The following is a 57,671-nucleotide window of genomic DNA, read 5'->3' as shown; positions in this document are numbered from 1 at the left end:
CCTGGCCCAGCGGACTGTTGATCCAACCGTCGCCTGCGGACCGGATCGGTCCGTAGACCATGGTCTGAAATCCGTTGGCGAGGGACGCATTAAAATCCGCGAGCCCCTGAGCCGCCCCAACCTCGGTACCTCCGTAGGACGCCAATGCGGAGTTCAAGGACAGCACAAACTGCGAGTGGTACGCCGCCGCCTGGGCGGCGGCTGCTTGATACTCCTTGCCGTGCGAGCCGAACACCGCCGCAATTGCCGCCGACACTTCGTCAGCGGCCGCTGCCGACAGTCCCGTCGTCGGGACGGCGGCGGCCGAATTGCCAACCCGCAGTGCCGAACCGATCTGCGCTACATCCGCTGCCGCCGCCTCTAACGCGTCCTGCGCCATAAGCACGAATGACATTGTCATACCCCTTGCGTGACCCGAGTACAGAACATCATTGCGCTCGGAGCGCGAAAAGAAGTGCGTATCGGCGGAATTGCGGGAAGTAATTAGCAAGGCCGCCCGCTGAGCAATCGCCAGCGGTTCGCTGCTATCTTGGCGCGCTTTTTCGATCAAGGAATGCCTGCATGTGCTGTTGGGGCTCACCGGTCAAGAACGACAGGCCGAACTGCTCGACGCTGTCCTCGATCGCACCGTGCACTGTCATGTCGAACCATTTGTTGAGTAGGCGTTTTTGTTGCCGGACCGCGTGCGGGCCGAATCCGGCGAGTCTGGCGCTGAGCGCGCCGATACGGGCATCAAGCGCAGCGGCGGGAACCACCTCGTGCACCAGGCCCCATTGCGCGGCCGTGCCGGCATCGATGGTTTCGCCGGTCAGCAACAACCATGCCGAGTGCGAAGCCCCGATCAACGCCGGCAGCAACGCAGCGTGAATGACAGACGGGATTCCGACCGCCACCTCCGGCATCCCGAATTTGGCACCCGACTCAGCGATCCGCAAATCGCAGCACGATGCGACTTCCAAACCTCCGCCGAGGCAATAGCCCGCAAGCCGGGCGATGACCGGAACCGGACATTCGCGAATCGACTCGCACAAGGCCGCGAGTCGGCGAATGAACACCTCGGCGCTGGCCTGGTCGAGGTGGACCATCTCGTTGATGTCGGCGCCACCGATGAAGGCCCGCTCCCCCTCTCCGCGGAAGACGACGACCCGAACATCGTCGGCTTCGCCGATGGCGCGAAAAGCGGCCGTCAATTCTGTAATCGCCGGACTACCAACAATATTCAAAGTTTTGGAGTTGATCACCTCGATCGTGGCGACGCCGCCCTCGTGGCGCAGTCGGACGAACCGGCTGTCGGAAATATTCATCAACTCGCCCTAGGAGGCGCTCTCTAGCTCGTCGAGCGCTTCCCCGGTATAGACCGCCAGGCGTTGCAGGTGCGGAAGTGTGTCCCGACAGCCGATGAAGCCGAAGTTCAACGTGTTGGCGTAACTCTGCAATGTGACGTTCAGCGCCTGGCTGTGCGCTACCAATGAGACCGGATAGGACGCCTCCATCCGACTGCCCCGCAGGTAGAGCACATCCTGCGGTCCCGGCACGTTGCTGACGCACAAGTTGAAGGTGTACGGCCAAGGCGTCTTCACCCCGGTGAGGGTGCTGGCCAGCTGCCAGCCGAAGGGAGCCATCAGAGCTCCCGTGTAGGCCAGGATGGTGTCCCTGTCCATCGTCTTCAACTGCGCCTTCGCCATCCGGGTCGTCGCCGTGACGGCATGCAGGCGTTCGACAGGATCGGCGATGTCGGTCCCCAGTGATCCCAGGATGGTGGCTACCGCGTTGCCACCCCCCTCGTCGTCCTTCGGGCGCACGTTCACCGGCAACATCGCGATCAGCGGCTTGTCGGGGAGTTCACCCAACTCGTCGAGGAAGCGACGCAAACTGCCGCCGACGATCGCCAGCGCGACGTCGTTCACAGTCGAATTCTGCTTCGCACCAATCTTTTTCAGGCGGTCCAGATCGTATTGCTGAGTAGCGAACCGACGGTTGCGACTGATCCGGGTGTTCAGGATCGAACGCGGCGCCTGCAGCGAGCCGATGAGGTCGCCGTACTCCTCGCCGCCGCGCAACTGAGTGTTCACGATCGCCTTGGTGAGGTCGAGAGACGACCGACCTGCCCCCGCGACGGAGCCGATAACACTGCCGACGCCGCTGACGACACCACCGAGGCTGTTCACCACACCGCCGAGGCTGCTCAGCACGCTGCCCGCGACACCGCCGGCGTCATCTTTGGGAGTGGTGACCCGGCCGGGAGTCGGGATGTTGAAGAACAGTGGGTGCGTCGTGTCATGCGGATCCGTAGACATGCTGCGGGCCAACATCTTCTGACCCGAGTAGCCATCGATCAACGCGTGGTGCATCTTGACGTAGATGGCGAACCGTCCGCCTTCGAGGCCTTCGATGAAGTGCATTTCCCACGGCGGGCGCCGCAGGTCCAACTTGTTACTGTGCAAGCGGGACACCAGGATTCCGAGTTCACGCTCATCGCCCGGGCTGGCGAGCGCCGAACGCCGCACGTGATAATCCAGGTCGAAGTTCTCGTCGTACACCCACGACTGGATGGGGCTGTAAAGCAGGTCCGGGAGACTGAGTTTCAGATTCCACGGCTCCACCACCTCGTTGACTTTGCTCTCGTCGACGAGCTTGCGCAGGAAGTCCTTCGGCGCATCCGGCGGCGGCGTGAATGGCATCAGCCCGCCGACGTGCATCATCGTGCTGGACGACTCGGCGTAGAGGAAGAACATGTCCTGCGGGCCCAGCCGCCGTGCGGTCTTGCTCATGGGATATTCCCTTCACACTCGCGTTTGCCCTCACGCGCGGCAAAGTCCGCCGGCGACGGACAGCCGTTCTAGGTGGTGACGGTAGCCGAAAGCGAGTGCCGATGACCTTCGGGTTCGCTGTCGGCGAGACGAAGGGCTGCTCGGGGTTGCCAGCAGCCATACGCTGCTAGCAGGAGGCAGCCATGCGATCGAGGGTCCAACTGTTGCCGGTAACCGACAACGTTTGGTGTTTTCGGCAGCGCAGCTACGTCTGTTGCTCCTACGCGGTAGTGGACGACAACGGCATCGTTCTAGTCGATTGCGGCATGACTTCCGATGCGGCGCCGGTGCTCAACGGCCTGGCGATGCTGGGCCGCGCGCCGTCCGCCGTGCACACGATCATGCTGACGCACTGGCACAACGACCACGCGGCGGGTGCGGCGGTGATCAAGGCCATGTCGGGTGCCAACGTCTACTACCACGGAGACGAACGGCCGTACTTCATGCGGGAAACCGCGCGCGGCGGCTTTCCCGGCTGGTTATCCGGGCATGTCCCCGAGCGCGGGCCGCTCGTGTTGGCTCGCGGATTGCTCAGCGCCGCTACCGCCACAGCCATCGCTGCCGACGTCCTGGTGCGCGAGGGTGATCGGGTGTTGGACCAATTCCGGGTTGTGGAGACGCCAGGCCACACACCGGGTCACGTCGCCTACTTCCACGAGCCCAGCGGCGTGCTGTTCGCCGGCGACGCACTCGCGGTCGTCGGCCACAAGCTGCGCTTCATGGCCCGCCCGGTCACCCTCGACGTGGCGGACGCCCGCGCCTCGATGGCGGCCCTGCTTGCCCTGCCGGTGCGGTACGTCGCACCGGGCCACCGCAGACCACTCACCGAAGACGTTGCGGCGCAACTGCAATCGCTGCGCGAGCGAGTCCTCGGAAGGGAGTGGCCGCTGCTGGGCTGAGCCTCAGTACAGGGGCACCCAGACGCCGAAGAACCAGTAGCCCCAACCGCCGTACTGCCAGTTGAAGACCGGGATGGCAGTGAAGTTGTTGTAGTTGAACTGGCCGAAGTCGTTTCGCCCGTAACCCACGTCACGCGAGGGTCCGTTCCACTGCCGGTTCCAACCACCGGGAGGCGGCGGACCGTTCCAGCCGCCGGCGGGAGGCGGGCCTTGCCAGTTGGGCGGCGCGTAACCGGGAGCGTTGCCGTTGTTCCAGCCGTAGCCACGCTGCGCCGGAGGGGGTGGCGCCCCGCGCCCGGGGAAGAGGATCCCGGCGAGGGTGTCGATGGGGCCACCGTATTGAGCGGTGGGCCGCTCCAGCGGTCCACGCGGGATGTAGGGCGGGTGCGGTGGCTGGGTGGGCGCCGCGTTGATGATCACAGTGATCTGCGGGGCGGCCGCAGTGGTCGAGGTGGTCTGCCCGGCGGGTGTGGTGGTCTGACCACTTGAGGTGGTGCTCTGTCCGGCGGGCGTCGTGGTCTGACCGCTCGAGGTAGTGGTCTGGCCGGCGGACGTCGTGGTCGCCGCCGTAGTTGTCTGCACAGTGGTCGTGGTCGTCGCTGGCGGCGTCGTGGTAGGCGCCACCGTTGTGGTCTGCGGCGGTGCTGTGGTGGTGGCCGGCACCGTCGTGGTCACCGAGGCAGGCGGCTTGGTGGTGGCCGGCGGCGCGGTAGTGGCCGGCGGCGCGGTGGTGGCCGGCGGTGCTGTGGTGGCGGGCGGCGCGGTAGTGGCCGGCGCCGGGGTGTTCTTCGGGGCCGGCGCCGCGGTGGTGGCCGGTGCCGGTGTCGGAGTTTCCGGCGCTAGAGGAATCGGCACAGCGGGCGTTGCACTCGCCATCCCCGGTTGCAGCGCTGTAGCGGCGATGACAGCCGCCGCGACTGCCGCCCGCACCACACGTTTCGTTGGCATAGCTGCGTCCCTTCTGGACTTGGCGTGATTGCTGGCGGCCTGCACTACGGGCAGGTCACGCTCATCTCGAATGACTTGGTGACCGGCTTCGGATCATCCGGATTGGTCATGTCGACACCTGATGCGGTGCCCTTGATTCCGTAGGCCTTGCCGTCGACTGCGGCTCCCGCGTTGGTGGCCTGATTCGCTGCAGCGTCGGAGAAGCCGAGCGTGATGCCGTTGACGCTGCCGAGTCCCACCGCATGCACGATGGGCGGGTTGGCGTTGCTGATCACCGCACCGATTCCGGCCGACGCGTCGCCGATACCGATGTTGATGTTGTCCCCCGCGGGCGTGCACGTCACCGCACCGGTCACGTTGAGGTTCTGGCCGTCGACGACAACCTTCGGCGCGGCGGGCGGTTGCGAGCTGGGCTGGCCCGAACTGGACTTCTTGTCGGAACAACCGGCACAACTCGCAAGCACGATCGCTACGCCGGCTGTACCAATCAGGATCCCACGCTTCACTTACGGCTCCTTGGCTCTCCTGGTGCGGCAGGTGTCTACCCTGTCTCGTCGCACCCATATCGAAGTCGCACTCGTCAAACACACATCCAACACACATTCAATACGACGGCTGCGGCGGGATACCCCGTACCCTGGCACCACAAACCCGACGGGTCAATAAGTCCTGGGGGCCCGGCGGCACGAGTCATTAGCCGTCGCCGACGTGCCGCGCCAGGAAATCGAGCACAGCCTGGGCGAATATGTCGTTACGATCGCCCGCGACCATGTGCCCGGCACCGCGCACATCGGCGAATTCGACTTGCGGGAAACGGGCCAGAAACTGCTCCGCGCTGTCCTGACTGACCAGATCGCTCATCTGTCCCCGGATCAGCAGCATCGGCACGCCGCCGTCCAGGATCGCCTCAACGGCCATGTGCATCCGATCCGGATCGGTGACCTCGATCGGCGGGTAGGCGGCGGTGCCGCTGATGAACTGCGGATCCCAATGCCAGTACCAGCGGTCGCCGCGGCGGCGCAGATTGGTGGTCAGACCCTCGAGATCGGTGGGCCGGGGCCGGTGCGGGTTGTACTCGGCGATCGCGTCGGCGACCTCTTCAAGCGAACCGAATCCCGACTCCACGCGGTCAGCCATGAAGTTGTGGATCCGGGCCGCACCCGACTGCTCCATGTTCGGCACGATGTCGACCAGGACGACAGCGCCGGCGATGCCCGGCGAAAGCTCTCCCGCGAGAAGCATCGAGGTGAACCCGCCGAGAGAAGCGCCGACCAGTACCGGGTCCGGCGGGAGGCCGCCGAGTACTTCGGCGACGTCGCTGGCAAAGCTGACGACGCGGTAATCGCCGTCGTTGGACCAGTCCGATTCGCCGTGGCCGCGCAAGTCGACGGTGACGGCTTGCCAGCCGCGTTTGGCGACGGCGGCAGCCGCCCGGCCCCAGGAGCGACGGGTTTGCCCGCCGCCGTGCAGAAAAACCACCGCACGGGAATCAGGGTCACCCTGGCGGTCCGAGACGATGCGCACGCCGTCCGGTCGGTGCGTTACAAATTGTTGCGCTGCCGTCACCATCTGCAAATACTAAGTCTCCCTAATTTGCGGGTTCACCGACGCTCCGTCGATTGATCAGTCGACGCACCACCCGCAGTTGCTCCCCATCACGTCCCGGCGCCAGCAACGGGATGATCAGCGCCGCGACGGCGACGACGACGGCCATCACCAAATAGGACGAATTCGTCGCAGCCACGAACGCCTCCTTACTGCGGTCGGCGAGTTGAAGGCCTTGCGGCCCAAGCTGATTGGCGACAGCCAGTGCCTTGGTCAGAGAATCCGATGCGGGACCCCGGGCGGGTTCGGGGAAACTGCCGAGCGCACTGGCGATGTGGTGGCTGTAGTTGCCGGCCAGGATTGAGCCGGCGAGCGCGATGCCCAAGGCACCGCCCACCTCGCGGGTCGCGTCGTTGACCGCGGAGGCTACGCCCTGCTTCTGATCGGGCGCCGCGGTCATGATGGCCGATGTCGTTGGCGCCGTACATAATCCAAAGCCAGCACTGATCACCATCAGCGGCCAGCACACCTCGAGATAGGACGAGTCGACATCCAGAGTGCACATGCACAGGAACCCGACCGAAACCAGCGCCATACTCGCGAAGACGACCGCCCGCAGGCCCAGCTTCGGTAGATACCACGACGACAGTGTCGAGAGCGCCAGCAGCGGAATCGCCATGGGGCTCAACGCAAGTGCCGCTACCAGAGCGGAATAACCCCTGACTTGTTGCAGGTACTGAACAACCAGGAAGAAGAGCGCAAACGTGGCCAGGAAGACGACGGTGATGGCGGACCCGCCGGTGCCGAAGTTCGGGTCGCGAAACAGGCGGATGTCCAGCAGCGGTTGTCGCCGTCGCAGCTCGATCAGTCCGAACAGGACCGCTAGCACCACTCCACCGGCCAGGCAGCCGATCACGTGCGGATCGCTCCAACCGTGGGCGGGCGCCTGCAAGATGCCGAACACGAACACCGCGACGGCCGCCCCCACCGTGACAGCACCGGGGACGTCGAGACACGGAGCCTGCTCGTCACGAGATTCAGCGATTGTGGCGGTCAGCACGAGGACCACCAGGCCGCCGACGGACAGCGTCCAGAAGATCGACCGCCAGTCGAAGAATTCGATCAGCAGGCCGGCACCGACCAGCCCGAACAGCCCGCCGGAACCCGCGACACCGGCCCAGGTGCCGACCGCCTTGGTCCGTGCTTCCGGCGGATAGGCGGCGGTCAGCAGTGACAACGTCGCGGGCATGACGAATGCGGCTCCCGCGCCGGCCAACCCGCGCGCCGCGATGATCTGCACGGGCGTGTCGAAAAGCAGTGGTGAGGCCGACGCGATCGAGAAGATTGCCACGCCGACCAGCAACGCGCTCCGTCGTCCGTACCGGTCGCCGATGGCGCCGGCCGGCAGCAAGAGGCACGCCAACAGCAATGTGTAGCTGTCCACGATCCAGGTCAGCTGCGTCTGCGTCGCCGAGGTGGCCCTGGCAATGTCGCCCAAGGCGGTGTTCAGGGCCACCATCGACGCGATGACGAGGGACACCCCCGCGCACGCCACGAACAGGGTCCACCCGCGACGCGCCCGGGAACCTCGCGCGAACGAATCGGCAGGCGCCTGGTCGAACCGCTTGAGGGTCTTCGCCGCAAAACCGGTCATGGGCCTGCTTCCTGGTGCGTGCGAGGGCATGCGAACAAGACTGTTAGTCTCTGAACGAGACTAGTAGTCTCAGTACCCTCCCGCGAGCACGAAAAAACGCCCATCCTGCTAGGAGAACGCGACGCGGCCTCAGGGCCCGGCGTGGTTCAGCCCCGCGACGAATGACCTGGCACGAGGCGTAACAGCCGCCGCGCCGCGCGGGTGACGGGATTCCCCGATGACCGCTGCGAATCCTTGATCCTGCTCAGCGTCTGCTCACCCTTGACGGCGTAGTCCTTGACCGATTCTTCGCCTTCTTCGGCACGCATCATCTGCCTCCTGATCTCAGTGGTTGGTGGCTTACGCCGGCGCCAGTCGATCGGGCGGCTCCTGCGGATTCAGCCGCTCGGGTGGCTCGCTCGGCGTCAACCGTTCCGGCGTTTCCGCAGGCGTAAGCCGTTCCGGCGGCTCTGGCGGCGTCCCCCGCTCGGGCGTTTGGGGATTGGCCAATCGATCGGACATCGAATAAATCACTCCTCCGCTCGGCTCCGCACTGCCTACCCGCGGAGTCGGTGTCTTCAAACAGACCTGCGGCGAAACGGCGAAGCGACAGCCGGAGCTACGCGCCTTCGGCTTCGCCGCGCACCGTGTCCGACATCTGCCGGATCGCGTCAGCCAGAGCGTTGTCAGTCTGCCCGCGACCCTCGATGAACTGGCGGACGCGTTCGTTGGAGAACAGCGCGGCACCGGCCTGCTCCATGTATTGGCACATCTCATCGACGTTGAGCAGGATCAGCTCGTCCTCACCACGCCAGCCGAAAGCGATCTGCAGAACTCGGGCTGACACGTCGAAGTAATCGCCCAGCGCGGTCAGCTCAGCGAAGTTGGGGAAATCGTCGGCATCTTTGCGCCGCGAGTAGGTGGCCTTCGCGAGTTTGAGGGCGGAACCAATTTCACCGTCCGGAACATCACGGTTGAGCAGCCATTCGAGCACACGGCCGAGATTCTTGCCTGCTCGATTAAGTCTCGGCACCTCACAAAAGGTACGCTTTGACCATATTTTATTCAAATTGACTCACAAGACAGTTCTTATTTCTTGTAGGGGACTGTTGGCACTTAATCGGGAAGGTCGTTCCCGCTATGGAACTAAGTTGATGCGCTGCCGCTCACAGACTGGCGCAGTGTCCTTCTGGGAGTATCCGGTTGAGGGGTCGGCATACTTCCAGAAGAACACTGCACAGCGCCGGGTTCAGCTACCGCTGCGGGTGAATTTCATGTCATACGGACCGCCTTTGCAGGCGCTGCCCGATTCGTCTTTGGTGCCACTGCCGGAGAGCAAGGTAATCGGATCTTGAGCTGGTTCCGGCAGCGGGAAGGTGCCCTTGATCACGACATGGGAAGTCCCGCCGGCCGGACAAGCAGCGTCGTACTCGTCGTCGCGGGTCCAGACGTCGTTCGCGAACTGCAATAGTTGCGTACCGCTGGTGCCGTTCCGGACGAATCTGCTGAGGCAGCGATCCCCCGTGCGCAGGCAGATGGTGTCCACGTTGTAGTCCGCTTCCTGCGGCTTCGGTGCGTTGGGGCCGGTGTAGGTGGTCACCAAGTGGTAGAAGCCGTGCAATGCCTCGCCCGGCGAAATCACCCGTGCGGACTGGTCGGCGGGGTTGGGCAGGCTCGGAAGGTTGGCGTCGCCGGTTCGGGTGAACGTCACCGTCCGCTTGCTGTAGCAATCCAGCGAATCCGTGATCCACTCACCGACCAGGGTGCCGTCGGGCTTGGGCTGCAGCCAGACGTAGTTCCATTTCTCGATGCTCTTGTCGTTGCACTTGCCGCCCTCCAGCGCTACCGCTATCCAGCGACTGCGAACGTCGTCGAAGACCAATTTCGGCGTGTGGTTGTAAGGTCCGTCCGTTCGTTGGGCGGTCGCGACGCATCCGGTGTCTCCGCCTCCGCTGCACTCCGATCGCACCACCCACGTCTCCTGCCCGGGCGGTTCGGAGTTTGCCACCTCGGTATTGGCCAGCGAGAGCTTCGGCCCGAAATTGGCGGTGTAAGTGCCGGTGAACGATCCGCTGCTGCCAGGTGCGGCGTGTTCGCCGGTGCTCGAATGCTGGGCCGTCTGACTGCCCTTCGTCCCGCCACCGCTGGTCAGCACGATGACCGCGACCACCGCGATGACAGCCAGCAATGCACCCACGCCCGCCAGGATCAGCGGTTTGGGGCGTTTGGAACTCTTTTTGGTCGGGCTTTGCGCAGGCGTTGCCGATAACCGGGCGATGGCCGGAGGCGCTTGGGGTTTGCCCGGCACTTGGTACATCGTCGGATCGTCGTTGCTCGGGCGGTACTGATTGGGCTCGGAGGGTGTGCGGCGCTGGGTGGGGTCGGCGGCGGGCCGCTGCGGGTTTGACTCAGGTGTCGGTCGGTACTGATTCGGGTCGGGCGCCGGGCGGTACTGATTCGGGTCCGGCGCCGGGCGGTACTGCCCCTGTCCGGCGGATGGACGGTGCTGATTCGGGTCGGAGGCCGGGCGCCTCGGCGGCGGCTCAACGTAGCCGGCGCCACCGCGGGGCGGCGGTGGTGGCGGCTTCGGCGGCGGCGGTGGCTGCTGCGGCTTCGGCGGAATGGGTTGGGGCGCCTGCTGGGTTCGCTGCTGGATGGGCTCTGGTCGACGCATCGGGATCGGCCGCGTGCCGGTGACCGCGTCCCGGGCAGCCGCGGCCATCTGCGTGACCTCTGAATAGCGCTGCTCGGGGTTCTTTGCCATCGCGGTGGCAACGACATTGTCGAGCTCTTCGGGTATGCCGCGTCGAAACGTGGACGGCCGCGGCGGCGGCTTGCTCAGATGGCCACCGATTTGCTGTTCGAGGCTGTTTCCGGGGAACGGTTGGCTGCCGGTCAGACACTCGTGCAGTACGCACCCGAGTGCATAGGTGTCGCCGCGCGGGTCGGTCTGTCCGGTCGTCACCCGTTCCGGTGCCATGTAGGCCCAGGTGCCGATGACGTTGCCGGTACCGGTCATGTGCGAGTCGCCCGCCGCACGCGCGATCCCGAAGTCGATCAGATACGCGAAGTCGTCCTCGGTGACCAGGATGTTGGACGGCTTGACATCGCGGTGCACCAACCCGACCCGGTGTGCCGAGCGCAGCGCCGAGGCGATTTGCTCGATGATCATGACCGCACGTTCGGGCTCGAGTGCGCCCTCGGCGATGATCGCCTGCAGATCTTTGCCGACGACGAGCCGCATGTCGACGTAGAGACGTCCCTCGATCTCGCCGAAATGGTGGATCGGCACCACGTGCGGGTCGTTGAGACCGGCCGCCGCCAGCGCTTCCCGGCGAAACCGCTGCTCGAAGGTCGGGTCGTTGGCCAGGTTTGCCGGCAACACTTTTACCGCAACAACACGTTGGGTCTCGGTGTCGTATGCGCGCCACACCTCACCCATACCGCCGCGGCCGAGTAACTCCATAAACCGGTAGCGGCCGAATGTCGTACCTTGCACACCGCTCCCCTCAGCGAAAGCCCGGTGAAATACCCAGCAAAAACACATTAAAGCCGCGCGAGCGGGGACGCATGGCCGTATCGCCAAGCTAAGCACGAAAACGCGGACCCGGGATAGCCGGTTATCGCGTTCTTTCGACCGGCAGATCGCTGGACAGGTCGCAGCGCAACGCGAGAAAATCGTGTGGGAGTCAAGGGGTGCGCGATGACATTCCAGGATTTGTCACCTGTCACGGAGTTGACCCAAGAGCTGCGACTCGCCACGACGATGACCGGCGGGGTGAGCCTGGCGATCTGGATGGCCGGCGTCGCCCGGGAAATCAATTTGCTGACCCAAGCATCTCAGTGGCGCAGACAGGGCGGCGCGTTTCCGTCCGCGAGCGGCCTCAGTAAAGACTCCGCGGCTTCCCTGCAGCTCTACGCGGGTCTCATCGACCTGCTCGACCTGATCGTCGACGTCGACATCCTGTCCGGGACGAGTGCGGGCGGCATCAACGCCACGTTGCTGGCGTCGTCGCGGGTCTCGGGCGCCGACCTGGGTGGTCTGCGCGACCTGTGGCTCGACCTCGGAGCGTTGACCGATCTGCTGCGCGACCCGCGAGACAAATACACCCCGTCCCTGTTGTACGGCGACGAGCGGCTGTTCGCCGCACTGGCAACACAGATTCCCCGCCTCGAGACGGGTCCGTTCCCACCGTCGGCGTTTCCGGGCGGTGCCCGTACCCCATCCACCACCCTGTACGTCACCACGACCTTGCTGGCCGGCGAGACCAGCCGGTTCACCGACTCCTTCGGCACCCTGGTGCAAGACGTCGACCGGCGGGGCCTGTTCACCTTCACCCAGGCGGAGTTGGCGCGGCCGGACACCATCGGGGCCCTGGCACTGGCGGCTCGCAGTTCGGCGTCCTTCCCCATTGCGTTCGAGCCGTCGTATCTGCCCTTCGCGGCTGGGACACCGGCCGAGGCGAAGGTGCCGGCCCGCCCGCCGATGGCGCCGTTCACCAACATCACCCGCCCGCACTGGGCGGCCGACGGCGGCCTGCTCGACAACCGGCCGATCAACGTGCTGCTCAAGCGAATCTTCGATCGCCCGGCTCGACGGTCGGTGCGCCGGGTGCTGTTGTTCGTGGTGCCGTCCTCCGGCCCCGCGCCGGATCTGGTGGCCGAGGTTCCACCGGACGACGTCGATCACCCGTTGGGACTGGTTGACGGGTTGCTCAAAGACCTGGCCGCGATCACCACCCAATCCATTGCCGCCGACCTCCGCGAGATACGCATCCACCAGGACCGCATGCAGGCACGCACCGACACCAAGGTGCGCCTTGCCGAACTCGCCGCAACGCTGCCGCAAGGATCGCGGCTGCTCACCACATCGCTGCTCGATGACTACCGGACCCGTGAAGCGACCAAGCAGGCGCAAGCGCTCACAGATGCGCTGCTTCGCCAGCTCGGCACCTGGCCGCCCGCGTCCAGCGCGACCCTCGAGAGCATTCCGAAGAATTGGGAATCCGAACTCGCCGTCGGCGGCGACGCAGACCAGGTTTGCCGCCGCCGGATCACCGAGGTGATGCGCGGTCGTTGGTCGCAGCCGTCAGGCCAACAGCTGCCGGAGGGCGCCGCCGATCTGGCCCGCTACGGCCAACCCGGCTACGACTTGGCCAAGGGCTGCGCACTGGCCGTCGTCCGGGCGGCCTACCAATTGGCAAGGACTCCAACGGATATCGAGGAACTGACCGAGATCACCGGCGCGATCCACGGAGCCTGTCCACCAGCGAGAGGCGTCGACCTCGGTGTGCTCGTCCGCTCGGTGTGCACCAACTCGGTGGTCCGGCAAGGATCGCTGCAGAACGCTGCCGCCCTGATCACCGCGGACTACCTTCGAGAACTCACGGTGTCAGCGCAAGCGTGGGATCAGCTTGGCGGCGTGCTGGCCGACGGCCATGCCACCCTCACGAGACTGGCCGCCAATGCCCAGGCTGCCACCGACGCGCCTGCGGGATCGTTGCTCGCACGGAACACCGCGGCGTCCGACCAACTGCACACTTACCTCGGATATCTGGGGCAGGCGGCCGACCCGCGAGTCGTAGCGATCAAGTTGTTCGACCTCGCCGCCGCGCAGCGGGCGATGCTGCCGGCCGAGGCGGACATCGACCAATCCGTGGAACTGGTGCAAGTCAGCGCCGACACCCGCAGCCTGCTCGCGCCGGACTGGCAGACCGCACAGCAGAAGCTGACCGGGATGCAGTTCCATCACTTTGGCGCCTTCTACAAACGGTCATGGCGTGCCAATGACTGGATGTGGGGTCGGCTGGACGGCGCGGGCTGGCTCGTACACGTACTGCTGGACCCACGGCGGGTGCGCTGGATCGCGACGACGCGCGGCAGCGGCGCGCAGTGGTTCCTGCAGCAGCTCAAAGCGCTTGGTGGACCCGAGTTTCCGGCTTCGGGGTATCGATTGCCGACGGCCGGCGGCGGGTCGGAACTGCTGACCGAGCAGATGCTGCTCGACGAGCTGGCATTCATCGACGACGCATCGAGGGCGCTGCCGCCGAGTCTGCCCAGAACGTCCCTGTGGTTGGCCCAAGCGTGGCAACAACGCATCCTCGACGACGAATTGGACGGGTTGGCCGGCACGGTGACCGACACCGAGCCGGGCCAACAGCCCGATTGGAGCCCCGCGAAATCCCGAACCTGGGCCAAAAAGGTACTGGACGCTTCCCCTGGCGCTGCCAAATACGCTCTGCTGAACGAGGATCCAGTCGCCGCGGAGACGTTCGCCGGCGACCAGGGGTCGCCACTGATGGCTCACACAATCGCCAAGGCCGCCGCGACGGCGTCCAGCGCTGCCGGCTCGGTCCGGCAGCTGCCCAGCGTCGTGAAACCTCCGATAGCCACGTTGCGGACCCTGACGCTCGGTGGATACCGGGTGGTCTCGCTGACCAAAGGTGTTACCAGATCGATCGTTCTGGCCGGCGCGGTACTTCTGGTGCTCGGCCTGTCAGCCGCGATCCAATCCGCGACGCTGGTGGGCGTCACCGGGCTGACGATGGCCGGCATCGGCGGGTACCTGGTGGTACTGGGAACCTGGCAGTTCTCCAGTCGACTGTTGTTCGCGTTGCTGTCCACAACGCTTGTCGGCGCAGTGTTTTCGTTGGCGACGCCGGTGGTTCGCGGCTTTCTGTTCGGCGACGACAAGCATCCGGGCTGGGTAGGCGCAAACGCCTACTGGCTCGGTGCCCAGTGGTGGCATCCGCTGGTCGTGGTGGGGGTGATCGCGCTGGGCGTCACCGTCGTCGGGGTGGCGCGACCGCGGGGCAAGTAGCAGCGCCCGTTTAAAATCACAAAGCTTTGATGCCGTTGTGAAGCACCATCAAACCGATGACAACCAGGACGACGGCAAGCATCGCGGCGTGGTTCTTCTCCATCCACTCCTTGAGTCGGGTCAGCGGTTGGTCGAGGCGTTCGCCGGCGAACACGTAGGCCAGGATCGGCAGCGCGACCGTCGACACGGACACGACGACGAACACCGCGGCGGAAACCCACTTGCCCGCGAGTTCGAGCCCGTTGCTGCCGATGGCCAGCCCGGCCCCTACGCACATCAGCGACACCTCGAGCCGCACGATCGTCAGAATCAGCGCAACCAGTCCGGCACGCACCGGTGTGATCGTGTCGAATGCCTTCATCCACCGCGGGGGCTCCGACGTGCGGTTTCGGGTGACCCATTGGTAAATGCCGTACAAGATCAGCGCCGAGCCCAGACCAACGCGCAACCAGGAAGCCCAGGCTGGCGGCGCCTTATGCAGACCGCCGAGCAGGCGGGAGGCCATCACGAAGGCCGCGGTCAGCGCGGTGATGCCCACCACCCAGCCGGCCAGGAACGACAGCCCTGCGGGACGGGGCTGCGGTGCGTGCAGAACCAGCACAGCCGGAATGATCGTCAGCGGCGAAACCGCGATAACCAGAGCCAGCGGAATGAGAGTGGTGAGTACGGCGGCCCAATTTCCTGTCACGGGCAGCAATTTTCGCACGTGTCGATCGCAAGCGCGGCTGTGGCGGTTGCAAGCGCGGCGCAGCCGGGTGCAGCAGGCCGCCACCCTCAGGCTGTGGCGGTTGCAAGCGCGGCGCAGCCGGGTGCAGCGGGTCGTCACACGGGCCGAGTGTGCGGCTGGCCGCGCACTCGGTGCCGAACGTGCGGCTGGGCGCACACTCGCGCGGGAGAATGGTTTCGCTGGTCCGCCGTGACCCGCCCAACCAGAGGGAGTCGTATCACGTGGCAATTCAGGTGCACCTGGGGCACATATTCCACCTGTCCGGTACGCCACTGGTAACCGAGGCGGCGCAGGCACTGGTGTCAATTCCGGACGGGGCGTTGGTGATTGGCGACGACGGTCGCATCGTGTACAGCGGCGAGCGGGCCGAAATCCCCGCGCAGTACCAATCCGCGCCGGTGTCCGATCACCGCCCGGGGTTCCTGTTGCCGGGATTCGTGGACACCCATGTGCACTTCCCGCAGACATATGCCGGCGCCTCCTACGGCGGTGGTCAACTGCTGGAGTGGCTGACGATGTGCATCTACCCGTCCGAATCTCGTTATGCTGAACCAGATTTCGCGCAGCGCGCGGCGGTCGCCTTCTGCGATCGGCGGATCGCGACGGGCACCACCGCGGCAATGGTCTTCGGCTCCGCATTTCCGCATGCGCAGGATTCGCTCTTTGCCGAGACGGAACGCCGCGGCCTGCGGGTAGTCAGCGGGCGCGGTATCCAGACGGGTGGCCCGGCGACGGCCGCGGCGCTGATTACCTCCGAGGACGATGCCATCCGACTGACCCGCGAAGAGATCGACAGGTGGCACGCGGCCGATACCGGCGACGTGCACACCGCGCGTTTGCATGTCGCAGTCGTTCCCCGATTCTCGTTGGCGGTCAGCACCCAGACCCTGAAAAGCCTCGGCGAACTCTATGAATCGGTGCGCGATCGGGGCGTGTACTTCCACAGCCACCTCAACGAGAACAACCGCCCCGGAACCGGCGAGGTCGACGAGACCAAAGATGCCTACCAGGTCAACTCCTACCTCGACACCTACGACGGCAAGTTCCTGCCTGGTTCGACCGTCGGCGGGGCGAGTCTGCTCGGTCGGCGCAGCATCATGGCGCACGCGGTGCACTGTCAGGATGCCGAACTCGATCGGATGGCCGAGACCGGAACCTCCATCGCACATTGCCCGATCTCCCAACAGTTCCTGGGGTCTGGCACCATGCCGTGGCTCCGCACCGTCGCTTCAGGGGTAAACATCTCTGCCGGAACGGATTTCGGCGGCGGAGACGAGTGGTTGATACCTCAGGTGGTCGCGGCGTCGTTCAAGGTGCACATCTCCGAACCGGGCGATGCGGGCGTCTCGATGCATCCCGCCGAGATGCTGTTTCTCGGCACCCTGGGCGGTGCACGCGCACTCGACATGGAGGACCGCTTCGGCAATTTCGACGTCGGCAAGGAGGCTGACTTCGTGGTCGTGGACCCGCGACGCACACCCGCGTTGGACGCCTCGCTGACCTACGGCGTGCGGTCCGAGGACCCTGCCATGGCGCGGGACCAGACGCTTTTCGGGTTGATGATGGGTATCCGCGAGACGTCTATCGCGGAGACTTACGTGCAGGGGCGCCGTCTGGAGTGATCAGTTCGTCCTTCTTGGCCTTTACCGGATCCGAACTGGGCGGCAGCTTGAGCAGGTTGCCGCGGAGGCTGCCCCGCGCGGTGCGCGCGGTGACCAGAATCCAGGTCAGCAGCAGGGCGACGTAGGCGATTGCGGCGGCGACCTTGAAGGCCGGCAGATGGGTGTGCGCAGCCAACTGTGAAGTGCCGGTGACGAAGGTGCCGACCGGGAAGGTGAGACTCCACCAGGTCAGTGCGAACGGCATGCCGCGCCGCAGCGTACGAACCGTGAGCGAGGTGGCCAGCGCGATCCACAGGACCGCGAAACCCCACACCGGCACCCCGAAGATGATGGAGAACATGTTCATCGCCTGCGCGAGTTGGTGATCGACGGCGCCGGTGGCCGCACCCGCGGCGAGAAGTCCTGCGGCCGTGATGGATTGGCCGAGCGGACCCAGCACGATCCACAGGGTCGGGACCCGCGCTGACCCGGAGGTGCCGTATAGCACCAACCTGCTCCAGATCATCGCGATGATGTTCAACGACGCCGCCAGCGAAAGACCGAACATCGCGTAACAGCCGAACAGCATGGTCTCGCGCCCGGTTCCCGCCGGCATGTGCGGCAGCAGCAACGCGCCCGTCGCAGCCGACACCATCGGCGGCACCACCGGCATCAGCCAGCCGCCGAAAGCCGCGTCGGGCTCGACATGCAGCTGGGTAAACATCAGGAACGGGATGCTGACGGCGGTGAACAAGCCGCCCAGCGTGCCCACCGTCCACAACACCCAGTCCAGGTCGACGGCAATGCGTTCCCCGATCAGGTCCCCGCCCACCAGCACACCACCGGCCCCGACGGTCATCAGTGCCATGGGCGCGGCGCCGTAGAAGTGCGCCATCTGCGGATTGCGGGCATGCGTGCGCGCCACCCTGGGGTTGCGCAGCCAGTGGCCGCCAACTAGAACAATCAGCACCACCAGCATGGCCGCAGCGAGCACCCAGACCCCGTGCGTGAACCCCCGCAGCCCTACTACGTGGACTGGCAAGGTCGCGCCGGCGATCGCCACGATCCCGGTGCCCATGACCGAGGCGAACCAGTTGGGTCCGATGTTGCCCAGTACCTCGACGCGCTTATGCGTGGACGACACGTCGTCTGGATCGGCTGTGGCCACAGCTGAGCAACCTACTGCGCTCGGACCCTCATTGGCGCAGCCGGTCGAAGATGTCGCGATAGTAGAGGTGCGCCAGGAAATGCCCGCCGGGCTTTACGTGCAAGGTGGCACCGGGAATTCGGTCGGCGAGCTGCTGTGGCCAGCTCGGATCGAGCAGCTGATCATCGGCTCCGGCCCACACATCGACCGGGACCTGGAGATCCTCCGGCTGGAACCCCCAGGGCCGCATCATCGCGTTGTAATCCTCGACGACCCCTTGTGGTTGCCGTAGCGCTTCGCGGGACATGCGGGCAAACGCCCGGTAACCCTGCTCCCGCAACACCGCGGCGTCAGCCGGGCCGAGGTCGAAAGCGGCCAGCATTCCGTACAGATCCGGTGCGATCGTCGCCGCCAACCCCATGGCCCGAAAGCATTGGCGCGCCAACCACGGTATGCGCCGGGACAACTCGACGCCGGCGCGGTCAATCACCGGCAGTGCGCCGAACACGCCCGGTTCGGTCAGCGGTAGCGCACCGGCGACGATGGCAAGCCGGGTCACCCGCGTGCGCAGCGCATGGGCGACGGCCGCCGCGTACGGGCCTCCCGCCGACCAACCCATCACAGCGAAGCGGGGTATCGACAGGCAATTGACCAGCTCACCAACATCGCTCGCCCAGTCCAGAATGGTTCGGCCCGGTTGCGGATCGGATCGCCCGATACCGGGCCTGTCGGGGGAAATCAGCCGCACCCCGCATTGCGCTGCCACCGACGCGGCGGCCTCGACGTCCAGTCGGCAGGCCAGACCTCCGTGCGCATTGATGACGGGGAATCCGTACTCATCGCCGTACTGCGCGTAACTCAGGGTGCGCCCATCTCGCAGGCCGGCCACGTGGTCGACGGACATGTGATCAACGTCCGCCGCAAAACCTCGTCGGCAAATTCGTCAATAACGTCGCGAACGTCGAAAAGAACGTGGCGCCGACCATGTCGAGATACCTCCGGGGAACCCGTCCGTCGGGCTACGCAAAATGGTGCGGTGCCCCAGCACGCACGTCAAGACCGGGTCGAATTCGCCTACACTGCGGCGAGGGGGTCCGGCCGCGGCGAGAGTGCCTTGCGAGACGAGGTTCGCATCCAATGAGTAGGCGATTAGTGATCGGCGCTGCCGTCCTTGCGGTAGTCGCGGCGCTCGCGATGCCGATCAAGCAGCGCTGCGGCGCGCCGGGCCGCACCTGCGCAAGTACGGTGGACGCCAGTGGCGATGTGCATTACTACTACGAAATTGAGCCATTCGGAGTTTTTCTCATCGAAAGCGTGGCCGGCTCCGACATCCCGTGGTTTTACACGTCTGGCGAGGAGATCGTGAAGGTCCGATGAACGTGCGTATAGCGGGTCTGGTCGCGGTGGCGGTAGCACTCGGCGGTTCCATCGCCGCGGTACCTGTCCCCGATGTTGCGCTGGTGACGGCCACCGAAAGCTTCTGTGGCGCGAGATACATGTGCCCCGCGGATCCTCCCACTGACGGCGGCGACCAGGCGACCGCGGAGCGCCGGGTCATCGACGGCTATGTCACCAAACAGGCGAGTTGCACACCCGAACTATCGGCCAATCCGCAGTCGGTTACCTGGGATCCGCCCGGCTTCACGCCCAGCACAGGGGGTTCGGGAAACATCCACGACGCCAATCCGCAGTTGGGCGGTCACTTCGTCGCCGACTACGTCAACGGTCGCTGGCACATCGACTATCAGTACTGCTGATCTCGTCAGCGGCAGGCTTGGGCCGCAAAGCGCACGGTCGTGGTCGACGGCGTGTTGAACTGGGAATCCAAAGTCAGCTCGGGCAGCACCGATTCATTGTCGAGACCGAAGCGCTTGAGATCGAGCAGGATCTGGACGGTGTCCGGGGTGGTCCGGTGAGCCCCGGTGTCGCGGTCCGGGCGCATCCGTTCCTCACCCGCGTTGTCGCCGTGGGTGCTGCTGATCGCGAGTTCGCTACTGTCCGGTTCGGGACCAAGCGTGGCGAACTTCTTGCCGTTGCTGGCGACGCTGTAGGTCAGGATGTAGCCGACCAGGCCCGTCGTGTGCGAGCCCGAAGGCGGTGGGGGCAGCGGCTGGGTGAATCGCACCACCAGCTCCAAGACGCTGCCCCTTGGATTGGTCGCCTGCACAGAGGACACGGTGAAGCTCTGCGGCGGTGTCGGCCCGGCCTCGACCTGGCAGCTCAGCTTTTTCGGTAGTGCGGCCCAGTCGTCCCGCGGCGACTCGGCCCACACCGCGAACCCCGCGCTCACCAGTGCCAGCACCACCGCGATCGGGAGCGCCAGTTTCAGCACCGTTGGCAGTGCGCCCCAGCTGTGGCGGAGACCGGTGGATGCGTCCGCACGTCGTTGCTTTGTCCAGTGCTCGCCATCCCAATAGCGCTGCCCCTCGGAACCACCGGGATCGAGGTACCAGCCTGCGGGCGGTGAAGTCGGCGCGGTCACGGCGTGTCCAGCGACTCGGGCAGGGCGTCGAGCACGTGCACCTTGTTGTCTTTCCACTGGAATCCCACGGTCGTCAGGGTGCCGTCGGTGCAGACGTCGCAACTCTGTCCGGACCGATAGGTGAGGACGACAACGTCGTCGGTGGACGCGGCCTCCACCAGATCGGTGAAAGGGAACGTCTTGGGCGTTGCAGTCCCGACGAAGCCGCCCCGATGGAACAACAGTGCCAGGTCCGATGAACTGCGGGTGGCGTCGGAAACGGTCAACACGACGGCTGAAAGATCCGCGCACGGCTTGTAGTTACTGGACTCCGGCTTGTGGTCCCACTGCTTGCTGGTCCTGCGGTCCGGGGGCACGGTGGCCAGCGCCGCGGATATCGCTGCCGCCTCGTCCGGTCCACATGGGGTGGCCGGGGGGTTGCCGACGGGAGACGTCGTGGACGGCTTAGAGGATGGCTCAGCCGACACCGTTGTCTTCGGTGCGGCCGAGTTCGTCGGCGCACGATCCCGATCCCTGCCGGCAAACACGAACCCGGCCACCGCGCCTATGCACAGCAGCACCACCAGGGCTGTGACCAACCAGGTGATACGGCCGGAGCCCGGCGACGGGAGAGGCGCGGCGGAGGACCCAGGGGTACCTTCTCCGTCGGATGTCTCACACGCCGGCGGTGGCCAGTCGGGATCGATGTCGTCGGAAACCATCCCTGATGAAGACCCTTCCAATACGGTCCCGAACCAGTCTCATAACGGCAACAGGAGCTCCCCTGGACCTGGCGAGCTTGGCGCATTGTAGCTAAACGCGCTGGTAGCGGCAATTTAGCAACGCTGACTCGAGCTTCACACCCAGGTGAATCTGCCCACATCAGCAGGTTTTTATTACGGGCTTTGCAGCAAGCTACCGCATACTAGACGGCATGCGTCGAACGACTTCACCGCAAACCGCCGGCCGCGTGTCGGCCGGTGAGCCGGTGATCGGTCGGTTCTGCTGATGGCGCGTACCGGAGGCGCTCACCGCCTTCAAAAGACTCAGCGTGCCGTTAAGCAACCGTCGCAGTTGCGCAAACGGGTCTCGCGCGCCTTCATGGCGCTGGTCTCGGCGGTCGCCGTCGGAATGACCGGCGCGGGCTACTGGGTTGCGCATGGCGCGCTTGCCGGCATCACGATTTCCCAAGCCCTGACCGCCGAGGATCCGCGGTCCAGCGGCAACAACATGAACATCCTGCTGATCGGGCTGGACTCCCGCAGAGACCAGGAGGGCAACGACCTGCCCTGGTCCGTCCTGAAGCATCTGCATGCGGGCGATTCCGACCAGGGCGGCTACAACACCAACACCCTGATCCTCGTGCACGTGAGTGCCGACGGAAAGGTCGTCGCGTTCTCGATTCCCCGCGACGACTGGGTGCCCTTCACCGGCGTACCGGGCTACAACCACATCAAGATCAAGGAGGCGTACGGACTCACCAAGCAGTACGTCGCCAACCAGCTCGCCAACCAGGGCGTGAGCTCGCAGCGGGAACTCGAGGCCAGGGGACGCGAAGCCGGCCGGGCCGCCACCCTGCGCGCGGTCCGCAGCCTGACCGGCGTCCCTATCGACTACTTCGCCGAAGTCAACCTGGCCGGCTTCTACGACCTGGCCCAGACTCTGGGCGGCGTCGAGGTTTGCCTGAACCACCCCGTCGAGGACTCCTACTCCGGGGCCGACTTCCCGGCCGGACGCCAGCGGCTGGACGCGTCGCAGGCACTGTCGTTCGTGCGGCAGCGGCACGGTCTGGACAACGGTGACCTGGACCGCACCCACCGGCAGCAGGCCTTCCTGTCGTCGGTCATGCATGAGCTTCAAGACTCGGGCACCTTCACCAACCTGGACCGGCTCAACAGCCTGATGGCCGTGGCGCGTAAGGACGTGGTGCTGTCCGCCGGATGGGACGAGAGCCTGTTCCGCCGGATGGGCGACCTAGCGGGCGGCAACCTGGAGTTCCGGACGCTGCCCGTGGTGCGCTACGACAACATCGACGGGCAGGACGTCAATATCGTTGACGCCGCCGCCATCAAGGCCGAGGTCGCGGCGGCACTCGGTGCGTCCGCGCCGTCGGCGGCACCGAGCACGACGAGTGCGAAGCCGAGCCCGTCGACCGTGGTCGATGTCGTCAACGCCGGCAGCATCAGCGGCATGGCCACCCAGCTGTCCAGCGCGCTGAAAAGGCGCGGCTTCACCGCGGGACAGGTCCGTGACCGCGAATCGGGCGAGCCCGCCTCCAACACCATCCAGTACGGCGCGGGCGCGGAGAACGATGCGCAGAACGTCGCCGCGGTGCTTGGAATCGACAACGCCAAGCCTGATGCCAGCCTGGCGCCGGGGCACATCCGAGTGACCGTGGATACCAACTTCGCGTTGCCCGCCGCAGAAGAGACCACGACCACCACCACAACCACGACGACAACAACGACGACTCCGACGACGACCACTTCGGACAAGACGAACGGCTACTACTACAACGGCGCCTTCACGCCGTACCCGACGCCGGATCAGGGCAAGCCGATCGACGGCGGCGGAGTGCCCTGCGTCAACTGACTCGCCGGTCGACGCTAGCCCGACTACAGCGACCCGCTGAGCCCCATGAGTCCCACAGGTATCCAAAAGCGGACCATTAGACGATCCCGAAATGCGCTATCACCGGCGATATCATCAGGCGTCTCCGAGCGGTGATATCGCAGGCGATAGCGCATTCGAGACTCGGCGCTTGGTCGCCTTCTTGCGACGGATGTGACGACCGTGACCCCATGGCGGCGACCCGCTGCTAGGCGTGCGTTCCGCCGTCGATGCGGATCTCGGTCCCGGTGATGAACTTGCCATCCTCGGACAACAGCATCGCGATGACACCGGCGATCACCGAGGGATCCGCCATCCCGGCGCCGCTGGACACCTCGGTGGTGGGCAGGATCGGCATCAGCCGGGAGAACAGCGTCCAGTTGGCGTCTTTGGGGATGTAGCCACCGGTCGCTTCGGTGATTCCGGATTTGATGCTTCCCGGCGCCACGCAGACGGCGCGTAGACCGGCACTCGCATATTCCAGAGCCAGGGAGTGCGTGAAGGCCTGCACGCCGCCCTTGCTGGCGGCGTAGGCCGCCATGTACGGATGGGCGAAGCTGGCCGAGGTGGAGCTGAAGTTCACTACGGTGCTGCGCTCATTCTCGAGCAGCGCCGGCAACGCCTCGCGGACCACCAGGAAGGTGCCGGTGAGGTTGACCGTGATGATCTGGTTCCACAGCTCCAGGCCGGTCTGGTGCGTGTGCGCGGCCCTCAGGATTCCGGCGGCGTTGACCAGCGAATCCAGTCCGCCGAGCGTCTCGACGGCGCGGCGCACCCCATCGACGACCGATGGCTCGTCGGCGACGTTGATCTCGCAGCTGGTGAACCGGTCGCCGGCAGCTGCCTTGTCGTGGGTCGCGGCCAGGCCGTCGGCGGCGATGTCGGCACCCACCACCGACGCACCCTCGTCCAGTAGCCGTAGCGCGGTCGACTGACCGATTCCTGACCCGGCGCCGGTCACCAGGATTCGCTGGCCTTCAAGTCGCTTCATCGCAACTCCCCTGTCTTACGCGCGTCTTGTCTCGCGGGTCCGATCGCGAGCGTAACGGGTACGCCAGAGGAGTCGCCGTGCTCCTTGATTAACCGCTTAGTTGGTGCGGGTGGTCACGTCGGCAGAGAACGAATCGACGCCCAGGCCCACGCCACCGCGCCACGGCTCGAACCCGGCCTGGATGCTGGTCAGGTACCAGGTGTCGTTGACCGGCAGCGTACTGATGCTGTCGGTGTGGTCGACGAAGTCCATCACGTCGAAGGTCCACACCTCGATCGGTTCGTTGGCGACATACGACGTCACGGTGTTGGACCCGTTGCTGCCGGTCCAGAGCGTGAAGTTCTTTCCGGCCACCGTGACATTGCCGGTGGGGGATCCGATGGGCTGGATCGGGCCCTGCTTGTTCATCCAGATCATGATCTCGTGATCGTTGTTGCCGGTAGTGGTGTAGCTGGAGTCCAGCCAGATGTCGTAGGAAGCGTTGTAGATGCTGTTGCTGGTGGTGCCGTAGTTGTAGTCGATGCTGGTCATCGCGGTGTCGATGGTGTTGAGCCGGATGGGCAGGTTCGTGCCGGTCGACGCGTTGCCGTAGTGCACGCCCTCATAGATCGAGGGGTAGCCCAGCGGGGCACCGTTGGTGGGTGCCGAGCCGTTCATCTGGGTGATGGTGAAGCCCCCCGTGGGGTTGACGGTCAGGACCGAACCGCCCGGGTTGTTCCACGCGTTGTTCTGCACCACGTAGCCGCCATTGACCGTGGTCGACCCGTACTGGGTCGAGATGACCGTGCTACCGGGCGGCGGGTTGGTCGGTGGAGTCGTGGGCGGGTTGGTCGGCGGCGTCGTGGGCGGCTCGACGGTGACGGGGTTGCCATTGACCAGGGGGTTCGTCGGTGGCGAGAAGTTGCCGGTGTGTGAGGCGTTGAAGCCGACCTCGACCGACGTGCCGGGAGCGATGGTGCCGTTGTAGCTCGTCGGGGTCACGGTGTACTGCGTGCCGTTCTGAGTGAACTGGCCGCCCCAGAGATTGGTGACAGTCGACCCGGTCGGCATGCCGAACTGCAGCTGCCAGTTGGTGATCGGGGTCGCCGTGGAGTTGGTGATCGTGTACTTGCCGGTGTAGCCGCCGTTCCACTGCGACCCTGTCGAGTACGTGGCGGAAAGCCCGGTCGTCGGGGTGGTGGGCGGGTTGGTGGGCGGGTTCGTCGGCGGGTTCGTCGGGGGATTCTCAGGCGGAGTCGTCGGGTCACTCGTTGACTGCTGGCTACCGGGCGCCGGCCTGCCGGTCAGCAGGCTCACAATGCCTTGCAGTTGGCTCTGCACCTGTCGCTCCACGTTGCGCAGCGACAACGAGATTGCCGTTTCTGCATTGGCATACCACTGCCCACCCGCGCTCAGCGTCTGCACGAATTGGGCCTGGTACCCGGCGACCTGCACGCTCAGCGCTTGATACTCCTTGGCCTGCAGATTGAACAGCCTGGTGATGGCGGCCGACACTTCGTCGGCGGCAGCGGCGGCGATCCCGGTGGTCGGTGCCGCGGCGGCGGCGTTCGCGGCCCACAGCGTTGAGCCGATCTCAGCGACATCCGTCGCCGTCGTCGCTAGTGCGCCGGTCTCGACGAGTACGTAAGACATTCGTAAGTCCTTAGATCACGAAACGATATGTGCCATATAACGGGCAGATATCGAGCGGATAATGAACATTTCGCGGGCGACGTTATCACCGCTGCGATGCGTTCGGAGACCGAATCAATGTCCCATTCACGAAAACGTTATGAATTCTGCCGTGTCAAATAATTTGACAATCGCCGTTCAAATAACTTGATATTGATTGTAAATCTAAATTACCGCGCTGAATCAATCGATACTTAGATCAACACAATAATTGGAGATTTATTTGAGTTCAATTAGACCACGCCGCGCAACGCGTCGGCACCCAATGCGGGTTCCAGCATGGCGGTGAAGTCCGGTCCCCGACGCAGCATCTGACCACCGTCGCAGTTGATGACCTGGCCGGTGATGAAACTGGCAGCGTCGCTGAGCAGGAACATCGCAAGATTGGCGACGTCCTCCACCTCGCCCTGCCTCGGCAGCGGCGTGGATATCGCATAGTCGGAACTCAGCTCGGGAGATTCGGTGATCGGCAGGACCATTTCGGTGCGGATCAGACCCGGGCGAATGCTGTTGAACCGCACCCACGAGGCTCCAAGCTCATCAGCGGCCAGCTGGATCAGGTGATCTACCGCGGACTTCGTCACGCCGTATGGGCCGAACCAGCGGTGGGTGTTACTGGCGGCGATCGACGAGATCGCGACGAACGAACCGCCTCCGCCGCGCACCATCTCCCGGGCGGCATGCTTGAGCAGGTACATGGTGCCGTTGACGTTCAGGTCGACCGTGCGGCGCCACCCGTCAGAATCCATTTGGGTAATCGGTCCGATGGTTAGCGAACCACCGGCACAATGAACCACCCCGTCCAGGCGACCGTGCCACGCCGTCGCCGCATCGACCGCCCGGGTGACTTCGTCTTCATTGACGACGTCAGCGGGTTCGTAGCGGACCGAGCCGGAAACTTGCAGGCCCTCGATCTCTTCGACGGTTGCCGCCAGGCGGTCGGCATTGCGACCCAGGATCATGACGGACGCGCCAGCCGATGCCAGTCCGGTCGCCACTCCCTTGCCGATACCGCTACCGCCACCGGAGACCAGATATGTCCGGTCCTGGAATGAAAGCTGCACAATGGCCTCCCGGGCATTCCCGCCCTCGAAAATCAGAGTCAAAACTAGAACAGGTTCTACCTATAGCACCTTTACGTCACGGCGTATCGCGGCGGGCGACTTTGGTCGGCCTGGCGGTGCGCCAATCCTCGACGTCGGGCGGCAGGCCGACTGGGAATCTGTTCTCGTTGTGGGCTGCCCAGTGGGCGTGCCCCAGTTCGTGGATGTGGAACGCATGCCGCAGCGCTTCGGTGAATCCCATCGCGTCCGAGGCGGCGTTGACCGATGCCTTGACCAACAGGGCGGCCATCGTCGGACGCTCGGCGATGCGCCGCGCGAACTCCAGCGTCTTGTCGTCCAGTTCGTCGACCGGAAAGACCTTGGACACCATGCCCAGCCGATAGGCCTCGTCGGCATCCAGCGAATCACCGGTCAACAGCAGCTCTTTGGCCTTGCGAGCGCCGAATTCCCAAGGGTGAGCATAATATTCGACGCCAGGCATGCCCAGCCGCACGGCCACCACATCGCTGAACTTCGCATTGTCGGCCGCCACGATCAGGTCACACGCCCAGATCAGCATCAGACCCGCCGAGATCGCGTTGCCCTGCACCTGCGCAATGGTGATCTTGCGAAGGTCGCGCCAGCGGCGGGTGTTCTCGAAGAAGTAGTGCCATTCCTGGTGGTACAGCTTTTCGACGATCGGTTCCAGGGTCGCGCCGTGCGAGCGGAAGGTCGGGTGCTGGGTCGGTCCGGGCTTTCGCTCTGCCAGCGCCGCTTCCGACCCAAGATCATGGCCGGCCGAGAAGTTGCGGCCGCGTGCGCCCAGAATCACCACCCGAACGGTGTCGTCCGCTTCGGCGCGGGAGAACGCTTCGTCGAGCTGCACCAGCAAGCCCCGGTTCTGCGCGTTGTGCTCGGCGGGCCGGTTCAGCCAGATCCGAGCGATACGCCCGTCGTCGACGGTTTCGTAAGCCACGAACTCAGGAGCGACCCCCTGGTCCTCGTCGGCTGCGGCGTTGCTCTGATCGGAAATTGTCATTCCGCCCACCTCACTTGTCCCGGGCTTGGTCTTTACACATTACGGCCATTGTGTAAGCGGCCCATCCCTGGGTAGCCGGTGGGTTGCCGCCACCAATTGCGACCGCCTACAAGAAGGTCGGCACCCATCATGCGAATGAGGCGGACCTGGGACGAAGTGCGGCCCAGCTTGGCTTAGAGTTAAGGAATGCCCACTAAAACGGACCATGGTGATATCGGCGACGTGGAACCGCTGGCCGACAGTACCGCGAGTCAGGCCAGGCGCGTGGTCGCCGCGTACGCGACCGACGCCGATGAATGTCGTGTCTTCTTGTCCATGCTCGGTATTGGTCCGGCGAAGCACGAGAGCTAGTGGCTCCCCGGGGTAGTCGCACCTCGAAGACATCACAGTCCGAGGAGGCGGGGGACTCCGATTTCGTCGTCGTCGCCAATCGACTGCCAGTCGATATGGAGCGACATGCCGACGGCACCACTTCCTGGAAACGCAGCCCTGGCGGTCTGGTAACGGCGCTAGAGCCGCTGCTGCGAAAGCGTCGCGGTGCCTGGATCGGCTGGCCGGGCCTCGTCATTGATGAGTCGAACCTCTCGAGCGCAGATACGGAACCCATAGTTCAGGACGATCTGACCCTGCATCCTGTCTGGCTCAGCGCTGAGGATGTCGCCGAGTATTACGAGGGCTTCTCGAACGCCACGCTGTGGCCGCTGTATCACGACGTCATCGTCAAGCCGATCTATCACCGCAAGTGGTGGGACCGCTATGTCGACGTCAACCGCCGGTTCGCTGAAGCCACGTCACGCGCCGCCGCCAAAGGCGGGACGGTCTGGGTGCAGGACTACCAGCTGCAGCTGGTACCGAAGATGCTTCGCACCCTGCGGCCGGACCTGACCATCGGGTTCTTCCTGCACATTCCGTTCCCCCCAGTGGAGCTGTTCCGCCAGCTGCCGTGGCGCACCGAGATTGTCGAGGGCCTGCTGGGTGCCGACCTGGTCGGATTCCATCTGGCCGGCGGTGCCCAGAATTTCCTGGTCCTGTCCAGGCAACTGCTGGACGCCGAAACCTCGCGCGGGTCGGTCGGAGTGCGGTCGAAATTCGGTGAAGTCGAATACGACTCACGCAAAGTCAAGGTCGGCGCGTTCCCCATCTCCATCGACTCCGGCGAGCTCGACCAGGCCGCCCGCGACCGCGACATTCGGCGCCGGGCCCGCGAGATCCGATCAGAGCTGGGCAACCCGCGCAAGGTCCTGCTCGGCGTCGACCGGCTTGACTACACCAAGGGCATCGACGTACGGCTGAAGGCCTTCAACGAGCTGCTCGAAGAGGGCCGGGCCAAACGCGACGACACCGTGCTGATCCAGCTGGCCACACCCAGCCGGGAACGCGTCGACAGCTACAAGACTCTGCGTAACGACATCGAACGCCAGGTCGGCCACATCAACGGCGAGTACGCCGAAGTCGCCCACCCCGTGGTGCATTACCTGCACCGGCCGGTCCCCCGCGACGAACTCATCGCCTTCTTTGTCGCCAGTGACGTCATGCTGGTCACGCCGCTGCGCGACGGGATGAATCTGGTGGCCAAGGAGTACGTCGCCTGCCGCAGCGACCTGGGCGGCGCCCTGGTGCTGTCCGAATTCACTGGCGCCGCAGCCGAACTCCGTCAGTCCTACCTGGTCAATCCGCACGACCTCGCGGGCGTCAAGGATGCGATCGAGGCAGCGCTGAACCAGTCGGAGGAGGAGGGCCGGCGAAGGATGCGCGCGATGCGCCGCCAGGTGCTCGTCCACGATGTCGACCGCTGGGCCCGGGCGTTTCTCGATGCGCTCGCCGAAGCCCATCCGCAGCGGTAGACCAGTCGCGATCGCAAGCGCGGCGGAGCCGGGCGCAGCGGGTCGCGACCATTGCACCAGTCGCGATCGCAAGCGCGGCGGAGCCGGGCGCAGCGGGTCGCGACCAGTGGACCAGTCCGGGCAAGGCATGGTTTTCGCGTCGAATCGCTGTGATACTCAGTTGCAGCGTTTGGGCAGTGCAGGAAGGTCCCATAAAGGAGGACGCGTGAAGATCCGTCGCGGGCTGGCCGCTGGCGCGGTCATCAGCACAGCTGTTGCGGCAGCGGTGGTGTTCGAATCGAGTGAGCCCGCACATGCGGTCGCTCCCCCACCGGACGGCACCTATACGGTCCACATCGCCGGTGCCACGGGTGCCACCTGGACCATCACCGCGCTGTGCGACCAGGTCAACGGAAGCCGTTATTACAAGGACTACGACAACCCGGACATCATGGCGGATTTCTGTTCCCTGAACGTCGTCAGCGCCACGCCGTATGCCGCAATCACGCGCGCCGACCGACTGCAGAACTTCAGCGGCAGGGCCCGTCTGTCAGGCGGCCTGTGGACCTTCCAGGTGAAGAAGTCTGAGGGATTGGCTTGTCCCGGCGGCAGTTTCGCAGAAACCCAAGACACCTACGCGTTCGATAACGGGACCTTCGCCGGCACGCACACCACATTGAACAGCGCGATATGCGGCGCGCAGCCCGACATGAAGAAGGAACCGTTCTCGCTGGCGCTCATCGGCCCGCCGCCGTCTCCGATCGAGCGGTATCCGTTGCAGTGCAACGACCTTGCGATGTGCTTCTAGTCGAGGCGCGTCAGACTAGCCTTTTCGGTTGAGGGCCGTCACGCTGGCGTGACGCTCGGTAAGCAGGGGGTGCCCTCAGCGCGGCGTCAGACTAGATGGGCGTGATGTAGGCGATCAGCCACTTGCCGCCGATGCGCTTGAAGTCGACCCGCAGTCGGCTGCCGTCATAGAGGGGCTGGCGGGCCTTGTCGGTGACCGTGCGGTTCATGTACACCATCACCGTCGCCGAATTCCGTTTGGCGGTCATGACTCCCACGCCGACGACGTTGGCCTGGACCACCACCTCGCGCTTCTTGGCCTCCGGAATGATCTGCGCGTTGGCGCTCTTCTGGAACTCGGCGCGGTAGTCCGGTGTCAGTAGCGGATATGCCTCGCTCAGGCTGCGTTCAACGGTCTGGTAGTCGTATCCGAAGACTTGGGGTATTTCCTTAGCGGCCAGTTGCGGCAACACGGCACGCGCCTGCTCGGCGCCCCGCGCTTCAACACGGTCCCAATAGAAATAGCCACCCACCGCCGACAACGCGACGATGGCGGCGATCGCCAGGCTTCCGGCGACGGTGAACAGCCACCGCAGCCATCGCATCAGTTACCCCCGTCTGGATATTTCAGGTCGTAAGCGGTCATGTGACCGGCGTCGTCCTCGTGCACGATGACCCGCAGTCGGTACGGCATGGACGGCTTGTTGGTGCCGTCCATATCGGCGACCGTGACGCGCACCGATACCAGCACGGAACCGTTGTCGCTGACCTCGTCGATACTCTCCAGCGCGGCACCGTTGATGACGGCCTCGGACGTGGAATTGGTCTTGCGGAACAACGCCTTGAGGTTGCCGACGTTTTCGCCGGCGCTCAACATGCCGCGCAGCGGGCCGCTGGTGCCGTTCACGAACCGGTTGACGGACTCGTCGATGTTTTCCTGGGTGTAGCTGAACATGTTGACGACCGTCTGCGAGGCGGTGTCGACGAAACGCTGGTCGCGGGCCTGCACTGCCTTCTCATGCCGGTGCTGCTGGATCAACAGCACGACGCCCGCGCTCAACAGCCCGAGCAGCACCACCGCGACCCCCAGCGAGATCCACGCCACCAGAGCCCGGTGGGCGGGTCGTCGTGGTGGCGGACGCAGTGGCGTCAAGGGTTTCGCCGGCTTCGACGGCTCGGCCGCCTTTTTGGCCTTGGACTTGCCTTTGGACTTGGACTTGGCCTTGGCCTTGGTTGTGCCCGCGCCTTTGGCTTTGACGACGCTTACCTTCTCGGCAACCCCAGCTGCCTCGGCGGCTTCGGCCGCTTCGGTCACTGAAGCGACGTCGGGTTCGGGTTTCGGCGGACCCGCCGCACGCGAAGCCCGCCGGCGCACGCGTTGCGTGCTCGACTGCTGTTCTGCCACTACTTATCCATTGAACGAGGTCATCAAACGGTTGCTCGTGATCCTTTACAGCGCCTTGGGAGCGAGCATCAGGTCTACCCAGTTCTCCGCACTGGAAGTTCCGGTGATGCCGGACGCGAAGATACCAGTGCCACCAGCCGGGTCCTTGAAGATCCCGGTTGACGGGTCGTAGGTGGTGTAGGCCGCACCGCTTGCCTGCGGTTCCGGGCCGATACCGACCGGCGGCGGCGGGGGTGGCAGGTACTTCGGGAACGGGATCTGCGGCGGCACCGGCGGAACCCCCGGCGGCATCCACGACGGGTTGCCCGGTGGCGGTCCGCTGTCGTTGGGCGGCGGCGGGTCGTATACCGGTTGGTGCGGCGCCGGACCGGGACCCGGCGTCACGCCGGGTGGGGGCGGTCCCACGATCGGGATGCCCGGGTCGGGATCGGCTCCCGGTGGAATGTACGGGAAGTGGTTCGGCGGCAACGCATTCAGCCCGTTGGTCATCGGCGTGCCGTACGGGATCGGCGGCCCACGCCACGGGTTGTTGCCGGTCGGGACGTAACCCTTGGGGTCGCGGCACAGCTGAATTGTGGGTGCCCGCTTGCCGGGGAATTCCTGGCACGGGTAGTTGCGGGCACCGCGCACTGCAGTCGGGTCGTTCGGTGCGACCTTGCAATACATGTCCCGTGGTAGCTCACGCACCGTCTCATCGGCCGGCGAGCGCATCAACGGCGGCGGCAGGAATCCGGTGTTGCACGGCGGCGGGTCGTTGAGGTCGAGCTTGAAGTCCAGCTTGGCGCCTTCATCCTGGGGTGCGCCGCCGGCCGCGGTGGTGATGGCGGCGAACAGAGCGGGGAAGGTGACCAGGAGTTGCTCGATCGACTTGTGATAGATCACGCCGACCCGGCCCAGATTGGCCATGCTGGCGGCCAACATCGGGAAGTTGGGGCGAATGCCGGAGAACGCGGTGCTCGCCTCGTCGATCGCGTCGGGCGCGGTGGCCAGGGTGTTGCGCAGTTGGGGGTCGGCCTGGCGCACCTCGGAGGTGAACCGGGCCAGCCCGTCCGACAGCGACTTGATGTCGTTGCCGGCCCGGATCTGGGCCTGCAGGAACGGGCCCGCCTGATCGATGAGCTGCGAGACCTTCGGGTAGTTCACGTTGGCCTCGTCGACCAGTAGCCGCGCCGACTCGAAGGTCCGGGCCAGTTCCGGGCCGGTGCCGTTGGTCGCGGTGAAAGCCGCGTGCAGCAGTTCCTTGAGCTTGGTGTCACCGATGCTGTTGACCAGCGTCTCGGCCTTGTTCAGCAGATCCGCCACGTCCTGGCCGATGCGGGTGTTGGCGCGGTCGATCTTGGATCCGTCGCGCAGCTTGCCCGGCGCCGCGGTCGCCGGTGGCACCAGGTCGATGTACTGCTCCCCGATCGCCGACACGCTCTTGACGGTGGCGACGACGTTGGAAGGGATCGGAGTGCCGCTGTTCAACCGCATCTCGGCGGTGACCCCGGAGGGGTTCAGCTCCACCGAATCGACCCGGCCGACCGCGACCCCCCGGTAGGTGACGTTGGCGTTCTTGTACAGGCCACCGCCTGCGACGAAATCGGCACTGGCAGTGTAGGTTCCGATGCCGAATGTAGCCGGCAGACGCAGATAGAAGATGCCCATCACGGTCAGCGTGATGATGGTGATCACAGCGAAGATCGAGAGCTGGATCTTGGTAAGTCTGTCGATCATTTCCCCGCCTCTACTGTGACGCCGTGCCGGGCGGAATCTTGAACGGGTCGGCGGCCTGCCCAGACAGGTTTGCCAGCGATCCGATCAGGAAGTCGGGCGGGTTGAGGACATCGGCCATGTGCATCATGTTCGGGTCGAGCGCATACGACGAGGTGAAGAACGTCTCTCCGATGCGGCGCAGCGTCAGATCGAAGGTGGTGAACACGTTCATGTAGTCACCGCGGATCAACTGCTTGATACCGAAGTTGGGGAACGGGAACGTCAGCATGATCTGCAGCGAGGTGACGAAGTTCTTCCTGCTGTCGTTGAGTTCCTTGACCACCGAGTACAGGTCCTTGAGATCGGCGGCGAAGTCGACCTTGGTCTGGGACAGCACGTTCGATGTCACCATCGCCAGCCTCTTGAGCGAGGAGAACGCTTCGACGATGTGGTCGCGGTTCTTGTTCAGCACGCGTACCGCGTCCGGCAGCGAGTCCAGGGCGCGGCCCAGGTTGTCCTTATCGCGGGCAAGGATTGCCGAGAAGCGGTCCAATCCCTCCATCGCGGAGATGATGTCGTTGACCTGCTTGTTCAGCCCGTTGGTCAGCTCCGCGAGCCTGGGAAGGAGGTCAGCGAACTGACCCTGCCGGCCGGCCACGGCCCGGTACGTCTCGTCGGTGATCTCTTCCAGCGCACCGACATTGCCCTTATTGACCACCACGCCGAGCGCTGAGAAAACCTCTTCGGTGGTCGGGAAGCGGCCGGTGTTGGCCTCGGTGATCCGCGACCCTTCGACCAGTTTGTTCTTCGACGGCGGGCCCTTGGGCGGGTCCAACTCGATGTGCAGCGATCCCAGCAGCGAGGTCTGCGAGACGCGCGCGACCGAGTTCGCGGGCACCTGCACGTTCTTGTCCAGCGCCAGTTTCACTGCGGCATAGAACGATCCGTCGGCGCGCTGCTCTGCCGCGATTCCGGAGACACTGCCGACGGTGACGTCGTCGACCGTGACCGGCGAGTTCTGCGGCAGCGTCGCCACGTCCGGCAATTCCACGGTGATCTGGAACGATCCGCCGCCGTGCCCGGCGGTGCCCGGCAACGACAGTGAGTTCAGGCCGCCGAAGGAACAACCGGCCAGCACGGTGCTACTGGCGGCAAATATGCTGGCGCGCAACAAGATTCGTTTCATCTGCCGGCTCCTTGCTCGGCAGGCAACGGACCGACGGGGCCGGGCAGCGGAACGGGTGCCGGTCCTGGGCCGGCCGCCGGAGCCGCCGCCGGGCCGGGACCTGGTGCGGGACCCGGCGCGGGACCGAATCCGGGCGGTGAGCCGGGGCCTGGCCCGGGAGCCGCCGGGACCAACAGGCTCTGCAGGTCGGTGGTGTTGCTTGGCGACGTCTGGCCCGAACCTTTGGCGGGAATCCAGGTCAGCTCGGGGACCGGTGTCTCCGACTTCGCCTGGGTGGCCGGGGTGTCGTAGATGATCTGTCCCTTGTACGCCGTGATGGTGTTGAGCGGGTGGAACATGATCGGCGGGTAGTTCACGGTGAGTCGGCGCAGCACCGGTCCCAACCGTTCGCGGCAGATCTCGGCGCGGCGGAAGTAGTCGGGCCCCGAGGGGCCGCCGGCGGTGTCGAAAGAACCACCGCAGATGAACTGCACCGGGTTCTGGAAGTTCGGCAGCGACAGCAGTCCGTTGAGGGTGCCCTGCGCAGGGTCGTAGATGTTGTAGAAGTTGGCGATACCCGGGCCGGCCACGTGCAGCACCTGCTCGATGTTGTCGCTCTGGTCGCTCAACGTCGAGGTGAGAGTGCTGAGCTGATTGACGGTCTCGATCAGCGTCGAGTTGTTCTCGTGCAGGAAGCCCCGGACGTCCGACAGCGCCTGGTTCAGCGAGCCCAGCGTGTTATCAAGATTGCGGGAGCTGTTCGCCAGCACCTGTGACACCGATGCCACGTGTCCAGCGAATTGGACGATCTGCTCGTTGCTCTGCGACAGCGCGTCAACGAGGACCTGCAGATTCTTGACCGTCCCGAAGAGGTCGCTGCGCGAATCCCCCAGTCGTCCCGCAACTTGGGAGAGTTCGATCAGTGCGCTGTGGAAGGATTCGCCGTTGCCGTCGAGGGTGTTGGCTGCCTGGTTGATCGCGGCGCCCAGCGGTCCCTGTATCTCCCCGGCCGACGGGCTCAGCGTCACCGACAGCTGGGTGAGCGCCTCTTTTACTTCGTCCCATTCCACCGGGACTGCGGTGCGCGCCAACTCGATGGTTCCGCCGTCAGGCAGTGAAGCGCCGCCGCTGTACGTCGGGGTGAGCTGAATGAACCGGGCCGCCACCAGGTTCGGCGACATGATGACTGCCTTGACGTCCTTGGGCAGCTTGACGTCGTCGCTGACGGTGAAGGTGATCTTGACGTCGGACACCCGCGGTTCGATCGACTCGATCTCGCCGACCGGGACACCCAGGACGCGGACCTGGTCGCCGGGATAGAGGCCGACCGCAGAGGTGAAGTATGCGGTGACCTTACGACCGCTGTTCCCCGCGGAGAACAGCACGTAAGCACCACCGACCAGCGCCGCGACCAGCGCGACGATGGCGATCGTGCGCAGACCTTTGCTGCCGAACTTCTTGGGTGCCTGCTGGGGTTCAGTCGTCATGTCGCCTCGATCAATCCGACTTCGGCCTGATGATCCAGCGCTCTTGGATATTCCCGCGCAGGTAGTCGGCGAGGCTCTGGGGCAGCTTGCCGGGCTGGTACACCAAGTCGAACATCGCACCCACCAGCGGCGCTGGGATGGCACCGAAGACGTTGACATTGAAGCCGGGCCCGGAGCCGACCACCTCGCCCAGCGATGTCGCGTAGGGCGGCAACCGTTTCAGCGCCTCGGTGATGTAGTCCTTGCGGTCGTTGAGGTTGCTGATGACATCGTTCAGCTTGTTCAGGGCGGGGCCGAACTCCTTGCGGTTGTCGGCAACGAAGCCGGAAAGCTGCGCCGACAGGTCGGAGATGCCGGCGACCAGTGAACTCAGCGCGGCGCGCCGCTCGTCGAGTGCGGCGAACAGCTGATTGCCGTCGTTGACCAGTTTGTTGACCTGACCGGCACGGTCGGACAACGCCGCGGTCACCGACTTGGCATGGGCCAGCAGGCCTTGCAGTGCTTCGTCACGGCTGTTCAGAGTGCGCGACAGCGAGGTCACGCCGTCCAGGGCACCGCGCAGGCCCGGGGTCGCGTCGTGCAGCGTGTCGGTCAGTACCCTCAACGCCTGCTCGAACTGCGGCTTGTTGAGGTTGTTGGCATTCTGGCCCAGGTCTTCGAGAGCGCCGGCCAGCGTGTAAGGAGTTGTGGTGCGACTCAACGGAATTGACGTCACATGTCCGGTCCCGGCCGGGCTGATGGAGATGGAGCGCTCGCCCAGGATGGTGTCGGTCCGGATCGCAGCCAGCGACTGGTCACCGACGACGACGTGGCGGTCGACGTTGAAACGGATCCTGGCGGTGTCGCCGGCCAGACTGACGTCGGCCACTTTGCCCACCTTGACGCCCGCGACCAGGATGGAGTTGCCGGGTGAAATGCCGCCCGCGTCACTGAAGTAGGCCTCGTAGTCGTTGCCCTGAGGGTAGAACGGCAGGCTGGCATAGCCGAACGCGATCAGTACGACGCACGTCACCACGACCAGGCCGATAATGCCGACGCGAAGCGGATCGGGCGCTCCGCGATTTATCTTCCCGGTACCTGGACTCTCGCTATTCGGGTTCTCGTCACTTGGCAAAGGAACACCTCCCCTTGCTGGGGTCGACTTGGCCGCCCAGCGGCAGCAGAATGTCGCCGCCGGCAGGTCCGTTGATCTTGATCGTCACCGCGCAGAAGTAGATGTTGAAAAACGATCCGTAGGCACCGAGCGCGGACAACCGCAGGTAGTCCTCGCCCAGTTGCTCGACGTCGTTGTTGACCTCGGCCTTGCGGTTGTCCAGTTCGGTCGCCAGCGGCCGGGCGTTTTCCAGGATTCCCTGCAGCGGCCGACGCGAGTTGCGCAGCAATTCGGTGAGATCAGTCGTCGTCGAGGCCAGCGGCGGGATGGCACCCGCGATGGCGTCGCGGTTGTTGGCCAGCCCCGTCACCAACTGCTGCAACTGGTCGACACTGGCCGAGAACTTGGCACTGCGCTCGTCGATGGTGCCCAAAACCGTGTTGAGGTTGGTGATCACGTCGCCGATGAGCTGATCCCGCTTACCGAGTGTCGACGAAAAAGCGCTGGTGTCCGCCAGCACGTTGGCCAACGCTCCGCCCTGACCCTGCAACAACTCGATGATGGCGCTGGTGACGGTGTTCAGCTTGTCTGCATCCAGGCCCTTGAGCACCGGCTTCAGCCCGCCCAGCAGCGCGTCGAGGTCCAGGGCCGGCTGGGTGTGCCGGGAGTCGATGGTGCCGCCCGCCGGGAGCTTGCGCAGCTCCCCCGGACCGGAGGTGATCTCCATGAAACGGTCGCCGACCAGGTTCTCGTAGCGGATCACCGCCCGCGTCGAGGAGTACAGGGTGTAGCGCTCGTCGACGCCAAACTCGACGTCAACGGTGTTGTCCGGGTTGAGCTTGACGCCCGAGATGGCACCGACGGGCACGCCCGCGATACGCACCTTCTGGCCGGCCTTCAACCGCGACGCATCGAGGAAGGTGGCGTGGTACTTGTTTTCCGAGCCGAATCGGAAGTCACCGAACACCACCACCAGAGCCGCGCTCACCAGCAGCATCACCACGGTGAAAACGCCGACCTTGATGACCATCGACCGGTGCGATGGCAAAGTTCCCGAGGCCATTAGAAGTCGTCCCGTTCTGCGAAGGCGCCGTGGAACAGGAACTGCAGGGTCGAGGGCGCGTCGAACTGCACCTCGGTGAACGGCTCATACGGGATCAGCGCGTTATCGGTGACCAGGAACGGCGCTTTGTAGAACGACCCGCCGGTCTGCTTGGTCGGGATGTTGGGTAACCCCCGGCAGTTCGGGCCGCCGGAAGCATTGACGACCGGCAGGCTCTCCGGCCACACGTAGGCGGGCGAACCCAACACGAAACTCGACGACGTGAACAAGCCGGCCTTGCGAACACCGAGCAGCGGGCCGAACTCCTTGACACCGCGGTCGATGCCAGCGAGCAGGCAGCCGAATTCCGGCGAATAGTCGCCGGCTACTTTCAGCGGCGCGCGCAGCCTGTTGATCGTGTCGATCAGGTTCTGCTCGGCCGGCGCCAGCGTTTCGTAACCGTTGTTGGCCAGGCCGATGGTGGATAGCAGCGTGGTGTTCAGGTTGTTCTGCTGATCCACGACCGTCTTACTGATCGTCGGCAGATTGCCGAACACGGTGTTCAGATCGGGGGCCGCATCGCCGTAGTAACCCAGCGCCACACCCGCCTTGCGGAAGTCTTCCTGCAGTGCCGGCAACTTCGGATTCACTTGGCGGGTCAGCGTATTCAGGCCGCTGAACAGCGCCCCCACGTCGTCGCCGTGGCCGCGCAGGCCCTCGGAGAGCGCGCTGAGGGTTCCGTTCAACTCGATCGGGTCGATCTTGTGCAGCAGGTCGATCAGCGATTGGAAGAGCGTGTTGACCTCGAGCTGCACCGCCTTCGCCTCGACCTGGGCACCGGCACGAAGCGAGGTCTTGGCGGCAGTGTCGCCCGGGGGCGGGATGAACTCCACCGACTTCGCGCCGAAGATGGTGTTGCCGGCGATGTGCACCGTCGAATTGGACGGGATGAAGTGCATTTCGCCGCTGTCGATCGCCAGCTTCAGCCGCGCCTGTTCACCGCTGTAGCTGATCTCCTCGACTCGGCCGATCTGAATACCCCGGAACTTGACCTTCGCGCCCGTCTCCATCACCAGGCCGGCCCGCGGCGAAGAGACGGTGACGGTGTCGGTCGAGGTGAACGCGTCGGTGTAGGACAAGTACGTAACGACGACGGACGCCACCAAGATCGAAGTGAGTATCGCCGCAGCCACCCGTCCCGCGGTTTTTCGTGATGCCGTCTCTGACATTGCCCCTACCCCGACAGGTTGAAGTTGCCGGACGCGCCGTATGCGGCGAGTGAGATGAACAGGGTGATGACCACGACAACGATCAGGGAGGTTCGCACCGCGGTGCCGACGGCAATACCCACGCCGACCGATCCGCCACTGGCGTTATAGCCGTAATAGGTATGCACCAGCATCACCGCGATCGACATCACGATGGCCTGCAGGAATGACCACAGCAGGTCGGACGGGATGAGGAAGGTGTTGAAGTAGTGGTCGTAGAGGCCGGCCGACTGGCCGTTGATGAAAACGGTGGTGAAGCGAGCGGCGAAGAAGGCGGCCAGCACCGATAACGAGTACAGCGGGATGATCGCCACCAGGCCGGCAATCAATCTGGTCGACACCAGGTACGACACCGAGTGCACGGCCATGCATTCGACGGCGTCGATCTCCTCCGACACCCGCATGGCACCCAACTGCGCGGTAGCGCCGGCGCCGATGGTGGCTGCCAGCGCAATGCCGGCGATGACCGGCGCGACCACGCGGACGTTGAGGAAGGCTGAAAGGAATCCGGTCAGCGCCTCGATGCCGATGTTGCCCAGGGAGGAATAACCCTGCACGGCGATGACGCCGCCGGATGCCAGCGTCAGGAAGGCCGCGACGCCGACCGTGCCGCCGATCATGATCAGTGCGCCCGCGCCGAGCGTCATCTCCGCGATCAGCCGGATGGTCTCCTTGCGATACCGGGAGATGGCGTTGGGGACGTAACGGATGGTTTCGCCGTAGAACAGCGCCTGCTCGCCGAAGTTATCTACCGGACCCGCGAACCGGGAGAAGAAGTGGCGAACGCGATATGTGGCGTCGTAACTCATGGCATCTTCACCATCGCTTGGACATGACCCATCGTTACGCCGCCGTCCCTACTTCGCTGAGATTCTGACGCCGATGGCGGTCATGACAACGTTGATGACGAAGAGGCAGATGAACGCGTACACAACGGTTTCGTTGACCGCGTTGCCGACACCCTTGGGGCCACCTTTGACAGTCAGGCCGCGGTAGCACCCGACCAGCCCGGCCATCACGCCGAACAACAACGCCTTGACTTCGGCGAGGATCAGCTCCCGCAGGCCGGTCAGCACGGTCAGCCCGTTGACGAATGCACCCGGGTTGACGCCCTGCAGGAAGACGGAGAACACGTAGCCGCCCGACAGGCCGATCATGCAGACCAGGCCGTTGAGCAGTAGCGCGACCAGCGTGGACGCCAGCACCCTGGGAACCACGAGTCGCTGAATCGGGTCGATGCCCAACACCCGCATCGCGTCGATCTCTTCGCGGATGGTCCGGGCTCCCAGGTCGGCGCAGATCGCGGTGGCGCCCGCACCTGCCACCACGAGCACCGTTACGACCGGGCCGAGCTGGGTAATGGTGCCAAACGCCGTGCCGGCGCCGGAGAGGTCGGCGGCGCCGATTTCGCGCAGCAGGATGTTCAGGGTGAAGGCCACCAGCACGGTGAAAGGAATGGATACCAGCAGCGTGGGGACCAGCGACACCCGTGCGACCATCCAGGTTTGATCGAGGAACTCCCGGAATTGAAATGGCCGCCGGAAGGCAGCGCGTGCGGTTTCCATCGACATCTCGAAGAACCCACCGACGGCGCGGGCCGGTACGGCAAGTTTTTGCAACAACCGGGTCCCCAATCTGCTGCTCGCGGCGAATGATGCTCTGCCCTGAACACACCGTTGGATGACTCGTTGCTTGGTGTGAGCCGGCTCATAGTAACTAGAACAAGTTCCGGGTGTCGATGAACCCTCGAATATTTTGCAGCAAATATGCCGACCTGGTATTTCTGCTCCACACTCGACCAACGCCGCTGATACGCCGGCGCCGGCTGGGCCAGGCCAGCCTGTCGAAGCCGGTGGTCCCGCGGTCGGGACGTCTACGGATTCGCGCGAGCAACGGAAGCGCGGCGACAAAAACCGCAAGTCGAACGCGGCGTCCGCGCGATCGCGGATGTTCCTGGGAACGAGGCACGAGCAGGTCAGCCCATCACGCCGGTAGCGGCGAAAGTCACCTCGGGGTCTCGGCCAGCAAAGTAGCCCTGCAGCGTCGAGCTCAACTCCGCCGGATCCCAGACCTCGGCACCGGCGTCGAACCGGTGTTCCACGGTGGGTGCCGCGATCAGCGTTACGCGAGGGCCGTAAACGATGAAGAGCTGTCCGTTGACCTCAGCGGCGGCGGGCGAGGCCAGAAACTGGACCAGGTTCACCACGTGTTCGGGCGACAGCGGGTCGATGTCGTCGTCCTCGGGCGCCGCGCCGAACACGTCGGCGGTCATCGCGGTGCGCGCGCGTGGGGCGATCGCGTTGGCGCAAACTCCGTACTTGCCCAGGGCCCGCGCCGCCGTCAGCGTCAGTGCAGTGATGCCGGCTTTGGCGGCGCCGTAGTTGGCTTGGCCGACCGGGCCGACCAGACCGGCTTCCGACGAGGTATTGATGATCCGGCCGAAGATGGATCCGCCGGCTTCCTTGGCTTTGTTGCGCCAGTAGGTGGCGGCGTTGCGGGTGAGCAGGAAGTGACCGCGCAGATGAACGGCGATGACCTGGTCCCAGTCCTCGTCGGACATGTTGAACAGCATCCGGTCGCGAGTGATGCCGGCGTTGTTGACGACGATGTCCAGCCCGCCCAGGCCGTCGGCGGTGGTGAGGAGTTCGTCGGCGGTGTCGCGTTGACTGATGTCGCCCGCGACGGCGATCCCCTTGGAGCCGGCCGAGCTGATCTCGTCGAGGACGTCGGATGCGTCCAGACCCTTGGCGATGTCGTTGACGACGACAGTGGCACCGAGTCGGGCCAGGCCGATCGCCTCGGCACGGCCCAGTCCGGCGGCGGCACCGGTCACCACCGCGACCTTGCCGGACAGATCGGTCGCGTTCGTAGCGCTGCTAGTCAATTTATGAATACCTCTAGTTTCGGTTACCGGGGCTAGTCTGCACGCAGGAGCGCTGCGCGAGGGCATTCCGCGATCGACTGCTCAGCCAGATCTTCCTGGTCAGCAGGGATCGGATCGGTCTTCACAACGGCATAATCCTCGTCGTCCAAATCGAAGATATCCGGCGCGATTCCTAAGCACACGGCGTTACCTTCGCAACGGTCACGGTCCACATTCACTCGCACGGCATTCTCCTTGAACCTGGGCTGAAGTTAGGAAATTGGCCTCGTTCGAACTCCATCAACTGCTAGCACCACCATAGGACCCCGACGCCTCATAGGAAACGGAGCGGTCGCCATCAACGGCCGTCGCTGGATTCCCAGACTAGAACGTGTTACAACCGGGGAGACGAACGGGTAGCCCTGGTAGTGATCGCGGCGGTTACAACCGCTTGTAAATGAGCTAGCGGCACAGAGACGATCGGTTGATCGGAGGCGGCAGGAATGCGCATCAGTTACACCCCTGAGCAGGAGGAGTTGCGTCGCGAACTGCGTTCGTACTTCACCAAGTTGATGACACCGGAGCGGCGCGAAGCGCTGAGTTCCACCCAGGGCGAAGTCGGGACCGGCAACGCGTACCGCGACACCGTCTCGCAGATGGGCAAGGACGGGTGGCTCACTCTGAACTGGCCCAAGGAGTACGGCGGCCAGGACCGCTCCCCGATGGATTCGCTGATCTTCACCGATGAGGCCGCGGTGGCCGGCGTGCCGGTGCCGTTCCTGACGATCAACAGCGTCGCGCCGACGATCATGGCGTTCGGCACCGAAGAACAGAAGAAATTCTTCCTGCCCAAGATTGCGGCCGGCGACCTGCACTTTGCGATCGGCTATTCCGAGCCCAGCGCCGGCACCGACCTGGCCAACCTGCGCACCACCGCGGTCCGCGACGGTGACGACTACGTCGTCAATGGCCAAAAGATGTGGACCAGCCTGATCGCCTACGCGGACTGGGTCTGGCTGGCCGTGCGCACCAACCCGGAGGCCAAGAAGCACCGCGGCATCTCGATGCTGGTGGTGCCGACCACCGCCGAGGGTTTCTCCTGGACACCGGTGCACACCATGGCCGGGGTGGATACCAGCGCCACGTACTACTCCGACGTGCGCGTGCCGGTGACCAACCTGGTCGGCGAGGAGCACGGCGGCTGGAAGCTGGTGACCAACCAGCTCAACCACGAGCGGGTCGCGCTGGTGTCACCGCAGCCGATCTTCCTGTCCTTGCGGGAGGTTCGCGAGTGGGCGCAGAACACCAAGGACGCCGGCGGCGCACGCCTCATCGATTCGGAGTGGGTGCAGCTCAACCTGGCTCGGGTGCACGCCAAGGCCGAGGTGCTCAAGCTGATCAACTGGGAGCTGGCGTCGGCCTCGAGCGAGGCGCTGAATCCGGCGGATGCGTCAGCGGCCAAGGTCTATGGCACCGAGCTGGCCACCGAGGCCTACCGGCTGCTGATGGAGGTGCTCGGTACCGCCGCGACACTCCGCCAGGATTCGCCGGGATCCCTGCTACGCAGCCGGGTCGAGCGGATGCACCGTGCCTGCCTGATCCTGACCTTCGGCGGCGGTACCAACGAAGTCCAGCGCGACATCATCGGCATGGTCGCGCTCGGCTTGCCCCGAGCCAACCGCTGACCAGTTCCGCAGACTCTTCCCAAAGGACGCGTATCCATGGATTTCACGACAACAGAAGCGGCCCAGGACCTCGGCGGGCTGGTCGACACCATCGTCGACTCGGTATGCACCCCCGAACATCAACGCGAGCTGGGCAAGCTCGACCAACGGTTCGACCGCGATCTGTGGCGCAAGCTCATCGACAGCGGCATCCTGACCAGCGCGGCCGCCACCCAGGTGGGCGGTGACGGTTTCGGAGTTCTCGAGCAGGTCGCAATCCTGGTTGCGCTCGGGCATCAACTGGCGGCGGTGCCCTACCTGGAATCGGTGGTGCTGGCCTCCGGCGCGCTGGCCCGGTTCGGCTCCGAGGAGTTGCAGCAGAGCTGGGGCAACGCGGCAGTGAGCGGGGAGAAGATCCTGACCGTTGCGCTGGACGGCGAGATGGGCGAAGGTCCGGTACAGGCAGCCAGCGCGGGTGACGGTTACGAGCTGACCGGGAGTCGCACCCTTGTCTTCTATGGTCCGCTCGCAGATGGGTTCCTGGTGCCCGCCGAAACCGAGTCCGGTACCGCCGTCTTCCTCGTCGCCGCCGACGACCCGGGTGTGACGGTGACGCCGTTACAGACGACAGGCCTGGGCAGCGTCGGGCACCTGGCGCTGGACGGTGTTTCAGTGGACTCGGCCCGCCAGGTTGGTGAAGCCTCCGGGGCAGGTGAAGTGGTCGCTTGGCTGCGCACCATCTCCACATTGGGCCGTAGCGCTTACCAACTGGGCGTGCTCGATCGAGGTCTGCGACTGACGGCCGAATACGCCCGCACCCGTGAGCAGTTCGACCGCCCGATCGGCAGCTTCCAGGCGGTGGGTCAGCGGCTGGCCGACGGATACATCGACGTCAAGGGGTTGCGGTTGACCCTGACTCAGGCTGCCTGGAAGGTGGCCGAGGACATTCCCGCCGAGATCGACGTGGCCTCCGCGGCGTTCTGGGCGGCCGATGCCGGGCATCGGGTGGCGCACACCATCGTGCACGTGCACGGCGGGGTCGGCGTGGACACCGATCACCCGGTGCACCGCTACTTCCTGGCCGCCAAGGAGGCCGAGTTCGCGTTGGGTGGGGCCACCGGGCAATTGCGGTTGATCGGCCGCGAATTGGCGGAGACTCCTGCTTGAGCACGGTTACCGACCTGCTGCGACCGCTGGCCGAAATCGACGACCACGGTGTGTATTTCGAGGACTCGTTTTCTAGTTGGCGGGACCATCTGAGGCACGCGGCGGCGATCGCAGCCGCCTTGCGTGCGCGTCTGGATCCGGCCCGGCCACCGCACGTCGGCGTGCTGTTGCAGAACACCCCGTTCTTCTCGGCGGTGCTGGTTGCGGCCGGCATGTCGGGCATCGTCCCGGTGGGGCTCAATCCGGTGCGCCGCGGTGCGGCGCTGATCCGTGACATCGGCCACGCCGATTGCCAACTGGTGCTGGCCGACTCGGCGTCGGCCGAGACGCTGGACGGCATCGAGCACATCAACGTCGACTCTGAAGCATGGGGCAACGAGGTCGCGGCGCATCGGGATACCGAGCCGCATTTCCAATCTGCTTCTCCGGCAGACCTTTTCATGCTGATCTTCACCTCCGGAACCAGCGGTGAGCCGAAGGCGGTGAAGTGCAGCCACGGCAAGGTCGCGACCGCCGGAATGGGGATGACTCAGCGCTTCGGGCTGGGACCCGACGACGTCTGCTACGTCTCGATGCCGTTGTTCCATTCCAACGCGTTGCTGGTCGGCTGGGGCGTGGCGGTGGCGTGCCAGGGCGCACTGGTTTTGCGACGCAAGTTTTCTGCGTCCGGATTCCTTCCTGACGTGCGCCGCTACGGCGCCACCTATGCCAACTACGTCGGCAAGCCACTGTCGTACGTACTGGCCACGCCCGAGCAATCGGACGACGCCGACAATCCGTTGCGCGCGGTGTACGGGAATGAAGGCGCGCCCAGAGACATCGAGCGCTTCGCCCGCAGATTCGCCTGCCGCGTGCAGGACGGCTTCGGTTCCACCGAACTCGGCGTCGCGATCGCCCGCACCCCCGACACTCCGGCCGGCGCACTGGGGCCGCTACCCGAGGGCGTCGCGATCCACGACCCGTCGACCGGCCAGGAGTGCCCGCCGGGCGTCGTCGGCGAACTGGTGAACACCGCCGGAGCCGGCGGATTCGAGGGCTACTACAACGACGAGGCGGCACAGGCCGAACGCATGGCCGGCGGCATCTACCACAGCGGCGACCTGGCCTACCGCGACGATGCAGGATTTGCCTATTTCGCCGGGCGACTCGGTGACTGGATGCGAGTCGACGGGGAGAACCTCGGCACCGCCCCGATCGAACGGGTGCTGATTCGCTACCCCGACGTGATCGAGGTTGCCGTATATCCGATACCCGACCCGGCGGTCGGCGACCAGGTGATGGCCGCCCTCGTCATGCCGGTGGGCACCGAGTTCGATGTGGCCGAATTCCGCGACTTTCTTGGCCGGCAATCCGATCTCGGACCCAAACAGTGGCCGTCCTACGTGCGCGTCAGCGCCGGGCTACCGGGGACGGTCACCTTCAAAGTGCTCAAAAGGCAACTGTCCGCGGAGGGTGTGGATTGCGCGGACCCGGTGTTCCGCGTCGATCGGTAGCCAGCACGTGTGACGCATCTGCAGCCGCCAAGCCCACCTCCACGAGCAAAATCCGCTATTGCGTGTGAATCCAACAACGGGCTGACGAGACGCGATACGATCCGCGCCTAACCGCTTGCATCGACGCTTGCCCTGGCTGCCGCCGGGCCACCTTTTAGTACTGCGAGGTTGCCGGATGTCATACCTACTTGTCGTACCGGAAGCGATGACGGCGATCGCCACCAATCTGGCCGACATCGGCGCGTCGGTCTCTGCCGCGAGCGCGGCTGCCGCGCCGTCGACAACGGGGTTGCTGTCGGCCGCGGCCGACGAGGTCTCGGCCGCCATCACCACGCTGTTCTCTCAGCACGCGGCGGGCTATCAAGCGCTCGCAACGCGGCCGCGGCATTGCACACGCAATTCGTGCAGACAGTGAGCGCCGGCGCGGGCACCTACGGCGCCGCAGAAGCGGTGAATGCGCAATGGGCCGCGGCGACCGACCCGATCCAGGCGCTGCTGTCGCGTCCGATCATCGGCAATGGCGCCAATGCGACGACACCGGGCGGCGACGGCAAGGACGGCGGTTGGCTGTTCGGCAGCGGAGGGAACGGTGCAGCCGGCGCAACAGGCCAATCCGGCGGCAACGGCGGGTCGGGCGGCCTGATCGGTAACGGTGGCGTCGGGGGGGCCGGCGGCAGCAACGGCGGCAGGGGCGGCAACGGTGGCAGCGGTGGACTACTGATCGGCGCAGGCGGGTCCGGCGGTATCGGCGGCGTCGGGGCGGGCAGTGGCGGTGCCGGTGGCATCGGCGGAAACGGCGGCAACAGCGCGTGGTTGGCCGGTGGCGGCGGCATCGGTGGCGCGGGCGGCCAGGGTGGGTCCGGTGGTGGCACGGGCGGCCACGGCGGCGACGGCGGAAACGGCGCATTGATGATCGGTGCTGGCGGTCATGGCGGGGCAGGCGGCATCGGAGCCCCGGGCGCGGTGGGCGGTGGCGGCGCCGGCAATGGCGGCATCGGGGGCAACGGCGGCGCCGGCGGCTTGTTCATGAACGGCGGCGACGGCGGCGCCGGCGGCCAGGGGGGCAACGGCGGCGCCGGGAAAGCTTCGGTCGTAGTCGGCGGCGTGGGTGACGGTGGAGGTCTGGGCGGTAACGGCGGCGCGGGCGGGCTGGGTGGCGGCGGGCCCGTGTTATTCGGCCATGGTGGAGCGGGCGGCCTCGGCGGCCAAGGCGGCACCGGCGGGAGCGGCGGCGCGGGCGGCGACGGCTCAACCGTGGTGGCGGCCGGCAATGGTGGTGGCGGCGGCAACGGCGGGACCGCCGGGCCCGGTGGCATCGCGGGGGCCGGGGGCATTCTGTCCAACGGCGGTCTCGGCGGTGGCGTCGGCGCCGGCGGCACCGGTGGGACTGGTGGTCAAGGCGGGACCGGCGCAAATGCCACTGCCGCCGTGGGTGATGGTTCGAACGGGAACAGCGGCTTCGGTGGTGGCCAAGGCGGTAAAGGCGGCACCGGGGGTGCAGCGGTCACGGGCGGAAAGGCCGGCGCCGGCGGTGTCGGTGGTGCGGGGGGCCTCGGCGGCAATGGCGCTGACGGCAACAACGGCGCCGCCGGTGGCAACAACGGTGGCAACGGTGGTGACGGCGGCAAGGGCGGATTGGCCGGTGCTGGTGGTTCGGCCGGCACTGGCGCGGGCGGCATTGCGGGCGCTACGGGACCCGGGGGCAACGGCGGGACCGGCGGGAAGGGCGGCAACGGCACCACCGGAAACGCCGGCACGAACAATTCGGCCAGTGCGAACACAGCCGGCGGGTCCGCCAACCCGGGCGGCAACGGCGGAAGCGGTGGCACTGGTGGTGGCTCGGGCGGCGCTGGCGGCACCGGTGGCAATGGCGGCAACGGCGGCAACGGCGGGACGGGTGGCGACGGCGGCCAGGCCGGCAACAACACTGCCGGCAATGCCGCGGCCGTCGCCGGTGGCACGGGCGGGGCGGGCGGCAACGGCGGAAGCGGTGGTGTGGCGGGGGCGGCCAACGGTGGCATCGCGGGCAACACCGGATTCGGCGGCACCGGTGGCGCCGGCGGTCTTGGCGGCGGCGGCGGCAACGGCGCCAACGCGGCTGCGGTCATGGCGGGCAACGGCAACACCGGTAACGCGGGCGGCGCCGGTGGTGATGGTGGCGGCGGCGGACTGGCGGGCGCCAATGCGGGCACCGGCGGCAGCGGCGGTAAGGGCGGCACCGGCGGCATCGGCGGTAGCGGCAGCGACGGCGCGACTGGTCTCTCTGGCACGGTGACCGCGCCCGCGGGCGACACTGGCGGCACCGGCGGTGGCGGTGGCAGTGGCGGCGCGGGCGGCAACGGCGGCGCGGCCGGTGGCCAGGGCGGCACCGGCGGCGGGGGCGGCACGGGTGGTGCGGCCGGTAGCGCGGGCAACGGTGGGAAAGGCGGCGCTGCCGTCACACCCAATGCAGGGGTGTCGGATGCCCCGAACGGCGGTGTTGGCGGAACGGGCGGTCAAGGCGGCACGGGTGGCGTGGGCGGTAACGGTGGCGCGGCCGGCATCGGCGGTTCGGGTGGCGCTGGCGGTGTTGGTGGGAACAGCGGCAACGGCGGCAAGGGCGGCGGTGGCGGCAACGGTGCGATCGGCGGCACCAGCAACAGCAATGGAGCTGCGGCCGGATCCGGCGGTTCGGGCGGCACCGGAGGCAGTGCTGGCAACGGTGGCAGCGGCGGCAAGGGTGGTGCGGGCACGACGAACGCAGCCAACGGCACTGGCGGGGTCGGTGGCAACGGCGGTAACGCCGGGACCGGTGGGGACGGCGGGTTGGGTGTCGCCGGCGGAAACGCCAGCGCTTCGTCGGGCAGCATCACGGCCGGTGATGGCGGTGCCGGCGGCAGTGCCGGTGCGGCCGGCAACGGCGGCAACGGCGGCGTTGGCGGTACGGGTGGTCTGACCGGCGGCAACGGCGGTAACGGCGGAAACGGTGCCAACGGCGGTATCGGCGCGGATGGCGCCAATGGCTCGCAGACCTTCACGGCCGCCTACGACGCCACTTCCACTGGCGGCGACGGAGGCGCCGGCGGCGACGGAACCAACGGTGGCCTGGCGGGTCTGGGCGGCGCCGGTGGTGGTACCGGCAAAGCTGGTGGCCTCGGCAAGGGTGGCGACGGCGGCAACGGCGGCATCGGCGGCAAGGGCGGCAGTGGTGCCGACGGTCAGAACAATCAATTCGCGCCCACCACCACCGCTCCCACCGGCTCCCCCAACCCGGGCAGCCCGGGTGGCACAGGTGGTGACGGCACCACAGGCTTGCAGCAGGGTGGCCTTGGTGGAGCCGGCAATACCGTCACCAATAACGCCGATGGCGCAATAGCCACCGGTGGCGACGGCGGAAATGGTGGCGGCGGCGGTGCGGCGGCGCCAGGTGGTACCGGTGGCGCCGGCGGCGTAGCGAATGCGGGCGGCAAATCCGGTACGGCGAACGCAGGTGACGGCGGCAGCGGCGGTGCGGGCGGCCAGGGCGGGAACGGCGGTACCGGCACGGCGGGCGGCGCGGCCACGGCAAGCGGTGAGGGCGGTAACGCCACCGGCGGAAATGGCGGCAACGGCGGCAACGCGACGAATGCAATCGGAAGCGATAGCAAGGCGGTCGGCCTCGGCAACAATGGCGGCGCGGGCGGCAACGGCGGCAGTGCGACCGCCAATGGGACCAACGGGGCAGCCACCGGCGGAAACGGCGGCAACGGCGGCAACGCCACCAACGGCAGCATCAACGCAGGCAACGGCGGGCAAGGCGGCTTGGGTGGCAGCGGCGGCGACGGCGGCTCGAATGGTGGCAGCGGCGGCACTGGCGCAGCCGGTGGGGCCGGTGGCAATGCGGGCAAGGGCGCCTCCGGCGGAACCGGCGGAGCCGGCGGCAACGGCGGCACGGGCGCCGCAACAGGTACGGGTGGGTCGGCCACCACCGGGACCGGCGGAACCGGCGGAACCGGCGGTAATGGCGCATTTGGCGCGACGGGTGGCGCCGGCGGCGGCGGCGGATCCGGTGGCGCCGCCAACGGTGCCGGTGCAACCGCCGGTGCCGGCGGGGCGGGCGGCGTCGGTGGAACCGGCGGAGACGGCGGCGATGGGGGCAACGGCGGCACGGCCGGTACCGGCTCGTTGGCGGGTACCGGGGGCACAGGAGGCAACGGCGCCGCCAGCGGAGCCGGCGGCCAGGGTGGCTCAGGCGGCCAATCCGGAAGCGGCCAATTCGGCGGCACCGGTGGTGCCGGCGGTGTGAGTCAAGGCGGCAATTCCGGTGGTGTTACTGCCGGCGGCACCGGAGGTACCGGCGGCACGGGTGGCACCGGTGGCGCGGGCGGCCCCGTCTGACGTTGATGCACAACGGAATTCCCGTCGGCGCCAGCTTCGACCGGCTGGCTGCGTCGATTCCTGCCGTCGTCGGTGTCGCAATCGCGGGACCGGGCGGGACCTACTCATACGGCCGGTGGGACGCCGGCGTCGCGTGGTCGACGATCAAAGTCCCGTTGGCGGTCGCGGCTCAGCGAATGGATCGAGTCGGAGCAGAACCCCTGGTGGTTAAAGCGATAACCGAATCCGACAACCCGGCGTCGGAAGCGTTGTGGTCGCAACTTGGCGAGCCTACGGAGGCGGCGCGGCTCGTCCAGACAACCTTAGAAGCGGCGGGTGACAAGGCCACCGTCGTCGAATCACGAAGATTGAGGGCGGGGTTCACTGCTTTCGGACAAACACAGTGGTCATTGGCGCGACAGGCGCGGTTCGCCGCGAACCTCGGCGCCGTTGCCGAAGCGGCCACGGTTGTCGACCTGATGCGCCACTTGGTTCCCGGCCACCGCTGGGGTTTGGCCGCCAAAGGTGTGGCCGCGAAGGGTGGTTGGGGCCCTGGGTTGGATTCCGGCTATCTGGTGCGACAGTTCGGGATCGTACCTGTCGAGGCCGGGGACCTCGGTGTGGCATTAGCGGCCGACGCGGATTCGTTCGAAGCCGGTGTGGGCGTGCTCGATCAACTGGCGGATTGGCTGTTCAGCCACCTCGCCGAACTAGCCCAGCAATGACGGCACCACGGCGTCGATCAGGTGCGGCCCCGGTTCGGCAAATGCGGCCTGTAGCGCTTCAGCCAGCTCCTCGCACGTGGTGACCCGACGCGCAGGCACGCCCATACCTTCCGCGATCTTGGTGAAATCCATTGTGGGACGCGAGATATCGAGCAGATCAAGCGCTTTGGGACCGGGGGCGGCACCGGCGCCCACGCGTTGCAGCTCGAGCCGCAGGATGTCGTAGGCACCGTTGTTGTAGATCACGGTGGTTACGTTCAGATTCTCCCGCGCCTGCGACCAAAGACCCGAAATCGTGTACATCGCCGACCCGTCCGATTGCAGTGCCAGCACTGGCCGATCCGGTGCGGCGATTGCGGCGCCGACCGCGGTCGGGATGCCATAGCCGATCGCTCCGCCGGTCAGGGTCAGCCAATCATGGGCCGGCGCACCGGCGGTGGTCTGCGGCAGTAGCAACCCCGAAGTGTTGGCCTCGTCGACGACGATCGCCCGTTCCGGCATCACCGCACCGATAACCTCGGCCGCGGTTGCGGACGTCAACGGACCCGAAGGCACCTGCGGACGCGTCGCGGCTGCGACCGAAGCCTGAGTGCCGGGGGCTACCTCATCGGCCAGCGCAGCCAAAGCGTCTGCGGCACCGTTGTATTCGGCAACCAGGTGAACTGTGCACCCGGCCGGCACCAGGTCGCTGGGCATATTCGGGTAGGCGAAGAACGAGACCGGCGACTTGGCGCCGACCAGCACCAGGTGCTTGGCGCCATCCAATTGAGCCGCGGCGGCCTCGGCGAAGTAGCCGAGCCGCTCGATCGCGGGCACGCCCGCCCCACGCTCCAGCCGTGTCGGGAACGTCTCACACAGCAGACGGGCGCCCGTGGCCTCGGCGATCCGCACGGCTGCCGCCAGACCAGGACTGCGGGTGGCATCTCCCCCGATCAGGATCGTGGCGGGTTCCCCCGATCGCAGCACCTCGGCCACCGACGCCACGTCGACCGTCTTATCCGGAGGCTGCACGGAAACCGTTGCCGGCTCGGCGCCGTCAGACCACGATGTGTCGGCGGGCAGGATCAGCGTCGAAATGAACGCACCAGCCCGGCTCGCGGCAATTGCTTCTGCGGCGTCCGCGCCGACTTCGGCGGCGGAGGTCGTCCGGCGTACCCATCCCGAGACCGTGCCAGCAACAGCGTCGATGTCGGATTCCAGTGGGGCATCGTACTTTTTGTGGTACGTCGCATGGTCGCCGACGACTACCACCATGGGCACCCGGGCACGGCGGGCGTTGTGGAGATTGGCCAGACCGTTGCCCAGTCCTGGGCCCAGGTGCAACAGCACTGCTGCCGGGCGGTCGGCGATGCGGGCATACCCGTCCGCGGCACCGGTAGCCACACCCTCGAAAAGGGTTAGTACGCCACGCATTTGCGCGACGGTGTCCAACGCGGCAACAAAGTGCATTTCGGAGGTGCCCGGGTTTGAGAAGCAGACGTCGACGCCCCCGTCGACCAACGTGTTGATCAGGGCCTGGGCACCGTTCATCTATCGACCTTTCGTTGCAACCTGAAGACGCGCTCGGCATTGTCGTGTAGGAAGTCTCGACGAGCCTCGTCGCTGAGCCCAAGTTCGTCAAGGCCCGCCAGGGCGTGGGCGTGACCGATCATCGGATAGTTCGTTCCGAACAACACTTTGCGTTGTCCGGTACCGGTTTTCATGAAGCGGATCAACTCGTCCGGCAGGCGTTTGATCGTGTACGCCGAGGTGTCGATGTAGACGTTCTCGTGCTTGCGAGCGACGGCGACCATCTCCTCGGTCCACGGATAGCCGACATGTCCGCACACGATAACGAGCTCCGGAAAGTCGAGTGCCACCTGATCGACGTAAGGAATAGGGCGTCCGGTTTCCGAGGGCCGCAACGGTCCGGTGTGGCCGACCTGCGTACAGAACGGAACTGCCGATTCGACGCACTGGGCGAACAGCGGATAGTAGCGCCGATCGGTCGGCGGCGCATTCCACAGCCACGGCACCACACGCAGTCCGACGAACCCTTCATCAATACGGCGTCTCAGCTCACGAACCGCGTCCATCGGCCGGTCCAGATCGACCGTCGCCAGGCCGGCGAATCTATCCGGGTAAGACTGAACCCACCCGAGGACTTCCTCATTGGACACCAAGTCCTGTCCGGCGGGACCGCGCCAGGCACTGAGAAGGCCGAACTCGACGTCGCCCGCGTCCATCGCCTGGATGGTCGCCTCGATGGGGATTTCGGTGTCGGGCATCGAACCACCCGTCCAGCGCCGCAGCGACGCCAGCATGTCGCTGTGCAGGAACCGCTGCGTCGGATGCTGCATCCACACGTCGATGGTCATCGCACCCTGACTCTAGACGCCTCAACGGCGGCCGATCGGTGCACGCTCAGCGCCCGGTCGGCGCTGCAGTCTCAGTCGCGCGAGAAGGTGGCCTGGCAATAGCGGGTGGCCCATCGCCGGGCGTAGTGGACGCATGGTGGATGCAGCTCCACAGCAAACCCGTACCTTGGGTACGGGAAGAGGGCAATCTCAGTACCCGTCTTCCACTCAATCCCATCACAGCTAACTCTTTAGGCAACGCCCACAATGCTGTTCAATGTCTCGGTTTATTGACGTACGATTTGTGCAGCGATCCAGGGGGTGGTGGGGTTGCGGCTCAGATAAGTGCTGCTGGGAGCTTTCGTTTAATGGATTACATTTCGGTTTCTGCCGAAATACTGTCGGCCGCCGCCGGGGATATCGGGCGCATCGGCCTATTTGTTGATGGCGTAAATACGTCCATCTCAGCAACTACTTCTCAGATATTGCCCGCCGCCGCTGACGAGGTCTCACTCCGGATTGCCGAGTTGTTCGGCAACCATGCCCAGCAATACCAATCGGTCAGCACACAGGTTGCGGCATACCACCAGCAGTTTGTGCATAACCTGCATGCCAGCGCCGTCGCGTACCAGACGGCCGAGGCCACGAATGTCGAGCAACTTCTGCTCAACCTGATCAATCAGCCAACGCAGTTGTTACTGGGACGTCCGCTGATCGGAAACGGGGCGGATGCCAGCACACCTGGCGGTGCAGGCGGAGCGGGGGGACTACTCCTCGGGAGCGGCGGAACCGGCGCACCCGGCGCAGCGGGGCAGGTAGGCGGGGCCGGTGGAGACGCAGGACTGATCGGCAACGGCGGCACGGGCGGTGCCGGCGGGTTCGGCGCCACTGGCGGGTCCGGTGGTCGCGGAGGTTGGCTGTACGGAACCGGCGGAACCGGCGGTATGGGCGGCATGGGGGCGGCCGGTGGCCACGGCGGTCACGGCGGATTCCTCTTCAGCTCAGGTGGTTTCGGTGGCACTGGAGGTAACAGTGCGCTCGCATCGGCTGCTCAGGCCGGTGGGGCCGGCGGCGGGGCCGGGCTATTTGGTTACGGGGGGGCAGGCGGCGCCGGCGGAGCCGGCGGAGCAGGCGGAGCCGGCGGCCACGGAGGGTGGCTGGCTGGACTGGGCGGCGCGGGTGGCGCGGGTGGCGTTGGAGCCGGCGGCGGTAACGGTGGCCACGGCGGCCTGCTGTTCGGCGGCGGTGGCACCGGCGGCACCGGTGGCGACGGAGGCGGCGCCGGCGGGGCGGGCGGACACGGCGAGGTGCTATTCGGGGCCGGCGGCGCAGGCGGAACCGGTGGTGCAGGTGGCGGCACGGGCGGCAAAGGCGGCGGCGGTGCGCTCATATGGGGCGGTGGCGGCGCGGGCGGCAATGGTGGATACGGGGGCGGGAACGGCGGAGACGGCGGTCATGCGGCACAGATATTCGGCCGCGGTGGCGCCGGCGGCGGGGGTGGAGCCGGCATCAACGCCACCTTTGGAGGTAACGCCGGCGACGGCGGACATGGTGGCATCGGTGGGGCCGGCGGCCTCTTCGCACGGGGCGGTGCCGGCGGTCACGGCGGACTCGGTGGTACCGGGTTTACCGGCGCGGCCGGCGGCGCCTTCGGCGGCACGGGTGGCCTCGGCGGAAACGGTGGCAGTGGAGGTGCCGGTGGTCGGGGTGCCCTGCTCTTCGGGTCGGCGGGGCACGGTGGTCAAGGCGGTGGCGGTGGTGTGGGTGGCACCGGCGGAAGCGGCGGCGACGGCAACGTCGCTGGACTTGGTGGCGTAGGTGGATCCGGCGGGGATGGCGGCACGGGAGGTATCGCCGGCCAGGGCGGGGCCGGCGGCGCCGGCGGGTTACTCAGTTGGGGTGGGGCGTCCGGCGGCGCAGGCATCAACGGAGCGGGTGGGGCGGGCGGCGCGGGTGGCGCCGGCCTAGCAGGCGCCAGCGCAGCAGCAGGATCCAGCGCCGACGGTAGTTCCGGCTTCGCTGGTGGCGCGGGTGGAAAGGGCGGCACTGGCGGCGGTGCGGGCGCGGCTCAGGGTGCGGGCGGCGCGGGTGGCGCCGGCGGCATCGGCGGGGCCGGCGGCAACGGCGGATCCGCCGCCGCGGTTGGACCTGACACTGCTGGCCTCGACGGCGGCAAAGGCGGCGACGGCGGCAAGGGCGGGGCGTCCGGCGCGGGTGGAGTCGGGTCCACGGCCGGTGTAGTCGGTATGGCCGGTGCTGGTGGCGCCGGCGGTAGTGGCGGCAGCGGCAGCGCCGGTGGGGACAACACGACCACGGCGGCAGCCGGTGCCCAGGGTGGTCAGGGATATGCCGGCGGCAATGGAGGCGCCGGTGGTAGCGGTGGTGCCGCCGGGGCGGGAAGTGGTGGGGTTCAAGGAGTCGGCGGCGCAGGCGGTGCCGGCGGTGCGGGGGGTGCCGGCGCGGATGGCGGAACCGCTGCCGCCGTTGGACCTGACACCGCTGGCCTCGATGGCGGCAAGGGTGGCGACGGCGGCAAGGGCGGAGCGTCCGGAGCCGGCGGGGTCGGATCGACCGTAGGCGCCATCGGCACCGCGGGATCCGGGGGGACCGGCGGAAGCGGCGGTAACGGCAGCGCCGGTGGGGACAACACGACCACGGCGGCAGCCGGTGCCCAGGGTGGTCAGGGATATGCCGGCGGCAATGGAGGCGCCGGTGGTAGCGGTGGTGCCGCCGGGGCGGGAAGTGGTGGGGTTCAAGGAGTCGGCGGCGCAGGCGGTGCCGGCGGTGCGGGGGGTGCCGGCGCGGATGGCGGAACCGCTGCCGCCGTTGGACCTGACACCGCTGGCCTCGATGGCGGCAAGGGTGGCGACGGCGGCAAGGGCGGAGCGTCCGGAGCCGGCGGGGTCGGATCGACCGTAGGCGCCATCGGCACCGCGGGATCCGGGGGGGCCGGCGGAAGCGGCGGTAACGGCAGCGCCGGTGGGGACAACACGACCACGGCGGCAGCCGGTGCCCAGGGGGGTCAGGGATATGCCGGCGGCAATGGAGGTGCCGGTGGTAGCGGTGGTGCCGCTGGGGCGGGAAGTGGTGGGGTTCACGGTAAGGGCGGCGACGGCGGGGTCGGCGGCAGCGGCGGCAAGGGCGGCATCGGCGGCGACGGCGCCGCCTCCACCGATGTGGCCGTGGCCGGCCAGGCCGGCGGCAAGGGCGGCACCGGCGGTGTGGGCGGGGCCGCCGGCGCGGCGGGCACCGGCTCGACTCTCGGCACCGCCGGGGTGGCCGGTAACGGCGGCGCAGGCGGGCTGGGCGGTAACGGCGGCGCCGGCGCAGACAACACCACCACCGCGGGCACCGGCCTGCAGGGCGCCGCCGGCGGCAC

At 66.2% G+C, this 57,671-nt stretch carries 50 protein-coding genes (1 of these 50 running past the window's edge); 16 read left to right on the top strand and 34 right to left on the bottom strand.

Annotation, left to right across the window (positions count from 1 at the left end; genetic code table 11):
- From ACZY1I_RS06775 to ACZY1I_RS06765, 3 genes are all read right to left on the bottom strand, one after another.
- A protein-coding gene (locus tag ACZY1I_RS06775; RefSeq protein WP_463753595.1) for a PE domain-containing protein crosses the window boundary here: on the bottom strand, positions 1 to 394 show its 5' portion. It extends 1,322 nt beyond the left edge of the window; 394 of the gene's 1,716 nt are visible here — the first part of the coding sequence; its start codon is at positions 392 to 394; its stop codon lies beyond the left edge, outside the window.
- A 130-nt stretch (positions 395 to 524) separates the two neighbouring features.
- Positions 525 to 1,304, bottom strand: a complete 780-nt coding sequence (locus ACZY1I_RS06770) for an enoyl-CoA hydratase (protein ID WP_463753594.1) — start codon at positions 1,302 to 1,304, stop codon at positions 525 to 527.
- A gap of 9 nt (positions 1,305 to 1,313) precedes the next feature.
- Positions 1,314 to 2,771, bottom strand: a complete 1,458-nt coding sequence (locus ACZY1I_RS06765) for a WS/DGAT/MGAT family O-acyltransferase (RefSeq protein WP_463753593.1) — start codon at positions 2,769 to 2,771, stop codon at positions 1,314 to 1,316.
- A gap of 182 nt (positions 2,772 to 2,953) precedes the next feature.
- Here ACZY1I_RS06765 and ACZY1I_RS06760 point away from each other — a divergent pair, with 182 nt between their 5' ends.
- Positions 2,954 to 3,709 carry an MBL fold metallo-hydrolase gene (locus tag ACZY1I_RS06760; protein WP_463753592.1) on the top strand — a complete coding sequence of 252 codons (756 nt, stop codon included), beginning with the start codon at positions 2,954 to 2,956 and terminating at the stop codon, positions 3,707 to 3,709.
- Positions 3,710 to 3,712: 3 nt separating this feature from the next.
- Here ACZY1I_RS06760 and ACZY1I_RS06755 read toward each other — a convergent pair whose 3' ends face one another.
- From ACZY1I_RS06755 to ACZY1I_RS06720, 8 genes are all read right to left on the bottom strand, one after another.
- On the bottom strand, positions 3,713 to 4,657 hold the full coding sequence (locus ACZY1I_RS06755; protein WP_463753591.1) for an MAP_0585 family protein: 945 nt from the start codon (positions 4,655 to 4,657) through the stop codon (positions 3,713 to 3,715).
- Between the two features lie 44 nt (positions 4,658 to 4,701).
- The gene (locus tag ACZY1I_RS06750; RefSeq protein WP_463753590.1) at positions 4,702 to 5,163 is read right to left on the bottom strand and encodes a lipoprotein LpqH; all 462 of its coding nucleotides are present in this window, start codon (positions 5,161 to 5,163) and stop codon (positions 4,702 to 4,704) included.
- A 187-nt stretch (positions 5,164 to 5,350) separates the two neighbouring features.
- Positions 5,351 to 6,226 (bottom strand): alpha/beta fold hydrolase, encoded by an 876-nt coding sequence (locus ACZY1I_RS06745; protein WP_463753589.1) that lies wholly within the window; start codon positions 6,224 to 6,226, stop codon positions 5,351 to 5,353.
- Between the two features lie 19 nt (positions 6,227 to 6,245).
- On the bottom strand, positions 6,246 to 7,856 hold the full coding sequence (locus ACZY1I_RS06740; protein ID WP_463753588.1) for an MFS transporter: 1,611 nt from the start codon (positions 7,854 to 7,856) through the stop codon (positions 6,246 to 6,248).
- Positions 7,857 to 8,002: 146 nt separating this feature from the next.
- Positions 8,003 to 8,164 carry a hypothetical protein gene (locus ACZY1I_RS06735; protein ID WP_463753587.1) on the bottom strand — a complete coding sequence of 54 codons (162 nt, stop codon included), beginning with the start codon at positions 8,162 to 8,164 and terminating at the stop codon, positions 8,003 to 8,005.
- Between the two features lie 31 nt (positions 8,165 to 8,195).
- Positions 8,196 to 8,357 (bottom strand): hypothetical protein, encoded by a 162-nt coding sequence (locus tag ACZY1I_RS06730; RefSeq protein WP_463753586.1) that lies wholly within the window; start codon positions 8,355 to 8,357, stop codon positions 8,196 to 8,198.
- Positions 8,358 to 8,454: 97 nt separating this feature from the next.
- A complete protein-coding gene (locus ACZY1I_RS06725) occupies positions 8,455 to 8,868 on the bottom strand; it encodes a hypothetical protein (protein WP_463753585.1) in 414 nt (137 codons plus the stop codon).
- Between the two features lie 216 nt (positions 8,869 to 9,084).
- Entirely contained in the window at positions 9,085 to 11,334 is a 2,250-nt protein-coding gene (locus ACZY1I_RS06720) for a protein kinase domain-containing protein (RefSeq protein ID WP_463753584.1), read from the bottom strand.
- Positions 11,335 to 11,538: 204 nt separating this feature from the next.
- Between ACZY1I_RS06720 and ACZY1I_RS06715 the strand changes: the two genes are divergently transcribed.
- The gene (locus tag ACZY1I_RS06715; protein ID WP_463753583.1) at positions 11,539 to 14,655 is read left to right on the top strand and encodes a patatin-like protein; all 3,117 of its coding nucleotides are present in this window, start codon (positions 11,539 to 11,541) and stop codon (positions 14,653 to 14,655) included.
- 16 nt (positions 14,656 to 14,671) lie between these two features.
- On the opposite strand, the gene ACZY1I_RS06710 is transcribed toward ACZY1I_RS06715, so the two are convergent.
- Positions 14,672 to 15,343, bottom strand: coding sequence for a GAP family protein (locus ACZY1I_RS06710; protein ID WP_463753582.1), 672 nt, complete (start codon positions 15,341 to 15,343; stop codon positions 14,672 to 14,674).
- 260 nt (positions 15,344 to 15,603) lie between these two features.
- Here ACZY1I_RS06710 and ACZY1I_RS06705 point away from each other — a divergent pair, with 260 nt between their 5' ends.
- Complete coding sequence (locus ACZY1I_RS06705; RefSeq protein ID WP_463753581.1) at positions 15,604 to 17,004, top strand: guanine deaminase; 1,401 nt, start codon at positions 15,604 to 15,606, stop codon at positions 17,002 to 17,004.
- On the opposite strand, the gene ACZY1I_RS06700 is transcribed toward ACZY1I_RS06705, so the two are convergent.
- On the bottom strand, positions 16,964 to 18,151 hold the full coding sequence (locus ACZY1I_RS06700) for a TDT family transporter (RefSeq protein WP_463753580.1): 1,188 nt from the start codon (positions 18,149 to 18,151) through the stop codon (positions 16,964 to 16,966). The two genes, ACZY1I_RS06705 and ACZY1I_RS06700, sit on opposite strands and share 41 nt — an antisense overlap.
- 28 nt (positions 18,152 to 18,179) lie before the next feature.
- Entirely contained in the window at positions 18,180 to 19,034 is an 855-nt protein-coding gene (locus tag ACZY1I_RS06695) for an alpha/beta fold hydrolase (RefSeq protein ID WP_463753579.1), read from the bottom strand.
- A 233-nt stretch (positions 19,035 to 19,267) separates the two neighbouring features.
- Here ACZY1I_RS06695 and ACZY1I_RS06690 point away from each other — a divergent pair, with 233 nt between their 5' ends.
- Together ACZY1I_RS06690 and ACZY1I_RS06685 are read left to right on the top strand one after the other, a co-directional pair.
- Positions 19,268 to 19,507 (top strand): hypothetical protein, encoded by a 240-nt coding sequence (locus tag ACZY1I_RS06690; protein ID WP_463753578.1) that lies wholly within the window; start codon positions 19,268 to 19,270, stop codon positions 19,505 to 19,507.
- Complete coding sequence (locus tag ACZY1I_RS06685) at positions 19,504 to 19,887, top strand: integrase (RefSeq protein WP_463753577.1); 384 nt, start codon at positions 19,504 to 19,506, stop codon at positions 19,885 to 19,887. The genes ACZY1I_RS06690 and ACZY1I_RS06685 overlap by 4 nt, the downstream gene beginning before the upstream one ends.
- Before the next feature lie 5 nt (positions 19,888 to 19,892).
- Here ACZY1I_RS06685 and ACZY1I_RS06680 read toward each other — a convergent pair whose 3' ends face one another.
- Both ACZY1I_RS06680 and ACZY1I_RS06675 read right to left on the bottom strand, forming a co-directional pair.
- Positions 19,893 to 20,612 (bottom strand): DUF2510 domain-containing protein, encoded by a 720-nt coding sequence (locus tag ACZY1I_RS06680; protein WP_463753576.1) that lies wholly within the window; start codon positions 20,610 to 20,612, stop codon positions 19,893 to 19,895.
- Positions 20,609 to 21,313: an LppP/LprE family lipoprotein gene (locus ACZY1I_RS06675; RefSeq protein WP_463753575.1), complete on the bottom strand. Its 705-nt coding sequence runs from the start codon at positions 21,311 to 21,313 to the stop codon at positions 20,609 to 20,611. The genes ACZY1I_RS06680 and ACZY1I_RS06675 overlap by 4 nt, the downstream gene beginning before the upstream one ends.
- A gap of 286 nt (positions 21,314 to 21,599) precedes the next feature.
- Here ACZY1I_RS06675 and ACZY1I_RS06670 point away from each other — a divergent pair, with 286 nt between their 5' ends.
- Positions 21,600 to 23,183, top strand: a complete 1,584-nt coding sequence (locus ACZY1I_RS06670; protein WP_463753574.1) for an LCP family protein — start codon at positions 21,600 to 21,602, stop codon at positions 23,181 to 23,183.
- A gap of 226 nt (positions 23,184 to 23,409) precedes the next feature.
- Here ACZY1I_RS06670 and ACZY1I_RS06665 read toward each other — a convergent pair whose 3' ends face one another.
- The 4 genes from ACZY1I_RS06665 to ACZY1I_RS06650 form a co-directional block, all read right to left on the bottom strand.
- The gene (locus ACZY1I_RS06665; RefSeq protein ID WP_463753573.1) at positions 23,410 to 24,192 is read right to left on the bottom strand and encodes an SDR family NAD(P)-dependent oxidoreductase; all 783 of its coding nucleotides are present in this window, start codon (positions 24,190 to 24,192) and stop codon (positions 23,410 to 23,412) included.
- Between the two features lie 96 nt (positions 24,193 to 24,288).
- The gene (locus ACZY1I_RS06660; protein ID WP_463753572.1) at positions 24,289 to 25,824 is read right to left on the bottom strand and encodes a GH12 family glycosyl hydrolase domain-containing protein; all 1,536 of its coding nucleotides are present in this window, start codon (positions 25,822 to 25,824) and stop codon (positions 24,289 to 24,291) included.
- Positions 25,825 to 26,096: 272 nt separating this feature from the next.
- Positions 26,097 to 26,927: an SDR family oxidoreductase gene (locus ACZY1I_RS06655; protein ID WP_463753571.1), complete on the bottom strand. Its 831-nt coding sequence runs from the start codon at positions 26,925 to 26,927 to the stop codon at positions 26,097 to 26,099.
- A 76-nt stretch (positions 26,928 to 27,003) separates the two neighbouring features.
- On the bottom strand, positions 27,004 to 27,945 hold the full coding sequence (locus ACZY1I_RS06650; RefSeq protein WP_463753570.1) for an enoyl-CoA hydratase: 942 nt from the start codon (positions 27,943 to 27,945) through the stop codon (positions 27,004 to 27,006).
- Between the two features lie 186 nt (positions 27,946 to 28,131).
- Here ACZY1I_RS06650 and ACZY1I_RS06645 point away from each other — a divergent pair, with 186 nt between their 5' ends.
- From ACZY1I_RS06645 to ACZY1I_RS06635, 3 genes are all read left to right on the top strand, one after another.
- Entirely contained in the window at positions 28,132 to 28,296 is a 165-nt protein-coding gene (locus ACZY1I_RS06645) for a hypothetical protein (protein ID WP_463753569.1), read from the top strand.
- Positions 28,296 to 29,789, top strand: coding sequence for an alpha,alpha-trehalose-phosphate synthase (UDP-forming) (locus ACZY1I_RS06640; RefSeq protein ID WP_463753568.1), 1,494 nt, complete (start codon positions 28,296 to 28,298; stop codon positions 29,787 to 29,789). Before ACZY1I_RS06645 ends, ACZY1I_RS06640 begins: the two co-directional genes overlap by 1 nt.
- A gap of 205 nt (positions 29,790 to 29,994) precedes the next feature.
- Entirely contained in the window at positions 29,995 to 30,576 is a 582-nt protein-coding gene (locus ACZY1I_RS06635) for a hypothetical protein (protein ID WP_463753567.1), read from the top strand.
- A 91-nt stretch (positions 30,577 to 30,667) separates the two neighbouring features.
- Here the strand turns inward: ACZY1I_RS06635 and ACZY1I_RS06630 are convergent, their stop codons facing one another.
- From ACZY1I_RS06630 to ACZY1I_RS06575, 12 genes are all read right to left on the bottom strand, one after another.
- Positions 30,668 to 31,150, bottom strand: coding sequence for a mammalian cell entry protein (locus ACZY1I_RS06630; protein WP_463754317.1), 483 nt, complete (start codon positions 31,148 to 31,150; stop codon positions 30,668 to 30,670).
- An 8-nt stretch (positions 31,151 to 31,158) separates the two neighbouring features.
- On the bottom strand, positions 31,159 to 31,959 hold the full coding sequence (locus tag ACZY1I_RS06625; RefSeq protein WP_463753566.1) for a mammalian cell entry protein: 801 nt from the start codon (positions 31,957 to 31,959) through the stop codon (positions 31,159 to 31,161).
- A gap of 45 nt (positions 31,960 to 32,004) precedes the next feature.
- Entirely contained in the window at positions 32,005 to 33,675 is a 1,671-nt protein-coding gene (locus ACZY1I_RS06620; protein WP_463753565.1) for a virulence factor Mce family protein, read from the bottom strand.
- A gap of 10 nt (positions 33,676 to 33,685) precedes the next feature.
- Positions 33,686 to 34,840 (bottom strand): virulence factor Mce family protein, encoded by a 1,155-nt coding sequence (locus ACZY1I_RS06615; protein WP_463753564.1) that lies wholly within the window; start codon positions 34,838 to 34,840, stop codon positions 33,686 to 33,688.
- Positions 34,837 to 36,306, bottom strand: a complete 1,470-nt coding sequence (locus ACZY1I_RS06610; protein WP_463753563.1) for a virulence factor Mce family protein — start codon at positions 36,304 to 36,306, stop codon at positions 34,837 to 34,839. Before ACZY1I_RS06610 ends, ACZY1I_RS06615 begins: the two co-directional genes overlap by 4 nt.
- A gap of 10 nt (positions 36,307 to 36,316) precedes the next feature.
- On the bottom strand, positions 36,317 to 37,372 hold the full coding sequence (locus ACZY1I_RS06605; protein WP_463754316.1) for a virulence factor Mce family protein: 1,056 nt from the start codon (positions 37,370 to 37,372) through the stop codon (positions 36,317 to 36,319).
- Between the two features lie 37 nt (positions 37,373 to 37,409).
- A complete protein-coding gene (locus ACZY1I_RS06600) occupies positions 37,410 to 38,462 on the bottom strand; it encodes an MCE family protein (protein WP_463753562.1) in 1,053 nt (350 codons plus the stop codon).
- Complete coding sequence (locus ACZY1I_RS06595; protein ID WP_463753561.1) at positions 38,462 to 39,670, bottom strand: MCE family protein; 1,209 nt, start codon at positions 39,668 to 39,670, stop codon at positions 38,462 to 38,464. Before ACZY1I_RS06595 ends, ACZY1I_RS06600 begins: the two co-directional genes overlap by 1 nt.
- Positions 39,671 to 39,675: 5 nt before the next feature.
- Positions 39,676 to 40,518 carry an MlaE family ABC transporter permease gene (locus ACZY1I_RS06590; protein WP_463753560.1) on the bottom strand — a complete coding sequence of 281 codons (843 nt, stop codon included), beginning with the start codon at positions 40,516 to 40,518 and terminating at the stop codon, positions 39,676 to 39,678.
- Between the two features lie 48 nt (positions 40,519 to 40,566).
- A complete protein-coding gene (locus tag ACZY1I_RS06585; protein WP_463753559.1) occupies positions 40,567 to 41,331 on the bottom strand; it encodes an MlaE family ABC transporter permease in 765 nt (254 codons plus the stop codon).
- 353 nt (positions 41,332 to 41,684) lie between these two features.
- The gene (locus tag ACZY1I_RS06580) at positions 41,685 to 42,593 is read right to left on the bottom strand and encodes a 3-oxoacyl-ACP reductase (protein ID WP_463753557.1); all 909 of its coding nucleotides are present in this window, start codon (positions 42,591 to 42,593) and stop codon (positions 41,685 to 41,687) included.
- 32 nt (positions 42,594 to 42,625) lie between these two features.
- Positions 42,626 to 42,817 carry a ferredoxin gene (locus tag ACZY1I_RS06575; RefSeq protein WP_463753556.1) on the bottom strand — a complete coding sequence of 64 codons (192 nt, stop codon included), beginning with the start codon at positions 42,815 to 42,817 and terminating at the stop codon, positions 42,626 to 42,628.
- A gap of 258 nt (positions 42,818 to 43,075) precedes the next feature.
- Here ACZY1I_RS06575 and ACZY1I_RS06570 point away from each other — a divergent pair, with 258 nt between their 5' ends.
- The 6 genes from ACZY1I_RS06570 to ACZY1I_RS06545 all read left to right on the top strand — a co-directional run bounded on the left by ACZY1I_RS06570 (position 43,076) and on the right by ACZY1I_RS06545 (position 51,956).
- Entirely contained in the window at positions 43,076 to 44,257 is a 1,182-nt protein-coding gene (locus tag ACZY1I_RS06570; RefSeq protein ID WP_463753555.1) for an acyl-CoA dehydrogenase, read from the top strand.
- A gap of 36 nt (positions 44,258 to 44,293) precedes the next feature.
- The gene (locus ACZY1I_RS06565; protein WP_463753553.1) at positions 44,294 to 45,403 is read left to right on the top strand and encodes an acyl-CoA dehydrogenase family protein; all 1,110 of its coding nucleotides are present in this window, start codon (positions 44,294 to 44,296) and stop codon (positions 45,401 to 45,403) included.
- Positions 45,400 to 46,896 (top strand): long-chain-fatty-acid--CoA ligase FadD17, encoded by a 1,497-nt coding sequence (gene fadD17, locus ACZY1I_RS06560; protein ID WP_463753552.1) that lies wholly within the window; start codon positions 45,400 to 45,402, stop codon positions 46,894 to 46,896. The genes ACZY1I_RS06565 and fadD17 overlap by 4 nt, the downstream gene beginning before the upstream one ends.
- Positions 46,897 to 47,071: 175 nt before the next feature.
- On the top strand, positions 47,072 to 47,311 hold the full coding sequence (locus ACZY1I_RS06555) for a PE family protein (protein WP_463753551.1): 240 nt from the start codon (positions 47,072 to 47,074) through the stop codon (positions 47,309 to 47,311).
- Entirely contained in the window at positions 47,299 to 51,252 is a 3,954-nt protein-coding gene (locus ACZY1I_RS06550; protein WP_463753550.1) for a PGRS repeat-containing protein, read from the top strand. Before ACZY1I_RS06555 ends, ACZY1I_RS06550 begins: the two co-directional genes overlap by 13 nt.
- 5 nt (positions 51,253 to 51,257) lie before the next feature.
- Entirely contained in the window at positions 51,258 to 51,956 is a 699-nt protein-coding gene (locus tag ACZY1I_RS06545; protein ID WP_463753549.1) for a hypothetical protein, read from the top strand.
- On the opposite strand, the gene ACZY1I_RS06540 is transcribed toward ACZY1I_RS06545, so the two are convergent.
- Both ACZY1I_RS06540 and ACZY1I_RS06535 read right to left on the bottom strand, forming a co-directional pair.
- A complete protein-coding gene (locus tag ACZY1I_RS06540) occupies positions 51,942 to 53,486 on the bottom strand; it encodes an acetolactate synthase large subunit (RefSeq protein WP_463753548.1) in 1,545 nt (514 codons plus the stop codon). The two genes, ACZY1I_RS06545 and ACZY1I_RS06540, sit on opposite strands and share 15 nt — an antisense overlap.
- The gene (locus tag ACZY1I_RS06535; RefSeq protein ID WP_463753547.1) at positions 53,483 to 54,313 is read right to left on the bottom strand and encodes an amidohydrolase family protein; all 831 of its coding nucleotides are present in this window, start codon (positions 54,311 to 54,313) and stop codon (positions 53,483 to 53,485) included. The genes ACZY1I_RS06540 and ACZY1I_RS06535 overlap by 4 nt, the downstream gene beginning before the upstream one ends.
- A 347-nt stretch (positions 54,314 to 54,660) precedes the next feature.
- Here ACZY1I_RS06535 and ACZY1I_RS06530 point away from each other — a divergent pair.
- The coding region (locus ACZY1I_RS06530; RefSeq protein ID WP_463753546.1) for a PE family protein at positions 54,661 to 57,671 on the top strand (3,011 nt) is incomplete at its 3' end.

The sequence above is a fragment of the Mycobacterium sp. IDUB_37 genome (assembly GCF_055419245.1).
This window is presented reverse-complemented; position numbering and strand designations above follow the sequence as displayed.

What these genes read in the sequence shown, in the direction of transcription:
- ACZY1I_RS06565 (WP_463753553.1), top strand. Translation starts at nt 44,294, where the DNA reads ATGGATTTCACGACAACAGAAGCGGCCCAGGACCTCGGCGGGCTGGTC.
- ACZY1I_RS06595 (WP_463753561.1), bottom strand. Translation starts at nt 39,670, where the DNA reads ATGTCAGAGACGGCATCACGAAAAACCGCGGGACGGGTGGCTGCGGCG.
- ACZY1I_RS06760 (WP_463753592.1), top strand. Translation starts at nt 2,954, where the DNA reads ATGCGATCGAGGGTCCAACTGTTGCCGGTAACCGACAACGTTTGGTGT.
- ACZY1I_RS06540 (WP_463753548.1), bottom strand. Translation starts at nt 53,486, where the DNA reads ATGAACGGTGCCCAGGCCCTGATCAACACGTTGGTCGACGGGGGCGTC.
- ACZY1I_RS06740 (WP_463753588.1), bottom strand. Translation starts at nt 7,856, where the DNA reads ATGACCGGTTTTGCGGCGAAGACCCTCAAGCGGTTCGACCAGGCGCCT.
- ACZY1I_RS06650 (WP_463753570.1), bottom strand. Translation starts at nt 27,945, where the DNA reads ATGACAATTTCCGATCAGAGCAACGCCGCAGCCGACGAGGACCAGGGG.
- ACZY1I_RS06570 (WP_463753555.1), top strand. Translation starts at nt 43,076, where the DNA reads ATGCGCATCAGTTACACCCCTGAGCAGGAGGAGTTGCGTCGCGAACTG.
- ACZY1I_RS06535 (WP_463753547.1), bottom strand. Translation starts at nt 54,313, where the DNA reads ATGACCATCGACGTGTGGATGCAGCATCCGACGCAGCGGTTCCTGCAC.
- ACZY1I_RS06600 (WP_463753562.1), bottom strand. Translation starts at nt 38,462, where the DNA reads ATGGCCTCGGGAACTTTGCCATCGCACCGGTCGATGGTCATCAAGGTC.
- ACZY1I_RS06665 (WP_463753573.1), bottom strand. Translation starts at nt 24,192, where the DNA reads ATGAAGCGACTTGAAGGCCAGCGAATCCTGGTGACCGGCGCCGGGTCA.
- ACZY1I_RS06695 (WP_463753579.1), bottom strand. Translation starts at nt 19,034, where the DNA reads ATGTCCGTCGACCACGTGGCCGGCCTGCGAGATGGGCGCACCCTGAGT.
- ACZY1I_RS06645 (WP_463753569.1), top strand. Translation starts at nt 28,132, where the DNA reads ATGCCCACTAAAACGGACCATGGTGATATCGGCGACGTGGAACCGCTG.
- ACZY1I_RS06615 (WP_463753564.1), bottom strand. Translation starts at nt 34,840, where the DNA reads ATGAAACGAATCTTGTTGCGCGCCAGCATATTTGCCGCCAGTAGCACC.
- ACZY1I_RS06675 (WP_463753575.1), bottom strand. Translation starts at nt 21,313, where the DNA reads ATGGTTTCCGACGACATCGATCCCGACTGGCCACCGCCGGCGTGTGAG.
- ACZY1I_RS06685 (WP_463753577.1), top strand. Translation starts at nt 19,504, where the DNA reads ATGAACGTGCGTATAGCGGGTCTGGTCGCGGTGGCGGTAGCACTCGGC.
- ACZY1I_RS06610 (WP_463753563.1), bottom strand. Translation starts at nt 36,306, where the DNA reads ATGACGACTGAACCCCAGCAGGCACCCAAGAAGTTCGGCAGCAAAGGT.
- ACZY1I_RS06670 (WP_463753574.1), top strand. Translation starts at nt 21,600, where the DNA reads ATGGCGCGTACCGGAGGCGCTCACCGCCTTCAAAAGACTCAGCGTGCC.
- ACZY1I_RS06770 (WP_463753594.1), bottom strand. Translation starts at nt 1,304, where the DNA reads ATGAATATTTCCGACAGCCGGTTCGTCCGACTGCGCCACGAGGGCGGC.
- ACZY1I_RS06620 (WP_463753565.1), bottom strand. Translation starts at nt 33,675, where the DNA reads ATGATCGACAGACTTACCAAGATCCAGCTCTCGATCTTCGCTGTGATC.
- ACZY1I_RS06545 (WP_463753549.1), top strand. Translation starts at nt 51,258, where the DNA reads ATGCACAACGGAATTCCCGTCGGCGCCAGCTTCGACCGGCTGGCTGCG.
- ACZY1I_RS06730 (WP_463753586.1), bottom strand. Translation starts at nt 8,357, where the DNA reads ATGTCCGATCGATTGGCCAATCCCCAAACGCCCGAGCGGGGGACGCCG.
- ACZY1I_RS06690 (WP_463753578.1), top strand. Translation starts at nt 19,268, where the DNA reads ATGAGTAGGCGATTAGTGATCGGCGCTGCCGTCCTTGCGGTAGTCGCG.
- ACZY1I_RS06555 (WP_463753551.1), top strand. Translation starts at nt 47,072, where the DNA reads ATGTCATACCTACTTGTCGTACCGGAAGCGATGACGGCGATCGCCACC.
- ACZY1I_RS06765 (WP_463753593.1), bottom strand. Translation starts at nt 2,771, where the DNA reads ATGAGCAAGACCGCACGGCGGCTGGGCCCGCAGGACATGTTCTTCCTC.
- ACZY1I_RS06735 (WP_463753587.1), bottom strand. Translation starts at nt 8,164, where the DNA reads ATGCGTGCCGAAGAAGGCGAAGAATCGGTCAAGGACTACGCCGTCAAG.
- ACZY1I_RS06590 (WP_463753560.1), bottom strand. Translation starts at nt 40,518, where the DNA reads ATGAGTTACGACGCCACATATCGCGTTCGCCACTTCTTCTCCCGGTTC.
- ACZY1I_RS06660 (WP_463753572.1), bottom strand. Translation starts at nt 25,824, where the DNA reads ATGTCTTACGTACTCGTCGAGACCGGCGCACTAGCGACGACGGCGACG.
- ACZY1I_RS06745 (WP_463753589.1), bottom strand. Translation starts at nt 6,226, where the DNA reads ATGGTGACGGCAGCGCAACAATTTGTAACGCACCGACCGGACGGCGTG.
- ACZY1I_RS06755 (WP_463753591.1), bottom strand. Translation starts at nt 4,657, where the DNA reads ATGCCAACGAAACGTGTGGTGCGGGCGGCAGTCGCGGCGGCTGTCATC.
- ACZY1I_RS06715 (WP_463753583.1), top strand. Translation starts at nt 11,539, where the DNA reads ATGACATTCCAGGATTTGTCACCTGTCACGGAGTTGACCCAAGAGCTG.